Origin of the sequence: Streptomyces turgidiscabies Car8, assembly GCF_000331005.1 — a bacterium.
Taxonomy (GTDB): Bacteria; Actinomycetota; Actinomycetes; order Streptomycetales; family Streptomycetaceae; genus Streptomyces; species Streptomyces turgidiscabies.
The window spans coordinates 1-53,129 of record NZ_AEJB01000224.1 but is presented as its reverse complement, the minus strand read 5'-3'; the positions used below and the strand labels follow the sequence as shown (position 1 = coordinate 53,129).

The 53,129-nt window shown below is 68.8% G+C and carries 47 protein-coding genes and 2 pseudogenes; 23 read left to right on the top strand and 26 right to left on the bottom strand.

Translation table 11 applies throughout. The features are described 5' to 3' along the window. Nucleotides 1-26: 26 nt before the first annotated feature. Together STRTUCAR8_RS15105 and STRTUCAR8_RS15100 are read right to left on the bottom strand one after the other, a co-directional pair. Nucleotides 27-1,316 carry a helix-turn-helix domain-containing protein gene (locus STRTUCAR8_RS15105; RefSeq protein WP_006376629.1) on the bottom strand — a complete coding sequence of 430 codons (1,290 nt, stop codon included), beginning with the start codon at nucleotides 1,314-1,316 and terminating at the stop codon, nucleotides 27-29. Between the two features lie 386 nt (nucleotides 1,317-1,702). Continuing rightward, nucleotides 1,703-2,032 carry a hypothetical protein gene (locus STRTUCAR8_RS15100; RefSeq protein WP_006376609.1) on the bottom strand — a complete coding sequence of 110 codons (330 nt, stop codon included), beginning with the start codon at nucleotides 2,030-2,032 and terminating at the stop codon, nucleotides 1,703-1,705. A 346-nt stretch (nucleotides 2,033-2,378) separates the two neighbouring features. Here STRTUCAR8_RS15100 and STRTUCAR8_RS15095 point away from each other — a divergent pair, with 346 nt between their 5' ends. Then, nucleotides 2,379-2,906: a universal stress protein gene (locus tag STRTUCAR8_RS15095; RefSeq protein ID WP_006376589.1), complete on the top strand. Its 528-nt coding sequence runs from the start codon at nucleotides 2,379-2,381 to the stop codon at nucleotides 2,904-2,906. Between the two features lie 295 nt (nucleotides 2,907-3,201). Here the strand turns inward: STRTUCAR8_RS15095 and glmS are convergent, their stop codons facing one another. Beyond that, nucleotides 3,202-5,019 (bottom strand): glutamine--fructose-6-phosphate transaminase (isomerizing), encoded by a 1,818-nt coding sequence (gene glmS, locus STRTUCAR8_RS15090; RefSeq protein WP_006376590.1) that lies wholly within the window; start codon nucleotides 5,017-5,019, stop codon nucleotides 3,202-3,204. Nucleotides 5,020-5,073: 54 nt separating this feature from the next. Next, a complete protein-coding gene (locus STRTUCAR8_RS15085) occupies nucleotides 5,074-5,331 on the bottom strand; it encodes a hypothetical protein (RefSeq protein ID WP_006376604.1) in 258 nt (85 codons plus the stop codon). Between the two features lie 164 nt (nucleotides 5,332-5,495). Here STRTUCAR8_RS15085 and STRTUCAR8_RS15080 point away from each other — a divergent pair, with 164 nt between their 5' ends. Next, on the top strand, nucleotides 5,496-7,070 hold the full coding sequence (locus STRTUCAR8_RS15080; RefSeq protein WP_006376591.1) for a purple acid phosphatase family protein: 1,575 nt from the start codon (nucleotides 5,496-5,498) through the stop codon (nucleotides 7,068-7,070). An 88-nt stretch (nucleotides 7,071-7,158) separates the two neighbouring features. On the opposite strand, the gene STRTUCAR8_RS15075 is transcribed toward STRTUCAR8_RS15080, so the two are convergent. The 8 genes from STRTUCAR8_RS15075 to STRTUCAR8_RS15040 all read right to left on the bottom strand — a co-directional run bounded on the left by STRTUCAR8_RS15075 (nucleotide 7,159) and on the right by STRTUCAR8_RS15040 (nucleotide 17,058). Next, complete coding sequence (locus STRTUCAR8_RS15075) at nucleotides 7,159-8,052, bottom strand: DUF4429 domain-containing protein (RefSeq protein ID WP_006376611.1); 894 nt, start codon at nucleotides 8,050-8,052, stop codon at nucleotides 7,159-7,161. A 37-nt stretch (nucleotides 8,053-8,089) separates the two neighbouring features. Further along, complete coding sequence (locus STRTUCAR8_RS15070; protein WP_006376612.1) at nucleotides 8,090-9,592, bottom strand: RICIN domain-containing protein; 1,503 nt, start codon at nucleotides 9,590-9,592, stop codon at nucleotides 8,090-8,092. Nucleotides 9,593-9,773: 181 nt separating this feature from the next. Further along, a complete protein-coding gene (locus STRTUCAR8_RS15065) occupies nucleotides 9,774-11,561 on the bottom strand; it encodes an IucA/IucC family protein (protein WP_006376610.1) in 1,788 nt (595 codons plus the stop codon). After that, a complete protein-coding gene (locus STRTUCAR8_RS15060) occupies nucleotides 11,558-12,103 on the bottom strand; it encodes a GNAT family N-acetyltransferase (RefSeq protein WP_006376593.1) in 546 nt (181 codons plus the stop codon). The genes STRTUCAR8_RS15065 and STRTUCAR8_RS15060 overlap by 4 nt, the downstream gene beginning before the upstream one ends. Continuing rightward, nucleotides 12,100-13,386 carry a lysine N(6)-hydroxylase/L-ornithine N(5)-oxygenase family protein gene (locus STRTUCAR8_RS15055; RefSeq protein ID WP_086025757.1) on the bottom strand — a complete coding sequence of 429 codons (1,287 nt, stop codon included), beginning with the start codon at nucleotides 13,384-13,386 and terminating at the stop codon, nucleotides 12,100-12,102. Before STRTUCAR8_RS15055 ends, STRTUCAR8_RS15060 begins: the two co-directional genes overlap by 4 nt. A gap of 10 nt (nucleotides 13,387-13,396) precedes the next feature. Then, complete coding sequence (desA, locus tag STRTUCAR8_RS15050; protein WP_006376621.1) at nucleotides 13,397-14,851, bottom strand: lysine decarboxylase DesA; 1,455 nt, start codon at nucleotides 14,849-14,851, stop codon at nucleotides 13,397-13,399. Nucleotides 14,852-14,993: 142 nt separating this feature from the next. Next, the gene (locus STRTUCAR8_RS15045) at nucleotides 14,994-15,878 is read right to left on the bottom strand and encodes a siderophore-interacting protein (RefSeq protein WP_006376630.1); all 885 of its coding nucleotides are present in this window, start codon (nucleotides 15,876-15,878) and stop codon (nucleotides 14,994-14,996) included. A 118-nt stretch (nucleotides 15,879-15,996) separates the two neighbouring features. Further along, nucleotides 15,997-17,058, bottom strand: a complete 1,062-nt coding sequence (locus STRTUCAR8_RS15040; RefSeq protein WP_006376632.1) for an ABC transporter substrate-binding protein — start codon at nucleotides 17,056-17,058, stop codon at nucleotides 15,997-15,999. Nucleotides 17,059-17,164: 106 nt separating this feature from the next. Between STRTUCAR8_RS15040 and STRTUCAR8_RS15035 the strand changes: the two are divergent. The 4 genes and pseudogenes from STRTUCAR8_RS15035 to STRTUCAR8_RS15020 form a co-directional block, all read left to right on the top strand. Beyond that, nucleotides 17,165-17,548 (top strand): annotated as a pseudogene (locus STRTUCAR8_RS15035) (MHYT domain-containing protein); the annotation flags it as partial. Between the two features lie 72 nt (nucleotides 17,549-17,620). Then, nucleotides 17,621-17,938, top strand: a complete 318-nt coding sequence (locus tag STRTUCAR8_RS15030; protein WP_006376633.1) for a DUF6980 family protein — start codon at nucleotides 17,621-17,623, stop codon at nucleotides 17,936-17,938. Between the two features lie 203 nt (nucleotides 17,939-18,141). Beyond that, nucleotides 18,142-19,329: a polyprenyl synthetase family protein gene (locus STRTUCAR8_RS15025; RefSeq protein WP_044472235.1), complete on the top strand. Its 1,188-nt coding sequence runs from the start codon at nucleotides 18,142-18,144 to the stop codon at nucleotides 19,327-19,329. Next, the gene (locus STRTUCAR8_RS15020; protein WP_006376619.1) at nucleotides 19,326-20,009 is read left to right on the top strand and encodes a biliverdin-producing heme oxygenase; all 684 of its coding nucleotides are present in this window, start codon (nucleotides 19,326-19,328) and stop codon (nucleotides 20,007-20,009) included. The genes STRTUCAR8_RS15025 and STRTUCAR8_RS15020 overlap by 4 nt, the downstream gene beginning before the upstream one ends. Here the strand turns inward: STRTUCAR8_RS15020 and STRTUCAR8_RS15015 are convergent. The 4 genes from STRTUCAR8_RS15015 to STRTUCAR8_RS15000 are packed head-to-tail and all read right to left on the bottom strand — an operon-like array spanning nucleotide 19,966 to nucleotide 25,734. Continuing rightward, entirely contained in the window at nucleotides 19,966-21,138 is a 1,173-nt protein-coding gene (locus STRTUCAR8_RS15015) for an acyl-CoA dehydrogenase family protein (protein ID WP_006376616.1), read from the bottom strand. The genes STRTUCAR8_RS15020 and STRTUCAR8_RS15015 overlap by 44 nt on opposite strands. A gap of 5 nt (nucleotides 21,139-21,143) precedes the next feature. Beyond that, the gene (locus STRTUCAR8_RS15010) at nucleotides 21,144-22,103 is read right to left on the bottom strand and encodes a hydroxymethylglutaryl-CoA lyase (RefSeq protein WP_006376626.1); all 960 of its coding nucleotides are present in this window, start codon (nucleotides 22,101-22,103) and stop codon (nucleotides 21,144-21,146) included. After that, entirely contained in the window at nucleotides 22,100-24,073 is a 1,974-nt protein-coding gene (locus STRTUCAR8_RS15005) for an acetyl/propionyl/methylcrotonyl-CoA carboxylase subunit alpha (RefSeq protein ID WP_044472242.1), read from the bottom strand. Before STRTUCAR8_RS15005 ends, STRTUCAR8_RS15010 begins: the two co-directional genes overlap by 4 nt. Before the next feature lie 44 nt (nucleotides 24,074-24,117). Then, nucleotides 24,118-25,734, bottom strand: a complete 1,617-nt coding sequence (locus STRTUCAR8_RS15000) for a carboxyl transferase domain-containing protein (RefSeq protein ID WP_006376635.1) — start codon at nucleotides 25,732-25,734, stop codon at nucleotides 24,118-24,120. Between the two features lie 117 nt (nucleotides 25,735-25,851). On the opposite strand from STRTUCAR8_RS15000, the gene STRTUCAR8_RS14995 reads away from it, so the two are divergent. From STRTUCAR8_RS14995 to tesB, 3 genes are all read left to right on the top strand, one after another. Then, on the top strand, nucleotides 25,852-26,442 hold the full coding sequence (locus STRTUCAR8_RS14995) for an SACE_7040 family transcriptional regulator (RefSeq protein WP_006376599.1): 591 nt from the start codon (nucleotides 25,852-25,854) through the stop codon (nucleotides 26,440-26,442). A 119-nt stretch (nucleotides 26,443-26,561) separates the two neighbouring features. Further along, the gene (locus STRTUCAR8_RS14990; protein ID WP_006376597.1) at nucleotides 26,562-27,719 is read left to right on the top strand and encodes an acyl-CoA dehydrogenase family protein; all 1,158 of its coding nucleotides are present in this window, start codon (nucleotides 26,562-26,564) and stop codon (nucleotides 27,717-27,719) included. A 73-nt stretch (nucleotides 27,720-27,792) separates the two neighbouring features. Further along, a complete protein-coding gene (gene tesB / locus STRTUCAR8_RS14985; protein ID WP_006376636.1) occupies nucleotides 27,793-28,674 on the top strand; it encodes an acyl-CoA thioesterase II in 882 nt (293 codons plus the stop codon). A gap of 31 nt (nucleotides 28,675-28,705) precedes the next feature. On the opposite strand, the gene STRTUCAR8_RS14980 is transcribed toward tesB, so the two are convergent. Then, nucleotides 28,706-29,500: a phosphatase gene (locus tag STRTUCAR8_RS14980; protein ID WP_006376592.1), complete on the bottom strand. Its 795-nt coding sequence runs from the start codon at nucleotides 29,498-29,500 to the stop codon at nucleotides 28,706-28,708. A 203-nt stretch (nucleotides 29,501-29,703) separates the two neighbouring features. Here STRTUCAR8_RS14980 and speB point away from each other — a divergent pair, with 203 nt between their 5' ends. Next, nucleotides 29,704-30,717 (top strand): agmatinase, encoded by a 1,014-nt coding sequence (gene speB / locus STRTUCAR8_RS14975; RefSeq protein WP_006376614.1) that lies wholly within the window; start codon nucleotides 29,704-29,706, stop codon nucleotides 30,715-30,717. Beyond that, nucleotides 30,714-32,402 (top strand): thiamine pyrophosphate-binding protein, encoded by a 1,689-nt coding sequence (locus STRTUCAR8_RS14970; protein ID WP_006376627.1) that lies wholly within the window; start codon nucleotides 30,714-30,716, stop codon nucleotides 32,400-32,402. The genes speB and STRTUCAR8_RS14970 overlap by 4 nt, the downstream gene beginning before the upstream one ends. Nucleotides 32,403-32,522: 120 nt before the next feature. Here the strand turns inward: STRTUCAR8_RS14970 and STRTUCAR8_RS14965 are convergent, their stop codons facing one another. The 3 genes from STRTUCAR8_RS14965 to STRTUCAR8_RS49705 all read right to left on the bottom strand — a co-directional run bounded on the left by STRTUCAR8_RS14965 (nucleotide 32,523) and on the right by STRTUCAR8_RS49705 (nucleotide 35,402). Then, nucleotides 32,523-33,125, bottom strand: coding sequence for a hypothetical protein (locus STRTUCAR8_RS14965; RefSeq protein ID WP_006376608.1), 603 nt, complete (start codon nucleotides 33,123-33,125; stop codon nucleotides 32,523-32,525). Between the two features lie 31 nt (nucleotides 33,126-33,156). Further along, nucleotides 33,157-34,665, bottom strand: a complete 1,509-nt coding sequence (locus STRTUCAR8_RS54185) for a NucA/NucB deoxyribonuclease domain-containing protein (RefSeq protein ID WP_158697401.1) — start codon at nucleotides 34,663-34,665, stop codon at nucleotides 33,157-33,159. Between the two features lie 95 nt (nucleotides 34,666-34,760). Further along, nucleotides 34,761-35,402 carry an ATP-binding protein gene (locus STRTUCAR8_RS49705; RefSeq protein WP_006376602.1) on the bottom strand — a complete coding sequence of 214 codons (642 nt, stop codon included), beginning with the start codon at nucleotides 35,400-35,402 and terminating at the stop codon, nucleotides 34,761-34,763. Between the two features lie 165 nt (nucleotides 35,403-35,567). Between STRTUCAR8_RS49705 and STRTUCAR8_RS14955 the strand changes: the two genes are divergently transcribed. From STRTUCAR8_RS14955 to STRTUCAR8_RS14950, 3 genes are all read left to right on the top strand, one after another. Then, the gene (locus tag STRTUCAR8_RS14955; protein ID WP_044472234.1) at nucleotides 35,568-36,440 is read left to right on the top strand and encodes a helix-turn-helix domain-containing protein; all 873 of its coding nucleotides are present in this window, start codon (nucleotides 35,568-35,570) and stop codon (nucleotides 36,438-36,440) included. Nucleotides 36,441-36,452: 12 nt separating this feature from the next. After that, complete coding sequence (locus tag STRTUCAR8_RS49700; protein WP_006376600.1) at nucleotides 36,453-36,653, top strand: DUF397 domain-containing protein; 201 nt, start codon at nucleotides 36,453-36,455, stop codon at nucleotides 36,651-36,653. A gap of 313 nt (nucleotides 36,654-36,966) precedes the next feature. Beyond that, complete coding sequence (locus STRTUCAR8_RS14950) at nucleotides 36,967-37,479, top strand: hypothetical protein (protein ID WP_006376617.1); 513 nt, start codon at nucleotides 36,967-36,969, stop codon at nucleotides 37,477-37,479. A gap of 260 nt (nucleotides 37,480-37,739) precedes the next feature. Here the strand turns inward: STRTUCAR8_RS14950 and STRTUCAR8_RS14945 are convergent, their stop codons facing one another. Further along, nucleotides 37,740-38,414 (bottom strand): hypothetical protein, encoded by a 675-nt coding sequence (locus STRTUCAR8_RS14945; RefSeq protein WP_006376618.1) that lies wholly within the window; start codon nucleotides 38,412-38,414, stop codon nucleotides 37,740-37,742. 531 nt (nucleotides 38,415-38,945) lie between these two features. After that, nucleotides 38,946-39,104, bottom strand: coding sequence for a hypothetical protein (locus STRTUCAR8_RS52510; RefSeq protein WP_158697400.1), 159 nt, complete (start codon nucleotides 39,102-39,104; stop codon nucleotides 38,946-38,948). A gap of 177 nt (nucleotides 39,105-39,281) precedes the next feature. On the opposite strand from STRTUCAR8_RS52510, the pseudogene STRTUCAR8_RS51695 reads away from it, so the two are divergent. From STRTUCAR8_RS51695 to STRTUCAR8_RS14920, 6 genes and pseudogenes are all read left to right on the top strand, one after another. Beyond that, nucleotides 39,282-39,424 (top strand): annotated as a pseudogene (locus STRTUCAR8_RS51695) (thiamine pyrophosphate-dependent enzyme); the annotation flags it as partial. 206 nt (nucleotides 39,425-39,630) lie between these two features. Then, the gene (locus STRTUCAR8_RS14940) at nucleotides 39,631-40,257 is read left to right on the top strand and encodes a hypothetical protein (protein ID WP_234372593.1); all 627 of its coding nucleotides are present in this window, start codon (nucleotides 39,631-39,633) and stop codon (nucleotides 40,255-40,257) included. 53 nt (nucleotides 40,258-40,310) lie between these two features. Then, the gene (locus STRTUCAR8_RS14935) at nucleotides 40,311-40,598 is read left to right on the top strand and encodes a transposase (protein WP_006375510.1); all 288 of its coding nucleotides are present in this window, start codon (nucleotides 40,311-40,313) and stop codon (nucleotides 40,596-40,598) included. Between the two features lie 2 nt (nucleotides 40,599-40,600). Further along, nucleotides 40,601-41,506, top strand: a complete 906-nt coding sequence (locus STRTUCAR8_RS14930; RefSeq protein ID WP_006376601.1) for an IS3 family transposase — start codon at nucleotides 40,601-40,603, stop codon at nucleotides 41,504-41,506. Between the two features lie 122 nt (nucleotides 41,507-41,628). Next, nucleotides 41,629-42,924 (top strand): GNAT family N-acetyltransferase, encoded by a 1,296-nt coding sequence (locus STRTUCAR8_RS14925; RefSeq protein WP_044472239.1) that lies wholly within the window; start codon nucleotides 41,629-41,631, stop codon nucleotides 42,922-42,924. Between the two features lie 549 nt (nucleotides 42,925-43,473). After that, on the top strand, nucleotides 43,474-44,118 hold the full coding sequence (locus STRTUCAR8_RS14920; protein WP_006376594.1) for a hypothetical protein: 645 nt from the start codon (nucleotides 43,474-43,476) through the stop codon (nucleotides 44,116-44,118). 471 nt (nucleotides 44,119-44,589) lie between these two features. On the opposite strand, the gene STRTUCAR8_RS14915 is transcribed toward STRTUCAR8_RS14920, so the two are convergent. Together STRTUCAR8_RS14915 and STRTUCAR8_RS14910 are read right to left on the bottom strand one after the other, a co-directional pair. Next, nucleotides 44,590-45,321, bottom strand: a complete 732-nt coding sequence (locus tag STRTUCAR8_RS14915; RefSeq protein WP_006376607.1) for a DUF7873 family protein — start codon at nucleotides 45,319-45,321, stop codon at nucleotides 44,590-44,592. A gap of 104 nt (nucleotides 45,322-45,425) precedes the next feature. Beyond that, on the bottom strand, nucleotides 45,426-46,310 hold the full coding sequence (locus STRTUCAR8_RS14910) for a LysR family transcriptional regulator (protein WP_006376606.1): 885 nt from the start codon (nucleotides 46,308-46,310) through the stop codon (nucleotides 45,426-45,428). Between the two features lie 144 nt (nucleotides 46,311-46,454). Here STRTUCAR8_RS14910 and STRTUCAR8_RS14905 point away from each other — a divergent pair, with 144 nt between their 5' ends. Together STRTUCAR8_RS14905 and STRTUCAR8_RS14900 are read left to right on the top strand one after the other, a co-directional pair. After that, nucleotides 46,455-47,597 (top strand): M20 family metallopeptidase, encoded by a 1,143-nt coding sequence (locus STRTUCAR8_RS14905; protein ID WP_044472238.1) that lies wholly within the window; start codon nucleotides 46,455-46,457, stop codon nucleotides 47,595-47,597. Nucleotides 47,598-47,683: 86 nt separating this feature from the next. Beyond that, nucleotides 47,684-48,418, top strand: coding sequence for a DUF6585 family protein (locus tag STRTUCAR8_RS14900; RefSeq protein ID WP_006376625.1), 735 nt, complete (start codon nucleotides 47,684-47,686; stop codon nucleotides 48,416-48,418). Nucleotides 48,419-48,496: 78 nt separating this feature from the next. Here the strand turns inward: STRTUCAR8_RS14900 and STRTUCAR8_RS14895 are convergent, their stop codons facing one another. Both STRTUCAR8_RS14895 and STRTUCAR8_RS14890 read right to left on the bottom strand, forming a co-directional pair. Beyond that, nucleotides 48,497-49,306: an endonuclease I family protein gene (locus STRTUCAR8_RS14895; protein WP_006376605.1), complete on the bottom strand. Its 810-nt coding sequence runs from the start codon at nucleotides 49,304-49,306 to the stop codon at nucleotides 48,497-48,499. A 236-nt stretch (nucleotides 49,307-49,542) separates the two neighbouring features. Beyond that, entirely contained in the window at nucleotides 49,543-51,786 is a 2,244-nt protein-coding gene (locus STRTUCAR8_RS14890; RefSeq protein WP_006376613.1) for an ArnT family glycosyltransferase, read from the bottom strand. Between the two features lie 307 nt (nucleotides 51,787-52,093). Here STRTUCAR8_RS14890 and STRTUCAR8_RS14885 point away from each other — a divergent pair, with 307 nt between their 5' ends. Further along, complete coding sequence (locus tag STRTUCAR8_RS14885; protein WP_006376615.1) at nucleotides 52,094-52,954, top strand: serine hydrolase; 861 nt, start codon at nucleotides 52,094-52,096, stop codon at nucleotides 52,952-52,954. Nucleotides 52,955-53,129: the final 175 nt, after the last annotated feature.

Below are 53,129 nucleotides of genomic sequence, written 5' to 3'. Positions count from 1 at the left end.
GTCCGCCGTTCACAACTCACCTGCCGTTACGCGCCGCTCCGCTGGCCCGGCAGGCTCGCGCGGTTTCCGACGTACGGATCCCGCCCGTGGTCCGCCGACAGGCCGACCGAGCTCGCCGTGCGGCGGGCCTGGATCGGGACCGGGCTGTCCGGGTGAAGGGTGCGGTCGTGACCGCCCTGGCCGTGGCCCGGGCCGTGCTGGCCGTGACCCTGGCCCGCAGTGGTCGGCGTACCCATGCCCCCGGGGCCGCCCTGTGCCCCGGCCATCGCTCCGTCCGGCTCCTGCACCCGTTCGCTCTGCGGCCTGCGTGCCCGGTACGCCGCGCGGTACGCGGCCGGGGACGAGCCCAACTGGCGGCGGAAGTGGCCGCGCAGGGCCACCGGGGAACGGAAGCCGCAGCGGCCCGCGACCTCGTCCACCGAGTAGTCCGACGTCTCCAGGAGACGCTGGGCCTGCAGGACGCGTTGCGTGATCAGCCACTGCAACGGCGCGCTTCCCGTGAGCGAGCGGAAGCGGCGGTCGAACGTACGACGGGACATGTACGCGCGTGCCGCCAGCGTCTCCACGTCGAACTGCTCGTGGAGGTGCTCCAGCGCCCAGGCGACGACCTCGGCGAGCGGGTCGGCGCCGATCTCCTCTGGTAAAGACCGATCGAGGTAGCGCTCCTGGCCGCCCGATCGGCGCGGTGGGACCACCAGTCGGCGGGCCAGCGCGCCGGCCGCCTCGTTGCCGTGGTCCGTCCGCACGATGTGCAGGCACAGGTCGATGCCTGCCGCCGTACCGGCGCTGGTCAGTACGTCGCCGTCGTCCACGAAGAGTTCACGTGGGTCGACATGGACGGACGGATAGCGCTTCGCCAGCGTCGGTGCGTACATCCAGTGTGTCGTCGCCGGCCGGCCGTCGAGCAGGCCCGCCGCCGCGAGGACGAACGCGCCTGTGCACAGGCCTACGATCCGCGCACCTTCTTCATGGGCCCGACGCAGTGCGTCGAGCGCCTCCTCCGGCGGCGGCGCGGTGATCGAACGCCAGGCGGGCACGACGACCGTGCCTGCCCGTGCGATCGCTTCCAGGCCGTTCGGCGCGGTCAGTTCCAGCCCGCCGGTGGTCCGCAGCGGGCCCTCTTCTCCGCCGCACACCAACAGTCGGTAGCGCGGTACTCCGGCGTCCTGGCGGTCGATCCCGAACACCGAAAGTGGAATGGAACTCTCGAAGATGGGGCCGCCGCTGAACAGCAGCACCGCGACGATCTCCTTGCGGCGTCGCCCGGAGAGTTTCCGGGCCGCGGCTTCCGGTGCGGCAGTGGAGTCGTGGCTCATACCGCTAAGCCCCCCTCGGTGGTCGCGTCGCCCCTATCTTGTCGGGTCTGTCGCTCCAACACGTTTCCCCTCGGTCCTGCACGAGTCCCCCGCCGTAGACAGTCAAGATCGAATCTACTGTGTCCCATGATGCCGAGGTGACCAGTTGGTCACTCGACAGATTGTCGACTTGGCAACTTGGCGTAAAGCATTCGATCACGAAGCGTTGCACTCGTGGGGCGTGCAGGGAAGTGCGCCTCGTCCCAGTGGCCAATCCGCGTAGGGTGCGCGGCCCCGCCTGGACCCTTTCAGTGCAGGTGGAACAGGGGTTTGGGGGTTGTTCGGCCAAGGGGTGTGCGGTTACCGGAAGTTGGCTGAAAAGCATCGGGTGCGTGCGCTAAAACAGGTCAGTCGACCGGTGTACTTCCGCCGGAGTGTCGACCGCCCCTGTGAGGGCCGGAGCCGGCCCTCCCGTGCCGTCCCCGGGAAGGGGCACCCTCCTCGGCGGGCCGCCCCGGGAGCGGGACGCCCTCCTCGGCCGGCACGCGGGTCGCGCCCCGCTCCGACTGCCTCAGCAGCATCCGGCACACCCCTGTCACGGCCGCCAGGCCCAGCGCCGTACCGGCCGCACCGCCGAGCGAGGTGCCGTAGAGGACGAGCACCACGGGGACCAGAACGCAGCTGAATGCCGCCCAGCGGACGAGGTCGGTCGCGGAGTCCTGGGTCGGTGAGGTCATGGCTGCTCCCTGTGACGACGGGTCACGGGGTTCAACGCGTGTTCGAGCGGTCGGTCACTGGTCATGATGTCCGGAAGATGTGCGCGATCGCGATCGCCGTAGGCGAGATGTAGGCGAACCCTGTGGAAACAGCCTGTACGTGGCAGCAACCATTGCGTTACGGGCACACCCTCGTGCATGCTCCCTGGAACCCGTCCGGAGCATGTGCGGGCTGTGGGCTACGGAGGCGTGCCGCCGTACCCTTGGGGGTATGGGGTTGGGAAGATGATTCCCGGACACAGCTCCGCCGCACACTGTCGTCCCCATTACGTCGTCCCACCACGAGGATCAAAACGCCGAGAATCCCATGGCCGGTCACGAATTTCTGGAACCCGCGGACCGCAAGCGCCCCGTCGCCGATCACACGGCGGCCGAGCCCTTGGCGGCGGAAGAACCACGTCAGTCCTGCGACCCCGCGTTCAAGCACGGTGTCGTCGTCGGTTTCGACGGCTCGACGTCGAGCGAGCGCGCCCTCGCGTACGCCATCGGCATGGCCCACCGTTCAGGTTCGGGTCTGATCATCGTGCACGTCGCCAACCGACTCCCCACCACGGTGTGGGCCGGCTGCGAGCCGCCCGTCTTCGTCGACGTGCCTGACCACCGGACCGAGGTCCTCGGGCTCGAACTCGCGTGCGCGGACTATCTGGCCGAGGTGCCCTGGATCCTCGTGGAGCGTGGTGGCGACATCTGCCACGAACTCGAAGAGGTGGGGCGCGAGTACGAGGCCGACGCGATCGTGGTCGGCTCGACCCACGGCATCGTCGGGCGCATCTTCGGGTCGGTGGCCGGGCGGCTCGCGAAGCGGGCGCAGCGGCCGGTCGTGGTCATTCCCTAGGTTCCCTGGGGTTCCCGGGGTCTCCGAACTCCCTTGCAGGGTGCCTTTGTTGCGCTGGGCAAACCTACTTGCGCGTAGAGGTGTTCGTGCGCTTGTGAAGGGCATATACCGGTCACCGCACCCGGGGTGTGACGGCCTCGGGGTGCTGCGCAGGCCGGGGGTTGGGCGACTCCCGGCGATGTGAGCGGACCCCTCGTGCCTGGTGGCAGTACGAGGGGTCCGTCTCTGTTCGTCGGCCTCCGCGGGTGCGTGGGGGCTGGTCGCGCAGTTCCCCGCGCCCCTGAAAGCAGGTCTCCTACTCCACCGTTACCGACTTCGCGAGGTTTCGCGGCTTGTCGATGTCCCGGCCCAGGGCCAATGCCGTGTGGTAGGCGAGGAGTTGGAGGGGGATGCCCATCAGGATCGGGTCCAGCTCGTCCTCGTTCTTCGGGACGATGATCGTCTCGTCGGCCTTCTCCTGGTGCTGGTGGGCCACCGCGAGGATGCGGCCGCTGCGGGCCTTGATCTCCTCCAGGGCGGCGCGGTTCTTCTCCAGGAGGTCGTCGTTCGGGACGATCGCGACCGTGGGCAGCGCGGGCTCGATGAGGGCCAGCGGGCCGTGCTTCAACTCCGAGGCGGGGTAGGCCTCGGCGTGGATGTACGAGACCTCCTTGAGCTTCAGGGAGGCCTCGCGGGCCACCGGGTAGCCCCGGACGCGGCCGATGAAGAGCATCGAGCGGGCCTCGGCGTACTGCTCGGCCAGCTTCTTGATCTCCTCCTCCTGATCGAGGATCTCGGAGATCTGCCCGGGCAGCCTGCGCAGGCCCTCGATGATCCGCTTGCCGTCACGGACCGACAGGTCACGGGTGCGGCCCAGGTGCAGGGCGAGGAGCGCGAAGGCGACCGTGGTGTTGGTGAAGCACTTCGTCGAGACGACGCAGACCTCGGGGCCGGCGTGCACGTACATGCCGCCGTCCGCCTCGCGGGCGATCGCCGAACCGACCACGTTGACGATGCCCAGCACCCGCGCGCCCTTGCGCTTCAGCTCCTGGACGGCGGCCAGCACGTCGTACGTCTCACCGGACTGCGAGACGGCCACGTACAGGGTGTCGGGGTCGACGACCGCGTTGCGGTAGCGGAACTCGGAGGCCGGCTCGGCGTCGGCCGGGATACGGGCCAGCTCCTCGATCATCTGGGCGCCGATCATGCCCGCGTGGTACGAGGTGCCGCAGCCCAGGATCTTGACGCGCCGCACGGCACGCGCCTCGCGGGCGTCCAGGTTGAGGCCGCCGAGGTGGACCGTGGAGAAGCGGTCGTCGATCCGGCCGCGCAGGACGCGGTCGACGGCCTCGGCCTGCTCGTGGATCTCCTTGTGCATGTAGGTGTCGTGGCCGCCCATGTCGTAGGAGGCGGCCTCCCACTCCACGGTGGTCGGCTCGGCCGTCGTACGCGTGCCCTCGGTCGTGTACGTGCGGAAGTCGTCGGCCTTGAGGGTGGCCATCTCGCCGTCGTCCAGTGTCACTATCTGCCGCGTGTGGGTGACCAGCGCGGCGATGTCCGAGGCGACGAACATCTCCTTCTCGCCGATGCCCAGGACGACCGGCGAGCCGTTGCGGGCCGTCACGATGCGGTCGGGGAAGTCGGCGTGCATGACGGCGATGCCGTACGTGCCCTCGATCACGCGCAGCGCCTGGCGGACCTTCTCCTCCAGGGTCTCCGCCTGGGAGCGGGCGATGAGGTGGGTGAGGACCTCGGTGTCCGTCTCGGAGAGGAACTCGACGCCGTCGGCCTCCAGCTTCTTGCGCAGGTCGGAGGCGTTGTCGATGATCCCGTTGTGGACGACGGCGACCTTGTTGTCGGCCGACATGTGCGGGTGCGCGTTGTGGTCGGAGGGGGCGCCGTGCGTGGCCCAGCGGGTGTGGGCGATGCCGGTGGTGCCGGCGAAGCGCTTGGGGACCTTGGCCTCCAGGTCCCGGACCCGGCCCTTGGCCTTGACCATCTTCAGGCCCGTGGCCTTCGGCGAGGTCACGACGATGCCCGCCGAGTCGTAGCCGCGGTACTCCAGGCGCTGCAGGCCTTCGAGGAGCAGCGGTGCCACGTCACGCCTGCCGATGTATCCGACAATTCCGCACATGTATAAGTGTCCCTGTCCCTGTCTCTGTCGTACGTGGATGCGTACGTGGATGAGCTAGCCGTAGACGATGCGGCGCAGCTGCCGGAGGGTGAGTTCCGGCGGTGCGACCGCGCGGTATCGCAGGTCCGCCTCGATCCGGTCGAAGATCTCCGCGTTCACCAGTCCCTGACTCTGGAGTTCGCGGTGGCGGCGACGGACATAATCCTCGGTTGTCTCGTCGAAGTAGGCGAGAACGTCCTGAATGACTCGTAGCGCCTCGCCCCGGGCCAGGGGCGTGGTACGCAGCAGATGATCAATGAGGTCGTCGTGCACCTGACGATCCTGAGGTAAAGCGACGGCAATCGCAAGAATCCTGCCCGATATCGGGCAACGGTCTGTTGAAACTCTTATGGGACCCTGTTCGGGGCCTGTTCACCCTGTGTCCTGCGGCGCGATGGGTACCCAGAGCACCGTTTTCAGCCATGGACACTCCTCGCATGGGCGTACCCGAGCAGCTCGCCGACCGCATGAGCATGGCCGAGCAGCACGAGTACCTTCGCGCCAAGTTCTCACGGCGCACGATGATCAGAAGCGGCGCCGTCACCGTCGGCGCCGTAGCGGGCGGAGCGTTCGTGCCGGGCGCGGTCGCCCAGGCCGCGACGCGGACCTCCGTACCGACACAGACGTACGGGCAGGCCGAGAAGGTCGACGGCGCGCTCGTCGCCCCCTTCGGCCGGCACCTCGCCTGGGGCAACGACCCCCGCACGGAGATCACCGTCTCCTGGCAGGTCCCGGTCGCGGTGAAGAAGCCCTTCATCCGGATCGGCGCCCACCCGTGGGACCTCTCCCGCAAGATCGAGGCCGAGGTCCGCACCCTCTACACCCCGGCCGGAATCGGCGCCAGCGGCGACCACACCCAGTACTACCTGCATGCCGAGCTCACCCACCTGCGCCCCGGCAGGACCTACTACTACGGTGTCGGCCACGCCGGCTTCGACCCGGCCGAGGCACACCTGCTGGGCACCCTCGGCACCTTCACCACCGCCCCTAACCACAAGAAGCCGTTCACCTTCACGGCCTTCGGCGACGAGGGCGTCAGCTACCACGCCCTCGCCAACAACAGCCTGCTCCTCGGCCAGAACCCGGCCTTCCACCTGCACGCCGGCGACATCGCGTACGGCGACCCGACCGGGCAGGGCAAGACCTCCGACACCGGCTTCGACTCGCGCGTGTGGGACCAGTTCCTCGCCCAGACCGAGTCGGTCGCCAAGTCCGTGCCGTGGATGCCGGCCTACGGCAACCACGACATGGAGGCCTGGTACTCGCCCAACGGCTACGGCGGCGAGGACGCCCGCTGGAACCTCCCCGACAACGGCCCGGACAAGAAGAACCTCCCCGGCGTCTACTCCTTCGTCTACGGCAACACGGCGGTCATCTCGCTCGACGCCAACGACATCTCCTTCGAGATCCCGGCCAACCTCGGCATCTCCGGCGGCACGCAGACCAAGTGGCTGGAGGCGCAGCTCAAGAAGTTCCGCGCCTCCGAGGACGTCGACTTCGTCGTGGTCTTCTTCCACCACTGCGCCTACTGCACCTCCACCGCGCACGCCTCGGAGGGGGGCGTGCGCCAGGAGTGGGTGCCGCTGTTCGAGAAGTACACGGTCGACCTGGTCATCAACGGCCACAACCACCAGTACGAGCGCACCGACGTCATCAAGAACGGCGCGGTCACCAAGAAGCTCCCGATCGGCGGCACTTCGTACCCCGAGACCGAGGGTGTCGTCTACGTGACGGCGGGCGCCGCCGGCCGCAGCCTGTACGCGTTCACCGCCCCGCTCTCCTACGAGGGCCACGAGAACGAGGTCGACTCGGTCGCCTCCTTCATCAACACCAAGGACGGCAAGGTCAACGAGACGGTCACCTGGTCGCGCGTGCGCTACCTCGACTACTCGTTCCTCCGCGTCGACGTCACCCCCGCGTCCAAGGGCCGCCTCGCCACGCTGACGGTGCGCGGTATCGCGGAGACGGGCGAGGAGGTCGACCGCTTCACGGTCGCGCGCCGCGTACGCTGAGCACGCGCGTATGCCCAGAAGGCAGGGCGTACGGGTGACACCAACGGGCGGTTCTCCGGCGCGAGTTGCATGCTTTTCACATGTGCCTCTACATGCGCTTGAGGACCGCCTGTTTGGCGTGCGCGAACTCGTCGTCCGTGAGGACGCCGGTCCGGTGCAGTTCGCCGAGTTCGCGCAGGCGGCGGAGGTGGGCGTCGTGGTCGTGTTCGGCCGACGGCGCGCTGTCGGCCGTGGGCCCGGCGATCTCCTTCCGCCGCTGCGCCGGTACGTCCGTCACGGGCGCCCCCGGATGCGGCAGCCGGGCCTGGACGGCCGCCGCGACCAACGCCATCAGCGGGTCCTTCTTGAATCCCCACAGCTCGACGGAGTTGGGGTCGTACTTCGGCGGGGCCTTGGTCGGCGCGCGGCGCACACCGAAGCGCAGGTGGCCGTTCTCCAGGCCCACCGCCGGATGCCACTCGACGGCCACGATGTCGGCGACGGCCAGGGATCGGGGGCCGGCGGCGGCCTTCGCGTCCTCCGTCTTCCAGTTCCACTCCAGCCGGACGTGCTCACCGTCGAAGGTGGCGGTGCCGTCCCCGGCCGACACGGACAGCGGTACGGCGGGCCCGGGCAGCAGATACCGGTCCACGGCGCCGGACGGCACCTCGTCGAGCAGCAGCGCGTTACGCACCTCGTCCACGAAGTACTCGGCGACGCCGTAGCGGTCGGACTCCACGTTCAGCTGGTACGGGTCGTCGGTGTCCGTCAGTTTGCCGCCGGTCGCCTGGAGCAGCGGGTCGGCGCCGTCGCGCAGCCGGAGCCTGAGGCGTCCCGTCTTTCTGCCCTGCTCGAAGGAGACACCGGCCAACGCGCCCAGGGGGACAGCGAGTTCGCCCAAATCCTTGCGGAGCAGGCTGATGTTCCTGTCGCGCCCCGGGGTGAGCCGGAGGGCGTCACCGTCGAAGACCCAGGTGCCGTCCTTCTGGATGATTTCCGCCATGGGGAGATTCTGGCACCGGAGACTCCGGCACCGGCCGTCACAGCCCCGGTCCCAGCCCCAGCGCGTTCGCGGCCCCGTCGTCCAGGGCGAAGCGAACGGGCTTACCGGTCAAGGTGGTTGTGCGCATCGAGAGCTTTCCGGCGCGCACCCCGAGGGCGATCTCCGGGTTGTCCTGACAGACCAGGACGAACGAGTCGCCGGCCACGGCCTTCGGCAGGAACGCCTGGTCCTCCGGGAAGGGCGCGGCCGATCCCTGTACGTAGGCGCACGGCCGCTGCTGCATCCCGTCGCCCGCGACCCGGTAGCCCGCGATGTCCAGGCAGAACTCCGACGCGACGTTCACCAGGGCGACCGCGCCCCCGGTGAGGGGGACGACCCGCCACTTCTGCGTCTCCCCGCTGTCGCAGGCCGCCAGGACGGGATCGGCGGCGGAGGGGCCGGAACCCGGCGAGGCGTCGCCCGCCGGGCCGGTGACACAGCGTCCGGTGGACACGCTCTTCAGGGTGATCGTGTCGCTGGTGGCGGCGGCCACGGAAGACGGGGCGATGGAGGCGCTCGCCGTGGACCGGGGACGCTCGGCCCCCTCCGCGGAGTCGGACCCCGCCAACAGCCGCAGCGCTCCGGTGGTCAGGGCGGCGGTGACGGCCACCGTGACCGCGACCGTCAGCACCGGGTGTCTGCGTCTGCGGCCGTCGGGCTTGAGACCTCCGTCCTCGGACGGGGCGGACGGGGCGCCGGGCGGCGCGGTCGGTGTGCCGGGCTCACCGGTCGGCCCCCGGTCGCCCGACCGGGCCTTGCGGTAGGCGGCGCCGCCCCACACCAGCACCTGGTCCACCACCAGCCGCCGTACGTCCTCCGCGCCGCCCACCGCGAGCGTGCGCAGCAAGCGCAGGTCGCGGGCGCAGAAGCGGCAGGTGTCCAGGTGGTGCCGGAGATCCGCGGGGGCCTCGCGATGGGTGCCGCGGGCGATGGCGCCGAGCATGCCGCCGTAGCGGAGGCACTGCGGGTCGGCGGTGCGGTCGGCCCGGACGCGCAGGAAGGTGTCGACCAGGCGACCGCGGGCCGTCTGCGCCAGGGAGAGGGCGAACTCCTCGGTCGTGTTCAGGGTCCTGGCCGCCGACGCCGTCTCCTCCGGCTCGGCCAGGCACAGCCACAGTGCGGCCCGCTGCTGGTCGGGCAGTTGCTCGAAGGCGGCCAGCAGAACCGAGCTGTGCTCCACCCGGCGCAGTGTGTCGACGGGGCCGAAGGTGTCGGCCGCCCGTTTCGACCAGTCGCGGAACTCCGGGCGCAGCAGCCCGTGCCGTCCGTCGCGCAGCCAACTGTCGGCGGTGCGCCGTACGTCGGCGAGGAGCGCGGTGCGCAGGGCGGGCCCGTGCTGCCGTGATCCGCGGGCGAGCACCTGGGCGGCCAGGTCGGTGGCGTCGCGCGACTTCGTGCAGAAGGCGTCGGCGTACGCGTGGACGGCCGGGGCGTGTTCCGGCGGGAGGCCGGGCAACGACGTCTGGTGGTACGGGACTTGCTGTGCGAGGTGCTCGGTCATGAACTTGACTCCCCACGGAGCGGGCACGGCAAGGCCAGGACCGTAGTGCCGCATTCTGTGAGGGGCCTGTGCGTTCACCCGCCGGTGTCGCGTACACGGAATCGGTGGGGGCGGCGGAGACGAGGCCAGGGACGGCGACGGGCTCCCCGGGGACCGTACCCGGGGAGCCCGTCTGCCTTGATCAGAACCCTGAGACGGGATTCTCCAGGGTGCCGATCAGCTGGAGGGCGCCTGCCGGGTCGGCCAGGTCCACCATCTGCTCGTTGTTACGCAGTTGCAGCCGATTGAGGCAGGACAGGGCGAACTCGGGGGCGAACATGTCGAACTGGCGGAACCTGTCGGCGAGTTCGGGGTTCGCCTCCTGGTAGGCGCGGGTGACCTCGGCGACCGTCCGCCAGAAGTCGTCCTCCGCCAGGACGCCTTCGGTGGCGAGGTTCGCGGCCAGGAAGCGGAAGAAGCAGTCGAAGACGTCCGTGAAAACGGACAGGAGCTTCTTCTCCTCCGGGACGTCCACCCGCAGCCGCTCGACCGTCGGCGGCAGTACCGCGTCCGGATCCATGACGGCGATCTCCTCGGCGATGTCCTTGTAGATCGCGCGCTGGACCGTGCCGTCCCGCAGGACGAGGATGACGTTCTCGCCGTGCGGCATGTAGACGAGGTCGTAGGCGTAGAAGCTGTGCAGGAGCGGGGTGAAGTAGGCGCGGAGGTAGCCGCGCAGCCACTCCTTCGGAGTCAGGCCCGACTGCTCGACGAGCGCCCCGGCGAAGGAACGGCCCTCGTGGTCGACGTGGAGCAGGGAGGCCATCGTCGCGAGCGACTCGCCCTCCGCGAGGGACGGCACCGGGCTCTCGCGCCAGAGCGCGGCCAGCATCTTGCGGTACGGCGAGTAGCGGTCGGTGGCGGCCTCGTACTCCAGGTGGCGGTAGCCGACGGCCGCGCGCTCCCGGATGATCGACAGGCCTGTCGACTTCAACACCGGGTCGTTTTCGATGAGTTGGGCAAGCCAGTCGTTGATGGCCGGGGTCGCCTCCATGTACGCGGCCGAAAGCCCGCGCATGAAGCCCATGTTGAGGACCGACAGAGCCGTCTTGACGTAGTGCTTCCCGGGGGCGGACCGGTTGAAGAAGGTCCGGATGGACTGCTGGGCGAGGTACTCGTCGTCGCCCTCGCCCAGGCAGACCAGGTTCCGCTGGGCGATCTCGGCGGCGAAGGTGACGCTGAGCTTGTTCCACCACTGCCAGGGGTGCACCGGGATGAAGAGGTACTCGGTGGGGTCGAGGCCCTGGTCGGACAGTTTCGTACGGAAGCGGACGACCGTCTCCTGCCCCAACTCCGCGCGCAGGAAGGCCTCGTACTCGATGCCGACGCCCGCCGTGAACGCGGCGCGCGAGCGGTGTGCGGCCAGCCACACCAGCCGGACCGGGCTCGCGGTCTCGGGTGCGTACGCGAGGTACTCGTGCACGCCGAAGCCGAGCCGCCCGTTGTTGGCGACGAAACAGGGGTGCCCCTCGGTCATCCCGGTCTCGATCTCCTGGAAGCCGCTGCTCACGAGCTCGGCGACGGGGATCTGCGGCTTGGTGAGCTTGTAGCAGGTGCCGGAGAGGGTGGAGGAGATCTCCTCCAGGTACACGGGCAGGACCTCGTCGCTCAGGCCGAGTGATTTCCGCAGTTCGATGAAGAAGTCGAGGGCGGCGAGCGGGAGTTCGGCTCCGTCGCGGTGCCGGGTGATCGAGTCGGCGTCGACCTGCCAGTGGTCGAGGGCGTGGCGGGTGGCGGTGAAGCGGTAGCGGGTCAGGCCGTCGTCCCCGAGTACGACGTACCCGTCCCCGTCTCCGTTTTTGTGCTGCTCGGGCTCGGGGGTGATCAGGCGTTCGTGCGCGAACTCGGCGAGTGCCTTGCGGATGAGGAGGCGGTTGGCCTGCTCCCAGCGTTCGGGGGAGAGGTGGGCCGTGGCGTCGGCGAGGCTCATACGGACATCGCCCTCTCGAACTGCTCGCGGGTGCAGAAACTCAGCAACGCCTTCTTCTCCGGCTTCTGTATCTCTCGCTCGGGCACGAACCCGACGGCTTCGTTCAGGGCGTGGACGGCCTTGTTGCCGACGTCCGGCTCGACGACGACGCGGGCGGTGCGCGGGTCCTCGAAGAGGTGTGTCATCACGGCGGTGATGACGGCCCGGGTGAACCCCGGCACAGGTGTGTCGGTCGCCGGCACCAGGAAGTGCATGCCGACGTCGCCGGGCTCGGGCTCGTACAGGCCGACCAGCTCACGGTGGACCGGGTCGTACCGCTCCATCAGGAAGGCGGGTTCGCCGTCCCGGAGACCGAGAAAGGCTTCCTGGTGCTCGTCGGCGGCGACCTCCATGTAGGCCCGCTCGACGTCTTCGAGCCGGGCCTCCTGCATCATCCAGTAGGCGGCCTTGGGGTGTGTGAGCCAGCTGTGCAGCAGCTCGGCGTCCTGGAGCGGGTCGAGGGCGCGAACGGTCAGGCTGCCCACGGCGGTCGAGGTGCTCATACGGCGAACTCCTGGAAGGCGATGGTCTTCTCGACCGGGTAGTACTCGCTGCCGAGCAGCTCGCCGATGATGAAGCTGTTGCGGTACGCGCCCATGCCCAGGTCGGGCGAGGTGATCGAGTGGGTGTGGACACCGGAGTTCTGGAGGAAGATCCCGCGTCCGGTCGTGTCGATCGCGTAGTTGCGGGCGATGTCGAAGTTGCCCTGGGTGTCGTAGCGCAGCCGGTCGCGGACGGGCCCCAGGAACTCGGGCTCGGCGTACCTGTAACCGGTGGCGAGGATCAGCCCCTGGGTGTCCAGCGTGTAGTCCTTCTCCTGCTCCTCCTGGCGCAGCCCGAGCGTGTACGTCCGGCTGCCGCTCTCGTAAGTCACCGTGTTCAGCGCGGAGTTGGTGAGCAGACGGGTGGGGACCGGGCCGCCGAGGTTCTTCCGGTAGAGCAGGTCGAAGATCTCGTTGATCAGCTCCCCGTCGATCCCCTTGAACAGGCCCTTCTGCTCCTGCGTGAGGCGGTAACGGGTCCGCTCGGGCAGCGCGCGGAAGTAGTCGACGTACTCCGGGGAGGTCATCTCCAGTGTCAGCTTGGTGTATTCGAGCGGGAAGAAGCGCGGTGAGCGCGTCACCCAGTTCAGCCGGTAGCCGTGGACGTCGATCTCGCTGAGGAGGTCGTGGTAGATCTCGGCGGCGGACTGACCGCTGCCGACGAGCGTGATCGACTCCTTGGCCTGCAACTCCCGCTTGTGCCGCATGTACTGCGAGTTGTGGATGAAGTCGCCGGCCAGGTCCGCGCACGCCTCCGGGATGTACGGGGGAGTACCGGTGCCGAGGACGAGCTTCCGCGCCCGGTACACGTCACCGGTGACCGTGCGGACGACGTACAGCTCGTCATCGTCCTCGTAAGTCACCTCCGAGACCGTGGTGTTGAAGCGGACGCTGCGGAGTCTGCCGGCGGCCCAGCGGCAGTAGTCGTCGTACTCGACGCGCAGGGGGTAGAAGTTCTCGCGGATGTAGAACGAGTAGAGACGGCCCGATTCCTTCAGGTAGTTGAGGAAGGAGTACGGGGAGGTCGGATCGGCGAGGGTGACGAGGTCCGACATGAACGGCGTCTGGAGATGGGCGCCGTCGAGGAACATTCCCGAGTGCCATTCGAAGTCGGGCTTCGACTCGAGGAAGAGGCCGTCGAGTTCGTCGATCGGCTCGGTGAGACAGGCGAGTCCGAGGTTGAAGGGGCCGAGCCCGATCCCGATGAAGTCGTAGGTCTTCCGCACTGCTTCGGTCCTTTTCATGGCTTCGGCTTCAGGAAGCGACGGAAGTGACGCGGTCAACGGAATCTCCCAGGTACTGCTCGGCATGGCCGGCGATCAGGTCGAGTACGGCGGTGATGTCGTCCACCGTGGTCTCGGGGTTGAGCAGGGTGAACTTGAGGTAGTGGCGTGCGCCGACCTTCGTCCCCGCGACCACGGCCGCGCCGGAGGCGAACAGGGCCTTGCGGGCGTACAGGTTGGCGCGGTCGATGTCCGCGGGGTCGGTGACGGTGGCGGGGATGTAGCGGAAGACGAGGGTGGAGAGGGAGGGTTCGACGACGACGTCGTAGCGCGGGTCGGCGGCAAGGATCTCCCAGCCCTCCTGGGCCAGGTCGCACACCTCGTCGAAGAGTTCGCCGATACCGTCGGCGCCCATCACGCGCAGGGTCATCCACAGCTTGAGCGCGTCGAAACGCCGGGTCGTCTGCAGGGACTTGTCGACCTGGTTGGGGATGCGCTCCTGCACCATGCGGCGCGGGTTGAGGTACTCCGCGTGATAGGTGGCGTGCCGGAGCGTGGCCGCGTCCCGGACCAGTACGGCGCTTGAACTCACGGGCTGGAAGAAGGACTTGTGGTAGTCGACGGTGACCGAGTCGGCGCGCTCGATGCCGGTGAGGAGGTCCCTGCGCTTGACCGAGGCGAGCAGTCCGCAGCCGTAGGCGGCGTCGACGTGCAGCCAAGTGCCGTACTGGGCACAGAGTTCGGCGATCTCGGGCAGCGGGTCGATGGAGCCGAAGTCGGTGGTGCCGGCGGTGGCGACGACGGCCATGGGAACCAGCCCGTCGCGCCGGCAGCGCTCCAACTCGTGGGCGAGGGCGACCGTCTGCATCCGCTTGTCGTGGCCGACGGGGATGGAGACGACCGCGTCCGGGCTCAGGCCGAGGAGCTTCGCGGACTTCTTCACGCTGAAGTGGCTGACCTCGGAGGCGAAGATACGCAGGTCGGCGAGGGACTCGCTCTTCGCCTCCTCCCGGGCCAGCAGCAGCGCCTGGAGGTTGGACTGGCTGCCGCCACTGGTGAAGATGCCGTCGGCGCCGGGACCGAGGCCGGTGCGCTCGTTGGTCCAGTCGATCAGTTTGCGCTCGATGAGGGTGCCGCCGGCCGACTGGTCCCAGGTGTCGAGGGAGGAGTTGACGGCGGAGAGGATCGCCTCGCCGAGCACCGCCGGTATGACGACCGGGCAGTTGAGGTGGGCGAGGTAGCGCGGGTGGTGGAAGTAGATCGCGTCGCGCAGATAGACCTCTTCGAGCTCGTCGAGGGCGGCGGCCTCGTCGAGGAGGGGCCGGTCCAGGTCGATCCGGTCGATGCGGGGGGCGAGGGCGTCGACCGTGACGCCGGTGAACGGACGGTCCGTGGTGGCGAGTTTCGCCGCCACCCGCTCGACTCCTTCGGTCACGGAACGGCGGTACCGCTCCGCGGTCGTGTCATTGAGCAGGTGCGAGCGCATCGGGGGAGCCTCCGGGGGGGACAGAGAGGGCAGGTGCTGGTTCGGCACGCCGAACGACTGAACGATCAACTTAGGTTAGCCTAACCTAAGTTTCTGTGAATCAGGCGTCCCACCGTCACGGCTGTGATCTGGGCCTCTCCCGTCATTCGGACTGCTCGCGCAGCTGCTCCTCGCTCAGCCCGCGCCGCCAGTAACCGACGAAGGTGACGGCCCGACGGTCGATACCGCGCTCCCGTACGAGATGCCGGCGCAGCTCCTTCAGGGCGGACGACTCGCCGGCGATCCAGACGTACGGCCGCTCGGCGGCGGGGAGTTGCGCGGCCCGGATCGCTTGCAGCGCTGTGGGGGCGCCTGTTCCCGAACCGGTGGCCGCGCCGCGTACGAGCCAGGTGATCTCGGCGTCGGCGTCGGTCACCGGATCCTGGATGTCCCCTGCGTGCCCGGCCTCAAGCCAGACCTGGGCCCGGGTGCCCGCGGGCAGTGATTCGAGGATCGCGGAGGCGGCCGGTACGGCGGTCTCGTCCGCCCAGATGACGACGAGATCGGTGCCGGTCGGCGGGCGGAAGCGGATCGCGCGGTTGTCGGCGACCGCCGGCCCGAGCAGCAGGACACGGTCCCCGACGCCGGCCCGTGAGGCCCAGAGGGAGGCGGGCCCGGCGGGAGCGACGGCGCCGGGTTCGACGCCGTGCAGGACGAAGTCGATGTCGATCTCCGTCGTACGGCCGTGAGCGTCGACGCGCAGAGCGCGGAGGGTGTACGAGCGCATCACCGCCCGTACGTCGTCCGGGAGTTCACGCCAGCCCTGCCACCATCCGTCGCCCAGCTCGACGGGCACGGCGGGGGCGTCCTGCCCCGGGTGCGGAAGGAAGAGGGAGAGACTCTGGTCGCGCCCGTCTGAGAAGAAGGCCGACAGGTCGTCCCCGGCGAAGGTGATCCGGAGGAGGGAGGGCCCGAGGCGGGCGGTGCGAACTACTTGGAGGGCGAAGAAACGAAAGGGGGCGGTGGTGGGGGTGGTCGTGGTGGCCATGCGGACTCCTGATGTGTGTCGGAGGACGCGATGACGCGCCCCCAAAGGGGCGCGGGGAACTGCGTGACCAGCCGCAACGGACCCGCAGTTTCCCCACTACCGGTGAAGCGCCGAACTTCTAGCCGACCTTCTTCGCGCCCTCGATCGCCTCGGCGAGGCTAGTGAGAAGCGGCGTGCACTTGTCGTACGACAGGATCGGCTCGGGATTACGCGCGATCACCTGACCCGCCTTCACGGCAGGCAGCTGCTTCCAGGTCGCCTCGGTGATGTCGGCGGGCTGTATCGCCGACGTACGGTTGTCCATCATGATCACGTCGGCCTCGTACTTGTCGACGTTCTCCCAGCTCAGGCTCTCGTACCAGCCACCGCTCGCCTTCAGGACATCGGCGGCGGGCTCGACGAAGTTCACGCCGAGGGCCTTGAAGTACTCCAGGTCGATGGAGAGGTTGGAGCCGGACACGTAGAAGATGTCCTGGCTCGCGGAACCAACCAGCACCTTGACGTCCGGCTTGGCCTTGGTGGCGGCGCGCAGTCGGGCGGCGGCATCCTCGAAGGCCTTCTTGGCTGCGGTCACCTTGGCGGAGGTGGTGTCCGCGCCGAGGGTCTTGGCCAGCTCCAGCATGCGCTGCAGTGGCTGGTCGAGCTGGATGTCGAACACGGAGATGCCGACGGTCGGGGCGCCGACGGCGAGGATCTTCTCCTTGGACTCCTCCGGGACGTACCAGAGGGTGCCCGCGCTGTCGAACATCGTGGTGACGAGGAGATCCGGGGCGAGGGCCGCGTACTTCTCGATGTTGAACTGGCCCCACTCGTTGCCGAGGACGGTCACCTTGGTGACGTCCATGTCGCCGGCCTGGACGTCGGCCTTGCCGTCCTTGGTCGTGGTCGGGCCGAAGACGCCCTTGACCTCGACGCCGTAGTCGTAGAGCGCGGCGGCGACACCGGTGAAGGCGACGATGCTGGACGGCACCTTGTCGGCCTTGGCGGTCTGGCCGCGGTCGTCCTTGAACGTCCAGGGCCCGGCGGGGGGAGTCGCGGCGGCCTTCGACGCGTCCGCGCCCGTGCCACCGCTTTTCGCGTCCTCGTCCCCGCAGGCGGCGAGGACGGCACCGAGGCCGAGGGCGCCGCCTGCGGTGAGGATGCCGCGGCGGGAGAGGTGGGTGGCACGGGCGTTGGGCATGGGATGGCTGCTTTCGAACGGGGCGGTTCGGTCCGCCGGACAATTCGCTAGGAAGGTTAGCCTAACCTCACCTGATGTCCAGGGGGGTGGTCCACGTCTTCCGGCGGTGATCCTGTCCGTCGTCATCGCCGTCGCGGCCGCCACGGCGGCGCTGTGGGCGGCGGTCTCCATCCACACCCTGTGGGCCAGCCTCGGTGCGAGCCTGGTCATGGGGGTGGCCGTGACCGGCATGCACTACACCGGCATGGCCGCCGTCTCCGTCCATCTCACCGGCGTCGCCGAGACCACGCAGTCGTCGACCGACCTGCTGTCGTTCCTCCTGGCCATGCTCGCCGGCCCGCTCACCGTCCTTCTGATCTCCGCCGTCATCGTCATGTTCGACCCCGACATGATGATCAACGGCGACGACTGGGACAGGGCCGCGCCCACACCGCAGGGGGCCGGCACCGGCACCGCCCAACAGGTGCGGCGGCCGTCCCGGCGCGGGTAGTTCCGCCGCTGGGGGCCGGCACGGGGACCTATGGGTAATCCCTGGTCTGCCCCGGTGGGGGAGGATGACCTGGTGACCGATCACTGCTGTACGGAGATGGCCCGCCAGGTGGGCCGGGACTGCGACCTCCATGCCGATCCCTACGCCTGCCCGGACGCGCTCGTCGGCTTCGTCGCGAAGTTCCAGGAGTACGGCCTGATCATCCATGACGGCGGTACCGCGACGGTCGGCATCCTCTTCTGCCCGTGGTGCGGCCGGCGGTTGCCCGAGTCGCAGCGAGACCGGTGGTTCGACGAGCTGGAGGCTCTGGGCATCGATCCGTGGGAGGACGACGTGCCCGTGGAGTACGAGGACGGCGGCTGGCTGCGGCTTCGGCCGCGTGGCGTTTAGGAAACCAGCGCGCCGCCTCCGGTCCTATCCGCTCCGTTGGCCTCCCCGGCCGCAGGGCCGCGTACTGGGCTCAGTGGCCGGATTCCGTCACATCGGCCACCCTCGTGTCCTCGAACTCCCTTGCGAAATATGCCGGTTGCGATCACGCTTCTGCAGTCGACGGGGGTCGGGGGCGGGAGCCGGAAGTGGAGGCTGGGGCGGGTATGGGTGCCACAGAGAAGGTCGCTGAGGCGGCTGGGGGAGCGGTGGACGCGGTAGCGGAGGTGGTGCGGAGCGACGCTGCTCTGCTGGAGGACGATCTGGCCGAGTTTCTCGCGTCGTTGACCTCCCCCGCGTCGGTCCCCGCGCAGTCCGTTTTCGAGGCCGCCCTGCGGCGCTCCCTCTACGAGCCCGTCGCCGACGCCGTCGGGTCCAAGGTGGGCCAGGAGGCGCTGCCCCCGACCGCCGGTGCGCCCGGCGGCAACAGGGCCCCGCTGCGGCCGTCGATGGTGTACTGGGCCTACCGCAACTACCGGGGCTTCCCCGACGAGACCGGGAGTGGTGGCGAGGTCGGGGACGGGAGTGACGTTTCCTCGGCCGACCTGGCCGTTGTCCGGCGGGCCGCCGTCGCCGTGCGGGTCATGCTGAAGGCCTTCGTCGCCATCGACGACATCCAGGACGGCAGCGACGTCCGTTACGGCGAACCCGCGCTCCACGTCACCCACGGCGTGCCCCTCGCGCTCAACACCGGGTCCTGGCTGATCGCGGCCGTCCTGCGGCACGCCGCCGATCCCGGTGTCGTCGACAGCCTCGCGCGGGCCGTCGAGAGCGGCTTCACCGGGCAGGCCGTCGACCTGTCCACGCATACGCCCGAGACCCGCGCCGAGTTGCTGGCAGCGCCCCTCGAAGAGCGCGTGGCCTACTGGGAGTCCCTGGCCGCCCTCAAGACCGGCACCCTCTTCCGGATGCCGCTCGACTCCGCCCTCGCGGCCCTGCGTGTCGTCGACGACGAGCAGTACACCCTGGACGCCGCCATGCGCCAACTCGGCCTGGCGAGCCAGTTGTTCAACGACCTCACCGACTTCGTACCCGAGTTCGGCGGGGGCCGGATCCACGAGGACTACGACGGGCTCAGCAACCGGGTCTTCCTCGAACTGCTCGACCCGGAGTCGTCCCAACCCGCGCTCTCGGGCGAGCAGTTGAAGTCGTACGTCCTCGGGCATCCCGAACTGGAGCCGACGCTTCTCTCCCTGGCCGCCGAAGCCGTCCGGCTGAAGCGTGAGGCCAAGGAGAGCGTGTACCGGGTGTGCCGGTCCGACCGCAGCGCGGCCTACTTCGACCTCACCATCGAACGCAAGGGGCATCTCATCGACCGCCTCCATGAGACCCTCCTGCAGCGGAGCGGCGCATGACGGCGGCCCCGGTCACGATGGTTGAGCGGCTGCGTACGAGTACCCGCGACCGCCACGACGCCCTGGAGGCCACCCCGTTCGCGAGCGCGATGCTCGCCGGGACCCTGCCCGTCGAGTGTTACGTCGGCCAACTCGCCGCATATCGGCTGGTGTTGGGATCCCTGGAAGGGGAGCTGTCCCGGCTCACGGGAGTAGCTGCCGCCGAACCCGTGTGGTCAGCCGACCTCGTCAAACTCCCCCTCGTCGATCGCGACCTGGCCTACTTCGCGAACCTCGGCACCGCGCCCGGTTCCTGGGCGGCCGAGGAGGCGGAAGCGTTCACTGCGGAGATCCGGCAGCGGGCCGCAGAGTCCGACCTCCGTGCCCTCCTCGGGTTCCTCTACGTCATGGAGGGCTCGACGCTCGGCGCCCTCTACCTGTACCCGTACGTCACCGCCGCCTACCGACTCCCAGCAAGGGACGGCGGTACGGACGGCGTCGCCTACTACAGCAGCGGCGACCGCGAACGCTGGGCCCGCTTCACCGCCCGTATGAACCAGGCTTTCACCGACCCCGACGCACAGGACCAGGTCGTCGCGGCGGCCAGGGTCGCCTATCGGCACACCGCCGCGATCACCGGGGCACTGTCCGTCGGCCTCAGCCCGCCATCTCCAGCCCCAAGCCCAACTCCCGCGCGATAAGCATCCGTTGGACCTCGCTGGTGCCCTCCCCGATCTCCAGGATCTTGGAGTCGCGCCACATCCGGGCCACCGGGTACTCGTTCATGAAGCCGTAGCCGCCGTGGATCTGGGTCGCGTCGCGGGCGTTGTCGACGGCGATCGTGGACGAGTACAGCTTGGCCAGGGCGGCTTCCTTCTTGAAGGGTTCGCCCGTGACCAGACGGGAGGCCGCGTCCCGCCAGGCCAGGCGGGACGTGTGGGCTTTCATCTCCATGTCCGCGATCTTGAACTGGATCGCCTGGTTGGCGCCGATCGGGCGTCCGAACGCCTGCCGTTCCTTGGCGTACTTCACCGACTCGTCCACGCAGCCCTGGGCGAGTCCGGTCGCCAGCGCCGCGATCGCGACGCGCCCCTCGTCGAGGATGCGCAGGAACTGGGCGTAGCCGCGCCCCTCCTCGCCGACCAGGTTCGCGGCCGGGACCCGTACGTCCGCGAAGGACAGCTCGCGGGTGTCCGAGGCGTTCCAGCCGACCTTCGAGTACGGCGCCGCGACCGTGAAGCCCGGCGTGCCGGAGGGGACGAGGATCGCGGAGATGAGCGGCCTGCCGTCCGGCTTGCGGCCCGTCACGGCCGTCACCGTCACGAAGCCCGTGATGTCCGTGCCCGAGTTGGTGATGAAGCACTTCGTGCCGTTGATCACCCATTCATCGGTGTCCGGGTCCAGCCGTGCCGTCGTCCGCGTCGCACCCGCGTCCGAGCCGCCGTCCGGTTCCGTCAGGCCGAACGCGCCCAGGATCTCCCCGGCGCACAGGCGCGGAAGCCACTCGCGCTTCTGCTCCTCCGTACCGAACAGGTGGATGGGCATCGCGCCCAGCGATACTCCGGCCTCCAGGGTGATCGCCACCGACGAGTCGACCCGCGCCAGTTCCTCCAGCGCGATGCCCAGCGCCAGGTAGTCGCCGCCCATCCCGCCGTACTCCTCGGGGAACGGCAGTCCGAACAGGCCCATCCTGCCCATCTCGCGGACGATCTCGTACGGGAACTCGTGCCGCTCGTAGAAGTCGCCGATCTTCGGGGCCACGACGTCGTGCGCGAACTGCTCGACCGTACGGCGGAGTTCTTCCAGTTCGGGGGAGAGCTTGTGGTCCATGGTCCTCACGGCTCCTGGGATTCCGCGGATTCCTCGGAATCCTGGTGGGAAAGGGCTCGTACGGTGCGGGACGGGCTCGGTCGGCCCAGTCGGTCGGCCATCCATGTGCTCGTGGTGACGAGGCCGGCGAGGTCGACTCCGGTCTCGATGCCGAGGCCCTGGAGCATCCACACCAGGTCCTCGGTGGCCAGGTTGCCGGTCGCCGACTTGGCGAACGGGCAGCCGCCGAGACCGCCCGCCGACGCGTCGACCGTCGTGACGCCGTGCTCCAGCGCCGCGTACGTGTTGGCCAGCGCCTGGCCGTAGGTGTCGTGGAAGTGCACGGCCAGGGCCGACGTCGGTACGGAGGCCTCGTTCAACTCGACCAGCAGGCGCCGCACATGACCCGCCGTCGCGACGCCGATCGTGTCGCCCAGGCTCAGTTCGTCGCAGCCCATGTCCAGCAGCGCCCGGCACACCCGGACGACCTGCGCGACCGGAACCGGGCCCTCCCACGGGTCGCCGAAGCACATGGAGAGATAGCCACGCACCGACGCGTTCTCCGCCCTGGCCCGCGCCACCACCGGCTCGAACATCGCCAGCGCCTCGTCGACCGTCCGGTTGAGGTTGGCCTTCGCGAAGGACTCCGTGGCGCTGGCGAAGACGGCGACCTGGCGTGCGCCGAGCGCCAGGGCCCGGTCCAGCCCGCGTTCGTTCGGAACGAGCACCGGCAGGCGTACGGGCAGATCGCTGACCTGCGGGTACAGGTCCTCCGCGTCCGCGAGTTGGGGCACCCACCTGGGGTGGACGAAGCTGGTCGCCTCGATCGTCGTCAGGCCCGCGGCTGCCAGGCGGCGGATGAACTCAGCCTTCACCTCCGTCGGGACGGTCGTCTTCTCGTTCTGCAGCCCGTCACGCGCGCCGACCTCGTGGATCCTGACCCGCGCGGGCAGATTCGGGGCCGGTACGACCATGGGAAGCGTCATTTCTCCTCCTCCGCCAGGGACTCTGCCGAGGACTCCGCGGGCGTGATCACGGCGAGTACCTGGTCCATGGCGACGGTTGTCCCCGGGGTGACGTCCAGCTCGGCGACCGTGCCCGCGTGCGGGGCGGCGATGACGTGCTCCATCTTCATCGCCTCGACCACCAACAGGCTCTGACCGGCGGCCACTTCGTCCCCGACCGCCACCTTCACCACCGTCACCGTGCCGGGCATCGGGGCGGTCAGCGAGTCGGCTCCCGCGTGGGCGGCGCCGGTGAGCGAGGCCGCCACCGGGTCGTGGTCGCGCACCTGCCACGCGTCGCCGTCGCGGCCGAGCCAGTCGGCGGCACGGTGGAAGGTGTGCCGGACGCCGTCCAGGACCACGGACACCTGGGTGTCGGTGACCGTGTGGGTGCCACGGGGGACGTACTCCACGGGGTCCTGCACCCGCAGCCAGAAGGCCGGCGGCCTGGGCGTGCCCCCCAGCCGCCAACCGCTCGGCACGGAGAAGGGGTCCGTCCAGCCGCTCTCCGTCGCCTTCGGCCGCAGCGCCTCCTGCCGTACGGCCGCCGCCGCCTCGTAGACCTCCTCCGGTACGCCGTCCGGGACGAGGGAGTCGACCTCGCGCTCCACCAGGCCCGTGTCCAACTCGCCCGCCACGACCGCCGGATGGGCGAGAAGGCGGCGCAGGAAACCGGCGTTCGTCGGCACGCCCAGCGTGACCGTGTCCGCGAGGGCCGCCCGGAGTTTCCGGAGCGCCGTCGCGCGGTCGGGGCCGTACGCGATGACCTTGGACAGCATCGGGTCGTACAGCGAACCGACCTCCGTGCCCTCGCTGAGCCCGGAGTCGGTGCGAACGCCGTCACCTGAGGGTTCGCGCAGGGCGAGCACCGTGCCGCCGGACGGCAGGAACCCGCGTGCGCCCGCCCGTACGGAGACCGTCTCCGCGCAGATACGGGCCTCCACGGCGTGCCCGGTGAGGCGGACCTCCTTCTGTCCGAAGGACAGGGGCTCGCCCGCCGCCACCCGCAGCTGCCACTCGACCAGGTCGAGGCCGGTGACCAGCTCCGTCACCGGGTGCTCGACCTGGAGGCGGGTGTTCATCTCCATGAAGTAGTACGAGGAGGGGTCGCTGCCCGGGACGATGAACTCGACCGTGCCCGCGCCCTCGTACCCGCACGAGCGCGCCGCCTGGACCGCCGCCTCGCCCATCGCGGCCCGGGTCCGGTCGTCGAGGAGCACACTGGGCGCCTCCTCGATGAGCTTCTGGTGGCGCCGCTGGAGCGAACACTCGCGCTCGCCCAGGTGCACCACGTCCCCGTGGGCGTCGGCCAGGACCTGGATCTCGATGTGCCGGGGCCGGTCCACCCACCGTTCGACGAGGAGCGTGTCGTCGCCGAAGGAGGCGCGGGCCTCGCGCCGCGCGGCGGCGATCTCCTCGCCCAGATCGGCCGCGTCCCGGACCAGCCGCATGCCCTTGCCGCCGCCGCCCGCGCTCGGCTTGAGCAGCACGGGCATGCCGATCTCCCGTGCCGCGTCGGCCAGTTCGGCGTCCGTGAGGCCGCTGCCGCTCGACCCGGGGACGACCGGGACCCCGGCCGCCCGGACCGTCTCCTTGGCGCGGATCTTGTCGCCCATGAGGGCGATCGCGTCCGCCGGGGGACCGATGAACACGAGCCCCGCGTCGGTGCACGCGCGCGCGAAGGCGGCGTTCTCGGCGAGGAAGCCGTACCCGGGGTGGACGGCCTGCGCGCCGGTGCGGGCGGCGGCTTCGAGGAGGCGGGGGACGGACAGATAGCTCTCCGCCGCTGCCGCCGGTCCGATCCGTACCGCTGTGTCGGCCTCACGGACGTGCCGGGCGTCCGCGTCGGCGTCGGAGTACACGGCGACCGAGCGCACCCCGAGGGAGCGCAGCGTACGGATGACGCGTACGGCGATCTCGCCCCGGTTGGCCACGAGGACTGTGTCGAACATCGTGCTGAAGCCCTTCATCGTGCCCTTCATCGTCGTGGAGCCCCTCACATCCGGAAGACGCCGAACTGGGGTTCGCCCAGTGGCGCGTTGGCGCAGGCGGTGAGCGCGAGACCCAGTACCTGGCGGGTCTCCAGCGGGTCGATGACCCCGTCGTCCCAGAGCCGGGCCGTCGCGTAGTAGGCGTTGCCCTGGCGCTCGTACTGGGCGCGGATCGGGTCCTTGAAGGCGTCCTCGTCGGCCGCCGGCCAGGTCTCCCCCCGGGCCTCCAGCTGGTCCCGTTTGACGGTCGCGAGGACGGACGCGGCCTGCTCGCCGCCCATGACCGAGATCTTGGCGCCGGGCCACATCCACAGGAAGCGCGGCGAGTACGCCCGGCCGCACATCGAGTAGTTGCCCGCGCCGTACGACCCGCCGACCACGACGGTCAGCTTGGGCACACGTGTGCAGGCCACGGCGGTGACCATCTTGGCGCCGTGCTTGGCGATTCCGCCCGCCTCGTAGTCCCGGCCCACCATGAAGCCGGAGATGTTCTGGAGGAACAGCAGGGGGATGCCGCGCTGGTCGCACAGCTCGATGAAGTGGGCGCCCTTCTGGGCGGACTCGGAGAACAGGATGCCGTTGTTGGCGACGATCCCGACCGGGTGCCCGTGGACACGGGCGAAGCCGGTGACGAGGGTCTGCCCGAACTCGGCCTTGAACTCCGAGAAACCGGAACCGTCGACCACGCGCGCGATGATCTCCCGTACGTCATAGGGGGTGCGGGAGTCGACGGGCACGGCGCCGTAGAGCCCGTGGGGGTCGACCTTGGGCTCGACGGCGGACCGGACGTCCCAGGGCAGTGGCCCGCGCGCGGGGAGGGTGGCGGCGATGTCGCGGACGATGCGCAGGGCGTGCGCGTCGTCCTCGGCGAGATGGTCGGTGACGCCCGACACGCGCGCGTGGACGTCCCCTCCGCCCAGTTCCTCGGCGGTGACGACCTCACCCGTGGCGGCCTTCACCAGCGGGGGCCCGCCCAGGAAGATGGTCCCCTGGTTGCGGACGATGACGGCTTCGTCGCTCATGGCGGGAACGTAGGCACCACCGGCCGTGCAGGATCCCAGTACGGCGGCGATCTGCGGGATGCCGGCGCCGGACATCCGCGCCTGGTTGAAGAAGATCCGCCCGAAGTGGTCGCGGTCGGGGAAGACCTCGTCCTGCATGGGCAGGAAGGCGCCCCCCGAGTCCACGAGGTAGATACAGGGAAGCCGGTTGTCGAGGGCGACCTCCTGCGCGCGCAGATGCTTCTTGACGGTCATCGGGTAGTACGTGCCGCCCTTGACGGTGGCGTCATTGGCGACGATCACGCACTCACGCCCGCTGACCCGGCCGATCCCGGCGATGACCCCGGCGGCGGGCGCCTGTCCCTCGTACATCCCGTCGGCGGCGAGGGGAGCGAGCTCCAGGAAGGGCGATCCGGGGTCGAGGAGCCGGTCGACGCGCTCCCGGGGAAGCAGCTTCCCGCGCGCGGTGTGCCGGTCCCGGGCCTTCTCGCCTCCGCCCAGCCGGGCCGCGGCCAGTTTTCCGCGCAGTTCCTCGACCAGGGCGCGGTGAGCCGTCTCGTTGGCCCGCCAGGCCTCCGAGGCGGGGTCCGCCGCGCTGTGGAGCTCCGGTGCCTCCTGCATCCTGCGGTCCCCTTACCCAGGTCACCCAGTGGTTGACCGATGGTCGACAAGTTAATGAGCGTTAACCCAACTCCTTCAGGTTAACGACCGCTAACCTCCGTGTCTAGAATCATTTGCATGGCCACGAGAACCGACGCCCCGACCCGCCGCGAACAGATCCTCAAGGAGGCCGCGCGGCTCTTCGCCGAGCGCGGTTTCCACGGTGTGGGCGTGGACGAGATAGGGGCGGCCGTGGGCATCAGCGGCCCCGGCCTCTACCGCCACTTCCCGGGCAAGGACGCGATGCTCGCCGAGCTGCTGGTGGGCATCAGCGGCCAGCTCCTGACCGGCGGCAAACGGCGGGTGGCGGAGGCCGGCGGGGACCCCGAGGCGCTCCTCGACTCGCTCATCGAGGGGCACATCGACTTCGCCCTCGACGACCGCCCCCTGATCACCCTCCACGACCGCGAACTGGACCGCCTGCGCGACAGCGACCGCAAGCTGGTGCGCCAGCTCCAGCGGCAGTACGTGGAGCTGTGGGTGGAGGTGGTGCGCGAGGTGTACCCGGAGCTGGCCGAACCGGCGGCCCGCTCGGCCGTCCACTCGGTCTTCGGCCTGCTGAACTCCACCCCCCACCTGGGCCGCCCGGGCGCCCTCCCGGGCCGCGCCGTCACGGCCGGCCTGCTGCACCGGATGGCGCGGGGTGCCTTCGCCGCGGCGGGGGAGTGATGAGCGTTACGGCGTAACGGCGCAACTCCTCTGGACGGCGATTCGTACTCGCGGGTACGGTTGATCTGAGCAAGCGCTTAGCCGTCGGGGAAGAGATCTGGAAGAGAGAGGTGCGGGCCGTGCGCCGTACTGTGTTCAACGAGGACCACGAGGCGTTCCGGGAGACCCTTCGCGCCTTCATCGAGGCCGAGGTCGTTCCCGTCTACGACGAGTGGTTCGCCGCCGGCCAGGCGCCGCGTGAGTTCTACTACAAGCTCGCCGAGCTGGGCGTCTTCGGCATCCGCGTCGACGAGGAGTACGGCGGCGCCGGCATCGACTCGTACAAGTTCGAGGCCATCCTGTACGAGGAGACCGCGCGCGCGGGTGTGTCCTTCGGCGGCTCCGGTGTGCACGTGCTGCTCGGCCTGCCGTACGTGAAACTGCTCGCCAACGACGAGCAGAAGAAGCGCTACCTGCCGAAGTTCGTCTCCGGTGAGGAGATGTGGGCGATCGCGATGACCGAGCCGGGCACCGGCTCCGACCTCGCGGGCATGAAGACCACCGCCAAGCTGAGCGAGGACGGCACGCACTACGTCCTCAACGGCTCCAAGACCTTCATCACCGGCGGTGTCCACGCCGACCAGATGATCGTCTGCGCCCGCACCGACGCGCCCAGCGCCGAGGACCGCCGCCACGGCATATCCCTCCTCGTGGTGGACACCAAGTCCGAGGGCTACTCGATCGGCCGCAAGCTGGACAAGCTCGGCCTGAAGACCTCCGACACCGCCGAGCTGGCGTTCGTCGACGTCAAGGTCCCCGTGGAGAACCTCCTCGGCGAGGAGAACAAGGGCTTCTCCTACCTCGGCCACAACCTCGCCTCCGAGCGCTGGGGCATCGCCTACGGCGCCTACGCGCAGGCCAAGGCCGCCGTCCGGTTCGCCCAGCAGTACGTCCAGGAGCGTGTCGTCTTCGGCAAGCCGGTCGCGCACTTCCAGAACACCAAGTTCGAGCTGGCCGCCTGCAAGGCCGAGGTGGACGCCGCCGAGGCCGTCGCCGACCGCGCCACCGAGGCGCTGGACGCGGGCGAGCTGACCCCGGCCGAGGCCGCCAGCGCCAAGCTGTTCTGCACCGAGGTCGCGCACCGCGTGATCGACCGCTGCCTCCAGCTGCACGGCGGCTACGGCTTCATGAACGAGTACCCGATCGCCCGTCTGTACGCCGACAACCGCGTCAACCGGATCTACGGCGGCACCAGCGAGATCATGAAGTCGATCATCGCGAAGGACATGGGTCTCTGACCACAAGGCGGGTCTCTGGCCACGACACGGACCCGTAAGGTTCCGGAAACCGCTGACCAGTAGAAATGACCGCATGAGCCAGGCACTTCAGTCTCTCCTCGATCTGCTCGATCTCGAGCAGATCGAGGAGAACATCTTCCGCGGCCGGTCCCGGCCCGCCATCGTCCCGCGCGTCTTCGGCGGGCAGGTGGCCGCCCAGGCGCTCGTCGCCGCCGGGCGCACGGTCCCCCCGGACCGCCCCGCGCACTCGCTCCACTCGTACTTCCTGCGCCCCGGCGACCCCGGCGTGCCGATCGTCTACACCGTCGACCGCATCCGCGACGGCCGCTCCTTCACCACCCGCCGGGTCGTCGCGATCCAGCACGGGCAGCCGATCTTCCACCTCTCGGCGTCCTTCCAGGCGCACGAGGAGGGCCTCGACCACCAGGCCCCCATGCCCGCTGCCCCCGACCCGGCGACCCTCCCGACGGCCGACGAGCAGCTTCCCCGGTACGCGCACCTGGACCGGGCGGTCGTCGAGAAGTTCCTGCAGTCCCGCGAGGCCGTCGACATCCGTTACGTCGACGACCCGCCCTACGGCAGGTTCGGCGAACCCCGCGAACCGCGCTCCCAGGTCTGGTTCCGTACGAACGGCAAGCTCGGCGGCGCCGTCGACGAACCGCTGCTCCACGTCTGCCTCGCCACGTACGTCTCCGACTACACGCTGCTCGACTCCATCCTGCTCGCGCACGGACGGGGCGGCTGGGCGGTCAACGACGTGGTCGGCGCCTCCCTGGACCACGCGATGTGGTTCCACCGCCCGTTCCGCGCCGACGAATGGCTGCTGTACGACCAGGAGTCACCGTCCGCGTCCGGCGGCCGGGGCCTCGGCCAGGGCCGCATCTACACGCAGGACGGACAGCTGGCCATCACGGTCATCCAGGAGGGCGTGATCAGGATCCCCCGCAAGCCCTGACCAGCAGTTTTACGCGTTTTCCAGTTGAGTCCTACTCGCTGATCAGCTCGGCCTCGTTCAGCAGGAACGCCGTCAGCGGGTCGTAGAAGCGCGGGCTCGTCACATGGTCGTCGAGCGGAACGGCCACCTGGAGGGTGCCCTCCGCCTCGGCCAGGAACAGTGCCGGGTCGTTGCAGTCGGCGTACCCCACGGAGTCGACGCCGTGCTGTCCCGCGTACCCCGCCCAGCCGTGGTCGGCGACGACCAGGTCGGGCAGCGGGCGGCCCTCACGCTCCAGGCCCGTCAGGATCGCGCGCATCGGCTCGCCGGAGTGCGTGTGCCACAGCGAGGCCCCGTGCTCCAGCACCGCCACGTCCGCGAACTGGAACACGTACCCCTCGTCCGTCGTCAGACCGTCCGGGATGACGACGATCTCGCAGCCGGCGGCCCGCAGCGCCTCGGCCGTGGCGCGGTGCACGTCCAGCAGACCGCCCGGGTGGCCGGTCGCGAACAGCACCCGCTGCTGCCCGTCGGCCGCCTTGCGCAGCCGGGCCGCCAGCCGCTCCAGCCCGGCGACGGTCAGTTCGGGGTCGATGGTGTCCTGGCCGTACCGGTGTTCGGGATCGTCGTTCACGCCGACCCGCTCGGCCATCACCGCGAGCACGTCCTGCTCGTCGCTCCAGCGGTCACCCAACTCCAGCCCGAGCCAGTAGTGCCGTTCGCCGTTCGCCAGCTTGCGGTAGTGGGAGAGGTTGTTCTCGCGGGGCGTGGCGACATCGCCCGCGATGCGGGTTCTGACGAGGTGATCGACAAGCTCGGCGCGGCTGGGAATCCCGGGTATCGGCATGCCTCCCATTGTGAGGCAGACGACACCGCGAACACCCGGACGTCCCGGCCGCTGGGACGCAGGTCACGCCCCATGAATTTCCTGGGCTCACCTGGGCCACCTACGCTGGCGCGAGCGCCGAGTGGACCACACCATCGAACTTGTATCCGAGAACTTGTGTCCGAACCGAACCGGTCCTGAGGCGCAGGAAGAAGGCAGACGGTATGACCAGCAGCCCCGAGACACCCCGCGGCCCCGTGGACTCGTCCCGCATCCCGAGGTACGCCGGCCCCGCGACCTTCGCGCGGCTGCCGCGCCTCGACGAGGTCGGCGGACGGACGGATGTCGCCGTGGTCGGGGTGCCGTTCGACTCGGGCGTCTCGTACCGGCCGGGCGCCCGCTTCGGCGGCAACGCGATCCGTGAGGCGTCCCGGCTGCTGCGGCCGTACAACCCGGCGCAGGACGCGTCCCCGTTCGCCCTCGCCCAGGTCGTGGACGCCGGCGACATCGCCGTCAACCCGTTCGACATCCACGAGGCCGTCGAGACGGTCGAGGCGGCGGCCGACGAGTTGCTGGGGACGGGGGCGCGGCTGATGACCCTCGGCGGCGACCACACGATCGCTCTCCCCCTCCTGCGCTCGGTGGCCAAGAAACACGGCCCGGTGGCGCTGCTCCACTTCGACGCGCACCTCGACACCTGGGACACCTACTTCGGCGCCGAGTACACCCACGGGACGCCGTTCCGCCGGGCGGTGGAGGAAGGCATCCTCGACACCTCCGCCCTCTCGCACGTCGGCACGCGCGGGCCCCTCTACGGCAAGCAGGACCTGGACGATGACGCGAAGATGGGCTTCGGCATCGTGACGTCGGCGGACGTCATGCGGCGCGGTGTCGACGAGGTCGCCGACCAGCTCCGCCAGCGCATCGGGGACCGCCCCCTCTACATCTCGATCGACATCGACTGCCTCGACCCGGCGTTCGCCCCCGGCACGGGCACCCCCGAGGCGGGCGGCATGACGTCGAGGGAGCTGCTGGAGATCCTGCGCGGGCTGGCGTCCTGCAACCTGGTCTCCGCGGATGTCGTCGAAGTCGCCCCCGCGTACGATCACGCCGAGATCACGTCGGTCGCGGCGTCGCACACGGCGTACGAACTGACGACGATCATGTCCCGTCAGATCGCCGAGGCGAGGGCTCAGAAGAAGGCGCAGAAGGAAGCTCAGGAGAAGGCTGCGAAGTGACCCACGACCACGACCTGGTGCTGAAGCCGACCGCCGCACAGACGGAGGCCGCGCTGAACCCTCCCGCCGGCCGCACCGGCGGGGACCTGGTCGTGGAGACGCTGGCCGGCCTCGGCACGACGACGGTCTTCGGACTGCCCGGCCAGCACGCCCTAGGCCTGTTCGACGCACTGCGCCGCTCGGACCTCCGGTACATCGGCCTACGGGTGGAGAACAACGCGGGGTTCGCGGCGGACGCGTACGGCCGGATGACGGGCGAGGCGGCGCCGCTGCTCCTGTCGACGGGCCCGGGCGCGCTGACGTCATTGGCGGCGCTCCAGGAGGCCGCAGCCGCCTCCGCCCCTGTCCTGGCGATCAGCAGCCAGATCCCGACGGCGGGGCTGGGCGGCGGCCGACACGGCTACCTCCACGAACTCCCGGACCAGCAGGCGTCGTTCAGGTCTGTGGTGAAGTCGGTCCACACGGTCCGTACGCAGTCCCAGATCCCCTCGGCGATCGCCGACGCCTGGAAGTCGGCGCTCACGGCCCCGCACGGCCCGGTATGGGTGGAGATCCCGCAGGACGTACTGACGGCGCAAACCCCGATTCCCGTGGTGACGGGCGGCGACGCCTTCCCCGAGGAACTCCCCCCACGCCCCGAACTGACGGCACTGGCAGCCCACTTGCTGTCGAACGCCGAGCGCCCGGCGATCATCGCGGGCGGCGGGGTCGTACGGGCGGACGCGTCCGGCAAACTGAGGGCGCTGGCGGAGCTGCTCCAGGCGCCGGTGGTCACGACGTACGGCGGCAAGGGCGCCTTCCCCTGGACGCACCCCCTCTCCCTCCAGTCCTGGCTGGAGGACCGGCACATGACCGACTTCCTGGAGGACGCGGACGTCCTGCTGGTCGTCGGCTCGGGCCTGGGCGAACTCTCCTCGAACTACCACACGTTCAAGCCGCGCGGCCGGGTCATCCAAGTCGAGGCGGACGCCGGCAAGTTGGAGTCCAACCACCCGGCCCTGGGCATCCACGCGGACGCCCGACTCGCGCTGCAGGCCCTGCTGGAGACGGTACCGGCGGCACGGGAGGACGAGTCGGCGGGGGAGCGGGTACGAGAGGTACTGGCCCAGGTGGGCGAACGCCTCGCCGCCCAGGAACTCACCCTGGAACAGGGCCTGTTGAAGTCGGTCAGAGCGGCGTTGCCACCCCGCTCCCCATCCTTCTGGGACATGACGATCCTGTCCTACTGGGCCTGGTCGGCCTTCGACCCACGCGGTACCAACACCATGCACTCGGCCCAAGGAGCGGGCGGCCTCGGCTACGCCTTCCCGGCGGCCCTGGGAGCGGCGGTGGCCGACCCGACGTACCCGGTGCTCGCGGTCTCGGGCGACGGCGGCGCCCTGTACGGGATCGCGGAGCTGGCGACAGCCAGGCAGTACGACCTGAACGTCACCTGGCTGATCGTGGACGACGGCGGCTACGGCATCCTGCGCGAGTACATGACGGACGCGTACGGGGAGCCGACGGGCACGGAGTTGGCGCGGCCGGACTTCGTGGCGCTGGCCGAGTCGTTCGGGGTACCGGGGGTGCTGACGTCGCCGGAGACACTGGAGACGGACCTCGCGAAGGCGCTGGGGGAGGCGGGGCCGTCGGTGGTGGTACTTCCGGCGGTGCTGCGGATGTTCGCGGCTACGCATTTGGGGTGACGGGCGGGCACTGCTCCGAGTCCGGAAACGCGCACAGAGTCTCGGCACGCGTAGTGCGGAGCCCTTCGGTTGGGGCAGCCGTGCGAGGGGCCGCCCCAACCGAGGGCGTGCGGTCGTGGCTCAGGAGTGGTCGCGGCGTTCGGCTCGGCGCAGGATGTCGCGTTCCCGTCCGGTCTGGGTGTCGAGTGAGTCCTCGTGGTCGATGACGATGGTGTCGTCGGCCGGCTGGGCCCGTACCTGGGCTCCGTAGGCGTCGGTCGCCTGCACCAGGAGCGCGTCCTGGTGTGGGGCGGGCCAGCTTTGGATCAGGTAGGACTCCAGGACGTCGTCCACCGTTGTCTGGTCGACGGCGCTGTCCCTGCCTCGCGCATGGACGCGCAGTCGGTATCGGCCCGGGCCCTGTGATGCCAGAGAGGGCAGATCCGCGGGGTCGTCCATGAGGGGTGTCACCAGGACTTCCCCGGAGGGGGAGTGACATGAGATCTCTGCGATCTCTTCCCAGCCCGGAGCAGGGTCGGGCCGCTGGGAGTGGGGTTCGACCGTGACTCGGACGTTGCCGGTGTGGATCCCAGTGGTCACCTCGATGGCGCCGCCGGCTGCGGACACGAGTCCGTTGTGGGTGGCGTCGAGATCGTCGGCCAAGGGCCCTTGCTGGTCCGCGATCTGGAAGAGGTGGTACTCGGCGTGTACCAGGGCTGTGGTTGTACGTGCTGACTCATTCACGGGTCTTGTCTTCCGGTCTCATCCGCCTGGGCTACCTGATCCATACCAGGAACCGGTCCCCTTCGAGGACGCGGCTGTAGGTGTAGAAGCCTTTGAGTGCGCGGCCCGCATCGGTGTTCTGACGGGCGTTGACCATACGGCGGCTGAACGGGCCGCCGCTGTACTTGGCACCCTGCCATGTGCTCGCGAAGGGGTACTCGTCGCAGGACTTGCCCTGCGGGCGAGGCAGGCTCGTCGGGCACGCCTTGTCCCGGTTCTGAGTGCTCTTCGAACGGTCCGTGAGCCGCGTCAGGTATTCCCCCGTACCGTACTTGCCCGGAAGTCCGGTGGCCTGGGCGTCCCTGATGTGGTCGGCGATCTCCGGCCACGGCCCTGTCAGGCTGTAGCTGATCACCGGCACAGCACGAAGTTTCACGCAGCCCACCTGTCGGGGAGCACCGGGCAGGGCGTTGTCACAGCGCACTTCCACGGTGTGCAGTTTCGTGGTCTCCGATGGTGCGATCCATTCGGGGTTGCTGAACCGCCAGGACGCGATGCTCCTGCCGGTTCCCCGCTGCTTGGCGGCAGCCGTGTTGATGGTGGTGGTCATGAAGAACTGTCCGTAGGGGTCGGCCCGCGAGGTGATCGCCTGCGAGGGGAAGTCGCCGTCAGTGACCTTGCACTTGCCCGTGCAGGAGGCACTCCCGGACACCCTGGTACCGCTCACCGCCCGCCCCCAGCGGGACACCTCCAGCAGTTGAACCTGGTATGCCCACGTCTTCGAGTCGCGGGCCGTGAAGGAGTACCCGATGATCATGTACCTGATGCCGCCGATATTTCGGCCCGTGCGCACGTCGATCGCGTTGACCTCACTGCGCCAGATGCCGCAGCCGCGGAGGCGTTCGATGTACCACGTAGAGTCCACGCCCTTGGCGCGGCACCACTTCGGTTCCTTCCACGGTGAGCGCCCGGCTGCCGCGGCGGACGCGTCCGACTCGACCGCCGGTGCAGACTCCGACGCGGAGTCTTCCGAGGTCTCCTGAGGCGAGGCTTTCTGAGCAGCTTCTCCGGCGTCCGGCACGGAGGCCAGGGCGGCTGACTCACTGGCAGACGTGTCGGCAGACGCGTCGCTTCGCGACAGCGCGGCCAGTTCCTCGGCACTGATCTCGCCCGCTGGTTTCAGAGGCGACACACATGCCGTGTACTGCGCACCGGGTGTCTCGGCCGCAGCCCTCACCCGGTCTTCGCACACGGCCTCCGGACTGGCCTCCCGCGTGTCGGGCTGGCCGTCCGCGGTGGTTGCCGCAGCCGTCGGCTCGTTGACCGTGCCTGCGACGCCCAGGGCCATGTCCTCTGCTGAAGGCGCGGCCTCCGGGTCATCGTCGGGGGCCTCCGATACCGATGACGGTTCATCAGCGGCCGGATCGGCGGCAGCCACATCCGTGGTCAGCGAGGTGCCCGGAGTCGTTCCGGGATCGTCCGCCGCCTGCACGCCGCTCAGACAGCTGCCCAGCAGCCCCAGCGTGACCGCTCCCACGGCCAGCAGCGTTCTAGGTCTCAAGCTTGGTATCGGTATCAAGTTGTACCCCCTGCGATCGGTCGGAACAGCGCAGACCTATCCCATATGTGTGACGTGTCCACGCCGGGTCGAATGGATCAAAGCACAGGGGACTGACAGTCGGCCTCCAGATATCGCTGTGCGCAAGCGGGTCCTGGCGCAGGCGGAACTTCGGCAAGGTCGCGTGATGCTCGGTCCGTGGACACTTGAGGTCGAATGTGTGAGCGGGTGTTTTGGGTCGCGGGAGTTGGCGCGGAGTGCGGCTGCAATGGCGAGGGTGCCGACGATGCGTATGGTGCCGATGGTGTTTCGGCCATCGGGTCCGGCAGTGCCGGCTCCGCCCACGTCGCCTTTCCGATGCCGTGCAGACGGGGGCAGCAGCCCCAGCGTTCCGCGAGGGCCTGCACGAGGGTGAGGCCGCGGCCTCCTTCGTCCTCGGGGCTCGCTTGTCGGGGCACGGGTCGATGGTTGTTCGCGTCTGAGACCTCCACGCGCAGGCGTCCGTCGTACGTGGCGAACCGGACGCCGATCTCGCGGCCTCGCGGGGTCGAGGCGTGCCGGAGCGAGTTGGTGAACAGCTCCGACAGCAACAGCTCGGCCGTTTCGGCCACTTCGGCGTCGATCTTCCAGTCGGCGAGCTGGGTGCGGAGCAGTTCGCGGGCGCGGGGGGTGCTGCGCGGGGTGTGGGGGAGCTGCCAGGCGGCTTCGGTGGCGGGGGAGTTGGGGGTGGTTTTGGGCATGGGGGTCCCTTACTTCCTCAAGTGCGATGCGTGTTCGTCGCCTCGCTCTCCGTAGCTTGAGGTGCATTTCTGCAGTAGTGCAAGTGAAACACTCAGGGTTCAGTGCACCGTGTGTCATGACTGGCTACTGTGGGTGCCTCACAGCTCGCGACCAAGGGGTCAGGAATGGCGGTTGAACAGCATCCGACGGTGCGGCGCCGTGTGTTGGGTGCAAACCTGCGGCGGCTGCGGGAAAAGCAAGGGTTGCTGCTCGAAGATGCTGCGGAACATTTGAGCTGTCACGCCGCGAAGGTCAGCCGGATCGAGTCGGGGCGCAGCGGCATCCGGCAACTCGACTTGAGAGTGCTCCTCGATCTCTATGGGATCGGTGACCCCGCTGAACGCGAGGGATGGCTCTCGTTGGCGAGGGAGGCGCGTCGGCAGCGGTGGTGGCGGGCGTTGGAGGATCAACTTCCGCGTGATTTCCTGGACTTGATCGGTCTTGAGGAGGACGTCTCCCGGTGTCGTGGATTTCAGCCCAGCATCGTCCCCGGCCTGTTCCAGACCGAGGCGTATGCGATCTCAGTCATTCGGGGAGGACTGGCCGGCCCGCTGACCGATGGACAGAAGGCCAAGGTCAAGATTCGGCTTGAGCGGCAGAAGGCGTTGACCCGTCAGGACCCGGGTCCTCTGGACGTGTGGATGGTCCTGGGGGAGGCAGCGCTGCGGCAGTGCATCGGCGGCGTTGACGTGCTGCGCGATCAACTGCTGCACCTGGCCGAGTTGGCACAGCTTCCGAACGTAACTGTGCAGGTACTACCCTTCGAAGCAGGAGCCTGTAAGGGCGGGATGCTTCCCTTCTTGCTCTACAGCTTTCCGGCTCCAGCGGAGTTGGAAGTGGTTCTCCTGGAGAACTTCACGAGTCACGCGTACCTGGAATCGGCCGAGGACACGACGCACTACAACAGTGTCTTCGACCATGTCCGGGCCACAGCGTTGAGTCCGTTGGAGTCAGAGTCGGCCATCATGCGGGCGGCTAGGGGGTTGGTCCGCGTCTAAGGAAGAGAGCAGATGCCGTCGTCGCTTGCATCCGAGTGGTTCAAGAGCAGCTACAGCCAGCAGAACGGCGAATGCGTGGAAGCACGTCGCAGTGCGACTGGTATCGACATCCGTGACTCGAAGAATATGTCTGGTTGTGTCGTCACTGTCGGGGCTGCGGCCTGGCCGACGTTCCTCGCCGGGGTGGAGCGGGTCGCGCACAGGGGTTCGTAGCCCTGACGAGATGACCCGGGGGAGGTGAACAGTCGGTCGCCGAAGCCGACGGCACCCCGCATTCCGCGGCGCCGTTCTTCCGTACCGATCTGGTTCGTTGCTCTACAGCACTGCTCCGAAGAACTCCCTCGCCGATCTCCGGCCGAGGGGCCTCAAGCACTCACCAAGATTGGTGCGACCCGGCGGTCACCATCCTGTGATGGAGCGCTGATCAGGTGCAGGCCATAGAATGACCCCCCCCTTCTGGACGCTTTGCGCACGTAGCTCTGAACGGCACTACGGTCACTCCACGCGAAATCCCCTGGGGGTCGAGATGGCCAACCCGTACGCCACCCCTGTCCCGCCGACGCCTCGCCCACCCGACGCCCGTCCGCTCCACAAGCGCGTGCTCGTGTGGATCGGCGGCACGACCCTGTTGATCGCGGGCACGCTCATCGGCTCAATCGGGGACGGCGGGCAGCCGCCTGTCGAGGCCAAGGTCAAACCGGCGACGACCATCACCGCGACCGTCACGGCCACAACTGCGGCTGAGCCCGGCCCGACTGTCACAGAGACCGTCACCGAGTCCGTCAAAGCCGAGGCGAAGCCCGGCCCCACGGTCACAGTCACCAAGACCGCCACCGCCAAGGCTGCTGACAGTGACAGGGGGAGTAGCAGCGGCCAGGACAGCACCGGTACATGCTCAATCGTCTCCAACGCAGGAAACTGCTACTCGGCGGGACAGTTCTGCCGGAACAGCGACCACGGCGCCATCACTACCACTGCGGGAGGCGCGAAGATCAAGTGCACGAACAGCTCGAACGCATGGCGCTGGGCCTACATCTGACGAGCCAAGTCCGTCACGCGCGTCAGACTGTGTTCTCGGCATGCTGCTGTGCGCCGCGCTCGCGACCCGGCATCACCAACACGCTTTCCGACTGTGATGCTGGAGCGTTGGGCATGGTTCGGGGACGTTCACCTTGGTCCATGGCCGGCCGCCGGTGTCCGAACGGCTCCGGGACTCGCGTGAACGGCCGTGGACGCGGCCGAATCAGACGGAAAATGAGACGGGCGCAAGTCGTCGCAGATGGCCGTACTGTCGCTGGGTTACTTCCGTCCGGGTGTCCATTTCATGCCGAGTCGATAGGCTCGCGAGATCACGTCCTGGATGGCAGGCCCGTCCTGCGGAGTAAACCACTTCACCTCGCGTCCTACGACGAGATCCCCTTTGTGGCGCTTGATCAAGGCGATCGCGCACGCGTGGCCATGTGGCGGGCACTCGTCGAGGCGCACCTCAAAGCGGTCGCCGCGATCAGATGTCAGGGTCACTACGGCGTCGAGCCCGCGGAAGTCCCCGGAGCCGCCGTAGATGTAGACAAAGAGCAGGAGCTTTGAGAACTCAGCTTGGTGGTCGAGATTGATCGCAAGGTTCTCGCCTGCGGCTCGGGCGCCGGTCCGATCGTCCGCGTCCAATGCGACGTAGGGGAAACGATCCAATGCGCCGAATGCGTTGCCGAGAGCCTGCACCACGGTCTTGCTGCCATCGCTGCATCTGATCATGCAGCCGAGATCGAGATCCACGTCCTTGGCTGCGCTCGCCCGCAAGGAAGCGCGCATCCTTCGGAACCAGCCACCGCCTACCTCCTGGGCTTCCCGCTCTGCCGCCGCCCGGGGTGAGGTCCAGTTCAGGTTTACCCGGATCAGCCCCGAAGTCACACCATGCTTGTCCAGCGAGACCGTAGGCGAGGTCTTGGTCAGGACCACTGCTCCGAGCTGGGTCATGTTGGCAGTTCCTTCGCGGAGTAGCAGTTTCAGGGGCGCGGCTCGACAACTCGGACATCGTGTGACAGCCGGAAGTGACATCTCATAGCGGCTGAAGCTGCCGAGCTGAAGGTTTGCATATCTGTGACCAACTTGTCGCCACTGCGCGGCATGCAGCCAGCAGCGGGGACCCAGGCGGTACGCGTGTGTCGCACATGGATGCCGTCCCGACATGGATGGCGAGCGCCTCGCGCCCTCAACCTGGGAAGCTGAGCCATTTTGGAGACAGTTAGGGCGCTGAGCTGGGAAAACGGTTGGCTCGCTTTCTCCGGGACTCCCCGCTCTTTCTGGTGCGCTTGTGGTGCACGGCGTTGTCAGCGGCTGCCCGTAGGCTGCGGAGCATTGGGTCGGTCTGCTGTCTCGGCAAGGAGAGCGCGCGACCAAGGGGGGTGGCTCAGAAGAGGTCCCCGAGCCGCGTTGGTCCGGGAGTTCGTGAAGCTTCGACACCACCCCCCTCCCAAAACTGCCCAGAGGTCCTGGACCGCGCTCGGATCATTTCTTACGGTGCTTGCTCGCACGCTTCTTCGGCTCGGACTGGCCGCGCTTCGTCCAGTCCACCGGGTGGAGGTAGCAACGCGCCGTGTCCTTCTGTGTCTTGTCTGACAACGACCGCCAGCCGCCGTCGGCCACCCGCACTCTTCCTGCTTCCACTCACCCACGGTCTGTCCCCCTCCCGTCGGTTCGCACGTTCGGGGGGCGTTCACCTGCCTTCATCGACAGTTGACGCGTGGACGGGAAGCAAGCCGCGGTCCTGCCTGAACCACCGTGAACGTAGCTGGTCGAGACGGAACGCGCATGTCGCGCATGTCGCGCAGATTGGTCGATTCCGTCACTTGGCTGAGCGTGGACAACGGCGGCTGCGGCAATTCCTGCGCGAGTACATGACCGACGCGTACGGGGAGCCGACAGGCACGGACCTCGCCCGCCCGGACTTCGTGTCGCTGGCGGAATCGTTCCGGGTACGGGCTGTCGTCGGGGTTGGTGCAGCGGCGTGGGTCCTGTTTGTTGGCGGGGTGGATTCCGGGTTCGTACCGCTGAGTAGCTGACAGGTGCGGTGTGTGGCTCGTGCTGGGGTGAACTCGACGGCGCGCAGGTCGAGTTCAACCGTTGCTCCGAGGAGATTCCGCCTTCCCCCTACACCTTCAGATGAGCCTGCCAGGTCGTTAGCGTGTGGGTCGTGGCGGAGTATTCGTATGACGCGGCTGACATCGAGGTGCTGGAGTTCGATGTTGCCGTGCGTAAGAGGCCGGGCATGTACTTCGGGGTGGGGCTCGGGAATCCGAAGCTGCCGGCCAAGGTGCTTTGCGCGGTGGCGCGGCACGCGCTCCATCCAGCGGCGAGCGTCGCCAAGGACCACACGTTGCGTTGTCTCATCGAGATCACCAGCGACAGCAGCTTCACGGTGTCCATGGATCAGCCACACGCGTGGGGAGTCTCCGGTGTTCCCGCCTCGGGTTACTTCGACTCGCTCCTGGGACCTGAGTGGTGGCAGTTGGCGGCTGCTGCCGTACTTTGCCGTCGGGTGACTGTCGAGATGTGGTGCGCGGGGCGCGGGTGGTGCCAGGATCTCGGCGGTATCCGGCCCCTTGCGGTACCTCAAGAGTTTCGTCCGCCGGAAGGCAGCGGCACGCGGGTGAGCTATACCTTCGACCCGGCATACGTCGGGCCGCACTTCGTGCTCCCCACGGATCTTGAGGATCTCGACCTGCATGGCCCCAACTGCCCGGAGCCGCCCGGGCCGGGTCACGTTCTCATCAGGGATGTCCGCCGAGGGCAGACAGGGCAGGGGATGTTGCACCGCTGACTGTCCCTCCCCTCGTAGCGTGAAGACCCTGACTGCAGGGGAAGTTGGGAGTCATGGCGGAGAAGCGACGGAAGTTCGATCCGGAGTTCCGTGAGGGGGCCGTACGGATCGTCACGGAGACCGGCAAAACGATCGCGGAGGTCGCCGAGGATCTGGGGATCAACGAGGCCACCCTGGCGAGCTGGGTCTCCCGCGCCCGTCGGGCAGGGACCGTACCGGCTGGCGGGAGCGACGAGTTGGAGCGGTTGCGACGGGAGAATGCCCAGCTCAGGCGGGACAACAAGGAGCTGGGCATGGAGCGTGATGTCCTCAAACGCTGCATGGTCCTGTGGGTGAAGTAGCCGTGGCGGACCCGGCGTCCGTCGTCGGGGTGATCAGCGACTTCAGGACCGAGCACGGCATTTCGCACCGCGTCTCCTGCCGCGCCCTGGGCGTGAGCGAGTCGGGGTTCTACAAGCACCGCATCCGCCGACCTACCCGGCGTGAGCTGCGCAGACAGCACCTGATCGAAGCGGTGGAGGAGGAGTTCGACACTTCCGGCGGCACCTACGGCTCGCCGAAGATCTGGATCAGGCTGGTGAGGCAGGGCTGGCGGGTCTCGGTGAACACCATCGCGAAGATCATGGCCGAGCTCGGCCTGGTCGCACGGAAGGTGTGCAGACGGCGGGGGCTGACCCGGCCGGGCAAGCGGCCGGCCGCCCCGGACTTCGTACGGCGGGACTTCACCGCCGAGGCACCCGACCTGGTCTGGTGCGGGGACATGACGGAGATCGGGACCGGCGAGGGCAAGCTCTACCTGGCCACGGTCATCGACCTGTTCTCCCGCCGCCTGCTCGGGTATGCGATGGGTGCCCGTCACGATGCCGAACTGGTGGTGGCCGCCCTGCACATGGCCGTGGCGACCCGCGGCGGGGACGTGCGCGGCGTCATTTTCCACACGGACCGCGGCAGCGAGTACGGCTCTCGGAGGTTCCGCCGAGCCTGCCGCCGGCTGGGCGTCTTCCAGTCCATGGGCCGGGTCGGCTCGTGCTTCGACAACGCCGTCAGCGAGGCATTCAACAGCGTGCTGAAGGTCGAGTACGTCCACCGACACACCTTCGCCACACGCACCGAGGCCCGGATCCGGATCGCGACCTGGATCACCGACTTCTACAACAGCCGTCGGCTACACAGCGTGTGTGGCTTCGAGAGCCCGATCGACTACGAACATAGCTATCAGGCCAGCCTCACCGAGGAACTGGCTGCATAGGAAGGTCTCCACAAATCGAGGGGATTGACAGACTGCTCCTCCATGCCCGCTGATGAGTTCCCGTTCCTCGTGGGCCGATATTCGCTTGCCGGTCGGGGAGGCCGGCGGATGCAATGTCCGGCATGGTGACCCAGGTTCGTGCACCGCGACCGGACGAGATGACTGCGTACTACCGGGCATTGCCGTTCGCGAACGGGCTGCCGCACTGGGAGCCGGCGGATGCCGCGTGGCACGGGGGTGCCGAGCCGTGGCCGCCGCCGCGCACCCCCGCGACCGCGGAGCAGCTCGATCGGTGGGCGGAGGCTGACGTCAAGGACGAGTCTTTTCACCCCATCGCGACGTTCGTCGACGGCACGTGCGTCGGCGCATCGGCCACCATCTCGTTCGGGGTGACGGTCCCCGGCGGCGGCACGGTCAGGATGGCCGGCGTCACTGCCACCGGGGTGATCGCGACCCACCGCCGACGCGGATACCTGCGGCAGATGATGCAGGCCATGTTCGAATCAGCCTTGGCCCGGGGCGAGCCGTTGGCGATGCTCAGCGCGAGTGAAGGCAGCATCTACGGGCGGTACGGGTTCTCACCGGCGACCTATCGCGTCCGGTGGGAGCTGGCTCGTCACGAAGCCGCCCTTCTTCCGGCGGAGACGGATCCCGGGTCGCTGGAGCTGGTCGGGGCCGCGCAGGCGAAGCAGGCCTGGCCTGTAGTGCACGCGGCCGTGCGTGCGTCCCGCGTCGGTGAGCTCACCGCCCTCCCCGGGCGTTGGGACGGGCTTTCCGACGACGCGGTCGGCACCAACGGACCGTTGCGGTATCTCGTCCACCGTGACCAGCGCGGCGCTGTGGACGGCGTCGCCAACTTCCGACTGCCCTGGTCCTCGACAGCGGGCCACGCGGGAACCCTTGTCGTGGAGGCCCTTGAGGCGGCCGATCCTGTTGCCTACCGCGCCTTGTGGGGTCTGCTGATCGACTTCGACCTCACCAAGACCATCGTGGCGCCCGGCCGTCCGCGCGACGAACCCCTGCGGTGGATGCTCACGAACCCACGGGCGATGCGCGTGACCCGCCAGTCGGACAACCTGTGGGCACGCCTGCTCGACGTCCCTCGCGCCCTGACGCAACGCTCGTACGAGACCGCCGGCGAGCTGCGGTTCACCGTCGACGGCGACCGGATGTGCCCGGCGAACAACCGGACATGGTGCCTACGGGCGGACGGCGACTCAGCGACATGTGTTCCGACCGAGCAGCCGCCAGACCTGACCATCACGGTCCCGGCGCTCAGTTCGCTCTACTTCGGCGGCATGTCGGCACACGACCTGGCGTACGCCGGCCGCATCACCCCGCACGCCGACGGTGCGATCGGGCGGCTGGCCCGGATGTTCCGGAGCGATCCCGAACCGCACAACTCCTTCGGCTTCTGACAAGCGGGACGGGAGTGGGCGAGCCCGTCGGCTCGAGCGCGTGCAGCCCATGGGGGAGTAACACCCGCTCCTTTGAAGGGAGTTGGACTCGATCGCGGTCAACTGGGCGATGGGGTGGCCGGGTTGGATCGTCAAGATCAATGCAAGCCCTTTCCCCTGCCCGTTCGGGGCGGTCGATGGACTGTGCCGGATGAATATGGCTCCGGTGGGCGGAAGTTGACTGTGCATCACCCGTGCATCACCTGTGGGTCCTGAGCTGCCCATACGTCGAGCGATGGTCGTACCGGGCGACCGGTTTGGCCCGTTCGATGCTCACGCTCCGCAGGTTGGCCCATTACTGACAGTGTGGCCTTGGCCTCGGGTCGCTCATACTGAGTCCGCGCAGCAACAGGGGGCTCTTGCCGCGTGCTGGACCGCGATGCCACGCAACGCAACGCGGGAAACGCGGCGCCACTGACCAGGCGCCGCCGAGGTTCACGCGGTCATCGCGTTCACTCACGCCACTTCGTGGCCGACGTGTGCCCACGATGCCCTGGGAGGGGAAACAGTATGAGGAATTCACGCCTGAGAGCGCTCTCCGGTGTCCTTGCCGCCGGCGCGCTCATCGCCGGTCTGGCCGGTTCGACGGCGCAGGCAGCGGAGAGCACCGCGGCCGCTGTCCCGGCGGAGATCGGTATCCGGTTCAACCCGGACGGCGATGCCGGGCAGTGCGGCGGGCTGGCGGGGCAGCAGTGGGGCCGCGATCCTGACTTCACCAAGGCGATCCGGTTCGACACCGACAACCGCTCGGGCGGCTGTCAGTTGGCCTTCGGCATCTTCGACCCGGACAACACGCTCTCGGGCGTGTCCGTCGCCTACAGCTTCCAGGCCAGTGCCGGTGGCGACGCGGGACAGTGCGGAAACCCGGGCACGTATCAGATGCCGATCCAGCGGTTCAGGACCTTCGGGCCCCAGGTCCGGGTCGACACCGACGGCAGGCCGGGCTTCTGCAACCTCACCTTCAGCGTCTCGGGTCGCTCCGACGTCATCCTTGAGGTGAGGTACTTCGCGGACGGCGACGGCAGCCAGTGCGTGAACTCCCTGCCCTCGGACCAGAATCACACGGCGTTCAAGGGCAGCCCGGTGACCATCGGCATCGACACGGACGGGCGCTCCGGCGGCTGCCAGATGCAACTGCGGCTGCAGAAGGTCTAGCAGGCCAGCAGGTCTGACAGTCAGGTCCCGCCTACGCGTCCTGGGTCGACCCCGTTGAGGCCCACTTCGGACCACAACGTGACGGAGCCCGGGAGCATGTCCAGCTCCCGGGCTCCAGCTTGCCACCCATTTGCGCACACCGACGGCGTTTAAGAGCCGCGGGTCATATTGAGATCGACGTGTTCTGCCTTTGAACTACAGCGCCACGAGAGAGGCGCCGAGGGGACTTGAACCCCCATCCGTCGATGTTCGCCCACGCTCGGTCGATCCGGTGTTCGGCGGCGAATACTGAGACTGGAGCGAGAATCTGAGTTTCATGGGGCCGCCTCTGCCAGGCTTGGGCCACCCCCGCACGTGGTGCGGGGAGAGGGATTCGAACCCCCAACTGACACCCCTTGATCAGCTTCAACATCAGTTTCAGCTTGCGCTCATCGCGCACCCTCCGCTCGCGACGGAGGGCGTATGTGGGGGCTACCGGAAGAGGTAGCCGAATACCGCGTCGCCGACCCGCTGGTCGGTGACCTCGGTGTTGTTCGCCTCCTCGCGGGCGAACTTGACGGACTGCTGGAGCTTCTCGACGCGGTCGAGAAGCTCGTTGACCCGCCGGGCGGGCAGCGCGCCGGAGAACTTCACCGTGGTCCAGTAACCGACCGGGACGTCCTCGTAGTACACCTCGACCTGCGCCGGGTGCTTCTCCGTGGCCTCGGCCTTCACGTGGTTGCGCGGAACCTTCTTCGTGCGGATGGTCCGCACCGGGTCCGTCTTCCACGAGTCAGTCGAGGGGTCCAGGTTCCACGACTCGGAAGCGTCGAGCACCGGCAGCTTGCGCACGAAGGTGTGCAGGTCGGTGAGTTGCTTCTCCAGGAACAGCAGGTACGGGACGGGCACCTGGGGCAACAGCACTGTACCGTCGACCACCACGTCCGCGACCGCGGACCGGTTCGCCCAGTCCTTCGTCGCGGTCACGTCGAAGAGCCGCGTCAGCGTCCCGGCGGTCGCCCGCAGAGCGTCCTCGGCCTTGATCTGCACTCGCGTGGACTCGGGCGGCAGTTGCTCGCCCTCCTCGTCCTTGGGCTGGTAGGTCCGGGAGATGCCGGCCAGCAGGGCGGGCTTCTGCACGTCCTGGTGGGCCTGGGTGAGCTCCTGGAGAGCCTTGGACTTGACGCCCTTTTCGACTGCGATGATCTGATTCAGCTTCGGCACACGGCGAACCTAACAACTCCGCGGCGCACGCACATCCGATTAAACGCCTGCCCGTCCCTTCCGGCCGAGAGGGTCGCCCTGTCGTTCCTGCCCTGGGAGACGGTTCAGGCCGTGGCGCCCCGCAGCAACTCCCCGAGTTTCAGGGCCGCCGGCAGCGGTGTGGCAGGCAACGCCATGTGCACCGTGCGGCGCAGCGCCGGGTCGGCGACGCGGCACAGGGCGAGTTCGGCCGGGAGCGCCCAGATGGCCAGTGACGGGACGAGGGCAACTCCCAGGCCTGCGGCGACGTAGCCGAACTTGCCTGTCCACTCCGCGATCCTGATGATTTTGCGTGGGCTGAAGCCGGCCCGGGCGCAGGCGTCGGCGAGCATGGTGGGGCGGTCGCCGTACGTGTCCTGGAGCCAGGCCTCGTCGCGCAGGTCGCGCAGGTCGATCGACTCCGCTGCTGCCAGCGGGTGTTCGCGGTGCAGGGCGACGAGCAGTTCGTCCTCCCGTAGTGCGGCTGTGGTGATGCCGTCGGCCGTGGGGAGGCCGGAGGGGTAGTCGCTGACCACGGCCAGGTCGAGTGAGCCCTGCGCGAGCTGCTCCATCAGCGCGGCGCTCCGGCCTTCGACCGCGACGATCTCGACGTCCGGCCTCGCCCGCCTGAACTCCCGCAGGGCTGCCGGAACCAGCGAGATGTTGGCCGTCGCGAAGGCGCCCACGCGGAGCATCCCGCCGTGGCCCGCGTGGATCACGGTCAGCTCCTGCTCCGCCCGCGACAGACGTTCCAGTACGTCCACGGCGTGCCGGTGCAGCGCGCGGCCGGCGGGGTTCAGGCGTACGCCCCGGGGGAGCCGTTCGAAGAGGGGGCCGCCTGCCTGTTGTTCGAGGGTGGCGATCCGCCGGGACACCGCGGACTGCGTGTAGTTGAGCCGGACCGCGGCGCCGGTGAACGACCCGGTGTCGGCGACGGTCACCAGCAGACGTAGCGCGTCGGTCTCGAACACGTTCCCTTCCCCTCCTCGTACACATTCCTTGGGTGCATGGCTTCCATGCAATCTAGTCGCTGGTGGAATGTCATGCCCCCTCATAACGTCTCATCACGTCGCCGATTCGCCATCCGAGGGGGAAGTGTGATCGCTCTGTCCGCGATGCTTGCCGATCTTGAGGAACTCGTGCTCTGCGAGTCCTTCTCCGCCGACCACGCCGCCGTGGCCCGGAGTGCCGAGGTGGTCGGGGCGCTCGGCGCGAGGCTGCTGGGTGTGGTGCCGGAGACGATCGTGGTCGGCGGGGTGACCCATCTGCGGTGGAACTTCGGTACCCCGCGTGTGCTGCTGGTGGGGCATCACGACACGGTGTGGCCCGGGGGTTCGCTGGAAAGCCATCCCTGGTCGGTGGCCGACGGGATCGCCCGGGGGCCGGGGGTCCTGGACATGAAGGCGGGGCTGGTGCAGATGTTCCACGCGCTGGCCTCCCTGCCGTCGCCGGAGGGTGTATGCGTGCTGGTCACCGGGGACGAGGAGGTCGGCTCCCCGACCTCTCGGGAGTTGATCGAGGAGTCCGCGCGGGGTCTCGCCGCGGCCTTTGTGCTGGAGGCGTCCGCAGACGGGACGGGCGCGCTCAAGACCGCCCGCAAGGGCACCTCCCGCTACGAGGTCGTCGTGCACGGCAAGGCCGCCCATGCCGGGCTGGAACCGCACCGGGGCGTCAACGCGGCGGTCGAGGCCGCTCACCAGGTACTGGCCATCGCCGGACTCGGTGCGTCGTCGGCCGGTGACACCGGCAGCCCTGGTGTCACCGGCAACCCCGTTGATTCCAGCGGGACTTCGCCCGCCCTCGGGGGCCTCACCATCACGCCCACCCTGATGTCGGCCGGCAGCACGCTCAACACCGTGCCCGCGCAGGCGAGGATCTCGGTGGACGTACGTGCGCCGACCGTGGCGGCGCAGGATCGCACGGACGAACTCATGCGGGGGCTCACCGCCCGGACACCCGGCGCCCGGCTGACCGTGCTGGGCGGCAGGCAACGGCCGCCCATGGAACCCGGTTCCTCCGCCGGACTGTTCGCCCTGGCCTCCCGTATCGCGTCGGAGCTGGGCCAGGAACCGCTGCGCGGGGTCGCCGTCGGCGGTGCCTCGGACGGCAACTACACGGCGGCCGTCGGCTGCCCGACGCTGGACGGTATCGGCGGCGTCGGCAGCGGCGCCCACGCGGACACCGAGCATGTGCGCATCGCGGCGATGGTCCCCCGTACACGACTGCTCGCCGAACTCATCGCCCGGACACGGGGGTAGCCCGATCGCCGGCACCTGCCCGCGCCGACGCCACCCGAAGCCATCCCGGAACCTACCCGCAGTACCCCTACGCGAAGCAGAGGCTCATGACCACACAGACGCTCCAGCCGCCCTCACCCGAGGTCGCGGCACTCGCCGCCCGTCACCAACTCGGCGCGCTTGAGGGCTCTTTCGCGCCCAAGCGGCTCGGCACACTGATGTTCCTCGTCTACCTCAACATGCTTTTCGTGGCTTCGGCGTTCTTCCTGGTTCCCGGGCTGGTGTGCTTCTGGTGGCTGCGCCGCTTCCCGAACTTCAGCCGGAAGCAGGCCTCCAAGCGTCTCCACCTGTTCGAGCACGGCATGATCGTGCAACCGCAGTTGGGGGACGGTATGACCGCCATCCGCTGGGATTCCGCGAAGCTGTACCAGGACATCACCCAACTGATCGTCAACGGCATCCCCACCCCCACCAAGTACGTCTACTCCATATCCGCCCCGAGCTTCGGCGGCACGGAGATCACGGAGTTCTACGAGAGACCCGAGACGTGGGGGCCGTTGCTGCAGGAAGCGATACTCCGGGCCCAGGGGCAGGCGGTCCTGGACTCGGTGCTTGAGGGCGGGACGGCCGACTTCGGTTCTTTCACGGTCTCGCGCACGGGCGTGGTCATCCGTGGGAAGAAACCTCTTCCGTGGTCCGAGGTCCATGGGATCCAGGTGAAGGGAGGCGCGGTCCACGTCATGAAGTACGGCACGTCCAGCCCCTGGTTCACCGTCCCGGCCGGCGGCGTCACGAATCTCCACCTCTTCCTGGCCATCGCCGAGAACCTCTACCGCGAATAGCCGGTACCGGCCGGTGACGCACTGAACGCCCCGTGGATCACGGGGCGTTCAGCATGAACTCGGAGTGAGAAGGAACTGCTACCAGATCGCCTCGACCCACTCGGGGTGGTCGATGAACGGGTTGCGGTTGTGCTGGTAGGTGTCGTAGATGACCTGGTTGCGCTTCTCCTCGAAGGCGCTGGGCGGGTCCGCCTCGCTCCAGGCCTTGAGTACGGAGAGCTTGCCCATGTAGGGGTTGGAGCCGTTGCCGACCTTCTCGTTGGGCTCCAGGTCGGCCCAACCGTCGTCGCCCTCGTAGCGCACGGCCATGTAGAGGATCATGCGGGCCACGTCGCCCCGGTCCGCGGCGCGCGGCGCGAAGGAGTCCGAGTCGACGGTGCTGCCGCCGCCGTTGGTGACGGCGCTGCCGCCGTTGTCGAAGTCCAGGTTGCCACGGATGCTGTTGACCTGGACATCCGCCGGACGCAGGTGGTGCAGGTCCGTGCCGGGGCCGGTCGCCTCGCCGAAGTCGCCGTGGGACTTGGCCCACACGTGCTCGCGGTTCCAGTCGCCGACGTCGCCGCCGTTGAGGGACTTGGCGCGTGAGACACCGCTGTACAGCAGGATCACGTTGTTGCTGTTGTTCGGGTCCTGGTCGGTGGCCATCAGCGCGTTCCAGACGGCGGAGTACGAGATCTTCGTCTGGCTGCTGATGATCGTGTGCAGCGAGGACTTGAGGCTCGTGCCGGTCTTGCCGATCGCGTTCTTGTAGTACGTGGAGTCGTACGCCGTCGTCGTCGCGCCCGCCGGGGTGGCGGTCATCGTGGGGATGGCGAGGGCGGCCAGGACGGTCGACGTGGCGAGTGCCACCGTCTTCCAGCGGAGGGTGCGTATCTGCGTCGCGGGCATCGGGGGTGTCCGTTCTACGCGTGTCGAATGGGGGAGACATCCGGGAGCGTGACATGGACATGCGTTTCAGGCAATGAACTGCGTGTGTCCGTTGGGTGACTTGAACCGGCAACTCGGGTGATTTCGCCGTGATTTGACGCGCGTAGAGCCCCCGTGGACACGGGAGTGGCCCCTTACCGGCGTCGCGGTAAGGGGCCACTCGGGGTTCAGCCGGGTTCGGTCTGTGTCGGTCGGGTTCAGCTCACGTCCGACGCGTCCAGCCGGTAGATCGACGACGTGGACGACGTGGACTGCGTGCTGCCGGCCCCCGTCGTAGCGCTGCCGCTGCTACTGCTGTACTCGCTCTCCTTGACCGCCGTACCGTTCTTCTGCACCCAGGCCGTGACCTCCGAGCTGAGGTCGGCGCCGCCCATGCCGCCTCCGCCGCCCATGCCGCCGCCGAGCTGGATGTAGTGCAACTCGCCCTTCTTCACCAGCTCCTTGAGCTTGGCCAGGGTCATCGCCTTGTCGGTGCCGGTCCAGCCCCACATGGAGATCACCGGCTCGCCGCTGCTCACGATCAGCTGCGCCGCACCCTGTGAATTGGACACCGCCAGCAGCCACTTGGCGCCGTCCTTGTGCTTCTTCAGGTACGTGATCAGCTGGCTGTCGGCGCCGCCACCCATGCCGCCGCCACCGCCCATACCCCCGCCGCCCGTGCCGCCGGGCTGCCCGCCCAGCTGCTGACCGCCGGCCTCGGCGTTCGTGCCGCCGGTGCCGCTCGGGGGCGTACCCGTGCCGCCGTCCGCCTGGCCGGTGCCGCCAGGTGCTCCGCTGGGCATACCGCCACTGGGCGGCGTACCCATCTGACCACCCTGCTGCTGACCGCCCTGTTGCCGGCCCGGGCCGCCGCTGCCGCCGGGGAAGCCGCCGCCCGCGCGACCGCCGCCGCCGGGGCCGCCCATTCCGCCGCCCGTCGAAGGGCCGGCCGTCGGGTTCGTGCCGCCCATGCCACCGCCCGTCGCGGAGGTCTCCGCCAGCGCGTACGCGGCCGGTCCCGCCATCGACGCGACGATCGCCGCCACCACCGAGGCGGCCAGCAACCGCATACGGCGCCCGGTGCGGAAGACCAGCAGACCGGTGATCGCCAGTGCCATGACCACGGCGATCGTCGGCCACAGCCACGCGTTCCAGTCGGACGTACGGCGCAGCAGCACGACCGACCAGACGCCGGTGACACCGAGGGCCAGCGGGAGCACCCACACCCACCGCTTGTCGGTGCGGAACGCGCGCAGCAGGAGCACTCCGCCGCCACCGCAGAGCGCCGCGACGCCGGGCGCGAGGGCGGTCGTGTAGTACGGGTGCATCGTGCCCTCGGCCATGGCGAAGGTGAGGTAGTGGAGCAGCGTCCAGCCGCCCCACATCAGCAGCGCGGCCCGGGTCGCGTCCGTACGCGGGGCTCGGCCGACCAGCACCAGGCCGCCGACCAGCGCGATGCTCGCGAAGGGGATGAGCCAGGAGATCTGGCCGCCGAGGATCTCGTTGAACATTCGGCCGATACCGGCGGTCCCGGAGAAGCCGCCGCCTCCGCCTCCGCCGCCCCCGCCGTTGCCCTCGCCGCCGAGGACACGGCCGAGGCCGTTGTAGCCCATGATCAGGTTCCAGGCGCTGCCGTCGGTCGAGCCGCCGATGTACGGGCGTTCGTCGGCCGGTACGAGGGACACGGCCGTCGCCCACCAGAAGCTGGAGACCGCGAGCGCGACGCCGGCGAGCAGCAGGTTCACGAGCCGCTTCACCAGGCCCAGGTCGGCCGCGTACAGGTAGACCGCGAAGACGGCGGGCAGGGCGATGTAGCCCTGGAGCATCTTCGTGTTGAACGCGAGCCCGAAGCACACCGCCGAGCCGAGCAGCGGCAGCAGCCTGCCGTCGCGGGTGGCGCGCAGGGCGAGAGCCGCGCCCGCCACCATCAGGCAGACCAGCAGCGTGTCGGGGTTGTTGTCGCGGTTGATGGCCACGGTGATCGGGGTGAGCGCCAGCACCAGCGCGGCCACGGTGGCCGCCGCGTGCCCGAACACCCGCTTCACGGAGGAGTGCAGGATCCAGATGGTGCCGAGCGCGGACGCGATGAGCGGCGCCATCATCTGCCAGGTGCCGTAGCCGAACACGCGGCAGGACAGGCCCATCACCATGAGGACGAAGGGCGGCTTGTCGACGGTGAGGAAGTTCCCCGCGTCGAGCGAGCCGAAGAACCACGCCTTCCAGCTCTGCGTGCCGCTCAGTACGGCCGCGCTGTAGAAGCTGTTGAGGCCGGAGGAGGAGAGGTTCCAGGAGTACAGGACCCCGGCCAGCAGCATGATCGCGAGCAGCGCGGGGAGCGACCAGCGCGGCGCCTTCTCGGGCGAGTCCGACGCGCTGGGGGCCGGTGGAGCCACGGGTGCCGCGGGATCGGCGGCGACGGGGGTCTCCGGGGCGTGGGGGTGTGGGTCGGTGGCAGAGGTCACCGTCGAATCGTCCGGACGCGGGGTGGGTGCGCGCTGTGGCGTGGCTGGGGGCCAGCTGTGAATCAGGGCAACAGCGCGTTACGCGCGGTGCGGGCTTTCCCCAGGAGAAGCCCCCAGGAGAAGCCCCCGAGTGCAGCCCCCAGCAGCCCCGAGCGAAGCCTCCCGGAGAAGTCCCCACGAAAAGTCCGCAAGAAAAGTCCGAAAAACAGTGCGACTTGACGTACAACCATTCGTATCCACGCGTGGTCAGAGAGAGACCAGCGTGCCGGGGGCGCGTTGACGCCGTTCACGGGGATGGGGAACCTCCATGACTCACCACATATCCAGATCCGCGCGCGCCCGCATACTTGGGGGCGCCGCCGTCTGCGCCGCCACCGTGCTGTCGCTCGTGGCCACCGCCACACCGGCCAACGCGGCTGCGGCGGCCGTCAGTTGTACGTCCGCCAAGCCCGCCCTCGCCACCAAGCTGAAGCGGGACATCACCACCGCGCTCTCCGGGCGCCGGGGTTCCATCAGCGTCGGCGTCTTCGACCGGTCCACCAAGACGACCTGTGTGTACCGGGCGCAGACGGCCTACGACTCCGCCAGCGTCGTCAAGGTGACCGTCCTGGCGACCCTGCTCTGGGACGCCCAGAAGACCAACCGTGCCCTGACGGCCACCGAGAAGAGTCTCGCCAAGGCCATGATCACCAAGTCGGACAACGCCTCGACCACGAAGCTGTGGAACCAGCTGGGCCTGACGAAGATCAGGAACTTCGTCGCGGCGGCCGGTATGACCCAGACCAGGCCCGGCACGAACGGCTACTGGGGTCTCACCCAGATCACCGCCCGTGACGAGCAGAAGCTCCTGGCGCTCACCACCATCACCAACACGGTACTGACCGACAACTCCCGTGCCTACATACAGCAGTTGATGGGTGCGGTCATCTCCTCCCAGCGCTGGGGCACCCCCAAGGGCGCGCCCGCGGGTGTCTCCGTGCACGTCAAGAACGGCTGGCTGGAACGCGCCACGAACGGCTGGCGGGTGCACAGCGTCGGCACGTTCAAGGGTGGCGGCCACGACTACATGATCACGGTGCTCAGCCAGGGCAACAGCACCTGGAACTACGGCATCGCGACCATCGAGGGCGTCGCCAAGGTCGTCCACCGGGATATCGCCGCGAGCTGATCTGCACCTCTACCGGATGGGCGTCGTGCTCGTCCCGGCTGCCGGGAGGGCAGTCGTCAGGCGCGCGAAGCGCGTCAAGCCCGCTACCGCGAGGTAAGCAGGAATCTCCTGGCTTCGACCGGGAGAGCACTTCAAGGTGACGGCCATGCGCCTGCGACTTCTGCGAACCCTGCTC

Coding starts and splice junctions, on each gene's coding strand:
- STRTUCAR8_RS15105 (WP_006376629.1), bottom strand. CDS start 1,316: ATGAGCCACGACTCCACTGCCGCACCGGAAGCCGCGGCCCGGAAACTC.
- STRTUCAR8_RS15100 (WP_006376609.1), bottom strand. CDS start 2,032: ATGACCTCACCGACCCAGGACTCCGCGACCGACCTCGTCCGCTGGGCG.
- STRTUCAR8_RS15095 (WP_006376589.1), top strand. CDS start 2,379: ATGGCCGGTCACGAATTTCTGGAACCCGCGGACCGCAAGCGCCCCGTC.
- glmS (WP_006376590.1), bottom strand. CDS start 5,019: ATGTGCGGAATTGTCGGATACATCGGCAGGCGTGACGTGGCACCGCTG.
- STRTUCAR8_RS15080 (WP_006376591.1), top strand. CDS start 5,496: ATGGGCGTACCCGAGCAGCTCGCCGACCGCATGAGCATGGCCGAGCAG.
- STRTUCAR8_RS15075 (WP_006376611.1), bottom strand. CDS start 8,052: ATGGCGGAAATCATCCAGAAGGACGGCACCTGGGTCTTCGACGGTGAC.
- STRTUCAR8_RS15070 (WP_006376612.1), bottom strand. CDS start 9,592: ATGACCGAGCACCTCGCACAGCAAGTCCCGTACCACCAGACGTCGTTG.
- STRTUCAR8_RS15065 (WP_006376610.1), bottom strand. CDS start 11,561: ATGAGCCTCGCCGACGCCACGGCCCACCTCTCCCCCGAACGCTGGGAG.
- STRTUCAR8_RS15060 (WP_006376593.1), bottom strand. CDS start 12,103: ATGAGCACCTCGACCGCCGTGGGCAGCCTGACCGTTCGCGCCCTCGAC.
- STRTUCAR8_RS15055 (WP_086025757.1), bottom strand. CDS start 13,386: ATGAAAAGGACCGAAGCAGTGCGGAAGACCTACGACTTCATCGGGATC.
- desA (WP_006376621.1), bottom strand. CDS start 14,851: ATGCGCTCGCACCTGCTCAATGACACGACCGCGGAGCGGTACCGCCGT.
- STRTUCAR8_RS15045 (WP_006376630.1), bottom strand. CDS start 15,878: ATGGCCACCACGACCACCCCCACCACCGCCCCCTTTCGTTTCTTCGCC.
- STRTUCAR8_RS15040 (WP_006376632.1), bottom strand. CDS start 17,058: ATGCCCAACGCCCGTGCCACCCACCTCTCCCGCCGCGGCATCCTCACC.
- STRTUCAR8_RS15025 (WP_044472235.1), top strand. CDS start 18,142: ATGGGTGCCACAGAGAAGGTCGCTGAGGCGGCTGGGGGAGCGGTGGAC.
- STRTUCAR8_RS15020 (WP_006376619.1), top strand. CDS start 19,326: ATGACGGCGGCCCCGGTCACGATGGTTGAGCGGCTGCGTACGAGTACC.
- STRTUCAR8_RS15015 (WP_006376616.1), bottom strand. CDS start 21,138: ATGGACCACAAGCTCTCCCCCGAACTGGAAGAACTCCGCCGTACGGTC.
- STRTUCAR8_RS15010 (WP_006376626.1), bottom strand. CDS start 22,103: ATGACGCTTCCCATGGTCGTACCGGCCCCGAATCTGCCCGCGCGGGTC.
- STRTUCAR8_RS15005 (WP_044472242.1), bottom strand. CDS start 24,073: ATGTTCGACACAGTCCTCGTGGCCAACCGGGGCGAGATCGCCGTACGC.
- STRTUCAR8_RS15000 (WP_006376635.1), bottom strand. CDS start 25,734: ATGCAGGAGGCACCGGAGCTCCACAGCGCGGCGGACCCCGCCTCGGAG.
- STRTUCAR8_RS14995 (WP_006376599.1), top strand. CDS start 25,852: ATGGCCACGAGAACCGACGCCCCGACCCGCCGCGAACAGATCCTCAAG.
- tesB (WP_006376636.1), top strand. CDS start 27,793: ATGAGCCAGGCACTTCAGTCTCTCCTCGATCTGCTCGATCTCGAGCAG.
- STRTUCAR8_RS14980 (WP_006376592.1), bottom strand. CDS start 29,500: ATGCCGATACCCGGGATTCCCAGCCGCGCCGAGCTTGTCGATCACCTC.
- speB (WP_006376614.1), top strand. CDS start 29,704: ATGACCAGCAGCCCCGAGACACCCCGCGGCCCCGTGGACTCGTCCCGC.
- STRTUCAR8_RS49705 (WP_006376602.1), bottom strand. CDS start 35,402: ATGCCCAAAACCACCCCCAACTCCCCCGCCACCGAAGCCGCCTGGCAG.
- STRTUCAR8_RS14955 (WP_044472234.1), top strand. CDS start 35,568: ATGGCGGTTGAACAGCATCCGACGGTGCGGCGCCGTGTGTTGGGTGCA.
- STRTUCAR8_RS49700 (WP_006376600.1), top strand. CDS start 36,453: ATGCCGTCGTCGCTTGCATCCGAGTGGTTCAAGAGCAGCTACAGCCAG.
- STRTUCAR8_RS14950 (WP_006376617.1), top strand. CDS start 36,967: ATGGCCAACCCGTACGCCACCCCTGTCCCGCCGACGCCTCGCCCACCC.
- STRTUCAR8_RS14945 (WP_006376618.1), bottom strand. CDS start 38,414: ATGACCCAGCTCGGAGCAGTGGTCCTGACCAAGACCTCGCCTACGGTC.
- STRTUCAR8_RS14935 (WP_006375510.1), top strand. CDS start 40,311: ATGGCGGAGAAGCGACGGAAGTTCGATCCGGAGTTCCGTGAGGGGGCC.
- STRTUCAR8_RS14925 (WP_044472239.1), top strand. CDS start 41,629: ATGGTGACCCAGGTTCGTGCACCGCGACCGGACGAGATGACTGCGTAC.
- STRTUCAR8_RS14920 (WP_006376594.1), top strand. CDS start 43,474: ATGAGGAATTCACGCCTGAGAGCGCTCTCCGGTGTCCTTGCCGCCGGC.
- STRTUCAR8_RS14905 (WP_044472238.1), top strand. CDS start 46,455: ATGCTTGCCGATCTTGAGGAACTCGTGCTCTGCGAGTCCTTCTCCGCC.
- STRTUCAR8_RS14900 (WP_006376625.1), top strand. CDS start 47,684: ATGACCACACAGACGCTCCAGCCGCCCTCACCCGAGGTCGCGGCACTC.
- STRTUCAR8_RS14895 (WP_006376605.1), bottom strand. CDS start 49,306: ATGCCCGCGACGCAGATACGCACCCTCCGCTGGAAGACGGTGGCACTC.
- STRTUCAR8_RS14885 (WP_006376615.1), top strand. CDS start 52,094: ATGACTCACCACATATCCAGATCCGCGCGCGCCCGCATACTTGGGGGC.